The following is a 57368-nucleotide window of genomic DNA, read 5'->3' as shown; positions in this document are numbered from 1 at the left end:
CAATGCGATCCTTGCCCCGCAAATTGGCGTGACGCACAACCTAAAGGGCCAACCGACCGCACTGATCGTTGGACCAGACAACAAGGTTGAACTGCGCGTGCTGCAAGCTTCGCGCACCGTGGGCAGCGACTGGCTGGTAGAAAAAGGCCTGAATGCAGGTGACCGCGTGATTGTTGACGGTCTGCAGTTCATCAAGCCAGGCATGGAAGTCAAGGTTACTGAGTCCAGCAAAACCGCAGGCGCATCCCCGGCAGCCCCGGCAACAGATAAAGCTACGGGCAGCAAAGGGGAGTAAACCATGTCGAAATTTTTTATCGACCGTCCGATTTTCGCTTGGGTAATTGCCCTGGTGATCATGCTGGTCGGGGCACTATCGATCCTCAAACTGCCGATCAACCAATATCCCAGCATCGCGCCTCCGGCCATTTCGATCTCCGTGACCTACCCGGGCGCTTCGGCGCAAACCGTGCAGGACACCGTGGTTCAAGTGATCGAGCAACAGCTCAACGGTATTGACCATCTGCGTTATGTGTCTTCGGAAAGTAACTCCGACGGCAGCATGACCATTACCGCTACGTTCGACCAGGGCACCGACCCTGACACCGCTCAGGTTCAGGTGCAGAACAAGCTCAACCTGGCCACCCCGCTGCTGCCCCAGGAAGTTCAGCAGCAAGGTATCCGTGTTACCAAGGCAGTGAAAAACTTCCTGATGGTCATTGGCGTGGTGTCGGTAGACGGCAGCATGAACAAGGACGACTTGTCGAACTACATCGTCTCGAACATGCAAGACCCGATCTCCCGTACCGAAGGTGTGGGTGACTTCCAGGTGTTCGGCGCTCAATACGCCATGCGTATCTGGCTCGACCCTGCCAAGTTGAACAAGTACAACCTGACCCCGGTAGACGTCAAGGCGGCTATTTCTGCACAGAACGTACAGGTGTCCTCCGGGCAACTGGGCGGCCTGCCAGCGGTTAAAGGTCAGGAGCTGAACGCAACCATCATCGGCAAAACCCGTTTGCAAACCGCCGAGCAGTTCAAAAAGATCCTGCTCAAGGTCAACACCGACGGTTCGCAAGTGCGTCTGCACGATGTCGCTGACGTAGCCCTGGGCGGTGAAAACTACAGCATTAGCGCCCAGTTCAACGGCAAGCCGTCTTCGGGCCTAGCAATCAAGCTCGCGCCGGGTTCCAACGCTCTGGACACAGCCAAGGCGCTGCGCAAGACCATCAGCGACCTCGAACCGTTCTTCCCGCCGGGCATGGAAGTTGTTTACCCGTATGACACCACTCCCGTGGTTTCCGCATCGATCAAAGGCGTTGTTGAAACCTTGGTTGAAGCCGTTGTACTGGTGTTCCTGGTGATGTTCCTGTTCCTGCAAAACTTCCGCGCCACCATCATCACCACGATGACGGTACCGGTCGTACTGTTAGGTACATTCGGGATTCTGGCCGCTGCGGGCTTCAGCATTAACACCCTGACCATGTTCGGTATGGTGCTGGCCATCGGCTTGCTGGTGGACGATGCCATCGTTGTGGTGGAAAACGTTGAAAGGGTAATGGCCGAAGAAGGATTGCCGCCCAAGGAAGCCACCAAGAAATCCATGGAACAGATCCAGGGTGCTCTGGTCGGTATTGCCTTGGTACTGTCAGCAGTTCTGCTGCCAATGGCCTTCTTCAGCGGCTCCACCGGTGTGATCTACAAACAGTTCTCGATCACCATTGTTTCGGCGATGGCCCTGTCGGTGCTGGTTGCCCTGATCTTCACCCCGGCCTTGTGCGCCACCATGCTCAAGCCGATCAAAAAGGGTGATCACGGCGAAAACAAACGTGGTTTCTTTGGCTGGTTCAACCGTACCTTTGACAGTGGCGTGAAGCGCTATGAGAAAGGTGTCGGCAGTATTCTGCGTCACAAGGCCCCCTACTTTCTGGCCTACGTATTGATCGTAGTCGGCATGGTGTTCCTGTTTACTCGTATTCCTACCTCCTTCCTGCCGGAAGAAGACCAGGGCGTACTGTTTGCGCAGGTACAAACGCCTGCCGGTACAACGGCTGAGCGCACGCAACTGGTCATCGACCGCATGCGTGAATACCTGCTCAAAGATGAGTCGGCGGCCGTATCGTCGGTGTTCACCGTAAACGGCTTTAACTTTGCCGGTCGCGGTCAAAGTTCGGGCTTGGCCTTCATCATGCTCAAACCGTGGGGCGAGCGTGATGCCGACAACAGCGTCTTTGCGCTGGCGGCACGGGCTCAAGCGCACTTCTCAACGTTCCGCGATGCAATGGTGTTCGCTTTCGCGCCACCCGCCGTTATGGAGTTGGGTAACGCGACAGGCTTCGACGTTTATCTGCAAGACCGTTCCGGTATTGGCCACGAAAAATTGATGGAAGCGCGCAACCAGTTCCTTGGAATGGCCGCTAAAAGCAAGATTCTGGCGGGTGTGCGTCCTAACGGCTTGAATGATGAGCCGCAGTACCAACTGGAAATTGACGACGAGGCCGTTCGTACCTTGGGCGTTGATCTGTCAGACGTTAACAACACCCTGTCTATCGGCCTGGGTGCCAGCTACGTCAACGACTTCATCGACCACGGTCGGGTTAAAAAGGTTTACCTGCAAGGCGAAGCTGACTCGCGGATGAACCCAGAAGACCTGAAAAAATGGTACGTGCGCAACGCTGATGGAACCATGGTGCCATTCTCGGCTTTCGCCAAAGGCAAGTGGATCTATGGGCCACCCAAGCTGGCGCGTTATAACGGTGTTGAAGCAATGGAAATCCTCGGCGCCCCGGCACCGGGATACAGCAGCGGTGAAGCCATGGCCGAAGTTGAAGCCATCGCCAAGAAGCTGCCAGCGGGTGTAGGTATGTCCTGGACCGGCCTGTCGTACGAGGAACGTCTGTCAGGTTCGCAAGCACCTGCGCTGTATGCAATCTCGTTGCTGATGGTGTTCTTGTGCCTTGCCGCCTTGTATGAAAGCTGGTCGATCCCGATTGCGGTGATGCTGGTGGTGCCCCTGGGGATTATTGGTGCGTTGCTGGCAACCAGCTTGCGCGGCTTGTCCAACGACGTGTACTTCCAGGTGGGCTTGCTCACAACCATCGGTCTGGCATCGAAAAACGCCATTCTGATCGTCGAGTTTGCCAAAGAGCTGCATGAACAAGGACGAACGCTGACCGAGGCCGCGATTGAAGCGTGCCGCATGCGTCTGCGTCCGATCATCATGACCTCGCTGGCATTCGTGCTGGGTGTGATCCCGCTGGCTATCTCCTCGGGCGCAGGTTCAGGCAGCCAGCACGCTATCGGTACTGGCGTAATCGGCGGCATGATCACCGCGACCGTATTGGCTGTATTCTGGGTCCCGCTGTTCTTTGTGGCTGTCTCCTCGTTCGGCAGTAAAAAAGACAACGAACAGAAGGTCGACCTGACTAAAACTCCAAACCAAGAGGCTGGCCAATGAGCAAGTCGCTTCTCGCAGTCGCCGTCGCAGCGTTTACGCTGAGCGGCTGCTCGCTGATCCCGGACTACCAGCGCCCTGAAGCGCCGGTAGCCGCGCAATACCCGCAAGGCCCGGCCTACTCGGCAAACGAAGCACCGAACCAGGCTGCAGCAGAACAAGGCTGGCGTCAGTTTTTCCATGACCCTGCTCTGCAACAGCTGATCCAGACGGCGCTGGTCAACAACCGCGACCTTAGGGTCGCGGCCCTGAACATCGACGCCTACGCGGCTCAGTACCGCATCCAGCGTGCCGATCTGTTCCCGGCTGTCAGCGCCAATGCCAGCGGCAGCCGCCAACGCACCCCGGCACGGGTATCGCAAACCGGCGAATCCGCCATTTCTAGCTCATACACCGCAACGCTGGGCGTGAGCGCATATGAACTGGACTTGTTCGGCCGTGTTCGCAGCCTGAGCGAGCAAGCGCTGCAAAACTACTTTGCAACCGAAGAAGCGCGCCGCGCCACTCAGATCAGCCTGGTGGCCAGCGTCGCGAATGCCTACCTGACCTGGCAGGCAGACAAAGAGCTGCTAAAGCTCACGCAAGACACCCTCAAAGCATTCAACGAGAGCTACAAGCTGACCTTGCGCAGCAATGAGGTGGGTGTTGCCTCGGCGCTTGACGTGAGCCAGTCGCGCACCTCAGTGGAAAACGCCAAGGTTCAGTTGGCCAAGTACACTCGTCAGGTGGCTCAGGACCAAAACAGCCTGGCCCTGCTGCTCGGCACCACCATCCCGGACAATCTGCCAGCCAGCCAACCGCTGTCGGCCGATCTGTTGAACAAAGTGCCAGCCGGCTTGCCGTCTGACTTGCTGCAACGTCGCCCGGATATTCTCCAGGCCGAGCATCAGTTGCTGGCAGCCAACGCCAACATTGGAGCTGCACGCGCTGCGTTCTTCCCAAGCATCAGCCTGACCGCCAATGCCGGAACCTTGAGCCCGGATCTCTCGGGTCTGTTCAAGGGCGGTTCGGGCACTTGGCTGTTCTCGCCGCAGATCAACCTGCCGATCTTCAACGCAGGTTCTTTGCGCGCAAGCCTGGACTACTCGAAAATCCAGAAAGAGATCACCGTTTCTCAATACGAGAAGGCGATCCAGACGGCATTCCAGGAAGTCTCGGACGGGCTGGCCGCACGTGAAACCTACAACGAGCAGTTGCAGGCACAAACCGATTTCGTTAACGCCAACCAGGACTACTACCGTCTGGCCGAACGTCGCTATCGGATTGGCATCGACAGCAACCTGACCTTCCTCGACGCTCAACGCTCGCTGTTCAGTGCACAGCAATCGTTGATCACCGACCGCCTGTCGCAGTTGACCAGCGAAGTCACGCTGTACAAGGCGCTGGGGGGTGGCTGGTACGAACAGACCGGTCAAAACCGGCCTATTTCGGACACACCGCCAAAGGCATGATGAAAGACCGCTAAAACAAAAAACCCGCCAATTGGCGGGTTTTTTGTAGCCAGGTCTGGCGCACCAGGCCAGATTTAATTGGACTGTACAGGCTGTAACCAATCACCAGGCACAATCCCCAGTGTGTCCCATATCCCCGGGAATTCACTTCTCTGAAGTACCTGCAAGTCACCTGCCTGGGCAACCTGTTGGATATACGCCACCATCGAACGGGTTCCATCAATCAATGTGTTCAGAATGTCGGGCGCTTGGGACACCAGGTCCTTTGCCTCCTCCTCAGCGTGGGAGCGGAACTTGAGTACCGCTTTGTCAGGTGCTAGCCAATACCCGGCACTCGCCCTCACAGCCAGGTCCTGATTGATCATCCGGGCCAGATAAGCGGGAGCAAAAAAATGACTGTACAACGCGCGTTCGCCGGACTCGAATGCCATCCTGCTGGCGCCCTCCATGTCTGATGTACAGTAAGACCCGCGCAATCTCAGTGCTGGATCAGCGTTCAAATGCCCCTTTTCATTGAATTCAATGCCCTCAGCCTGCGCAAAGCTCACAGGACGCGAGATGCGGTAATGATTCAATCGAGAGTCAAAAACAATGTAGCCACCTAACAGGGTGCCCCCCTCCACATCTATCGAACCAGATAGAGCAATTGCAGCTTCGTCAGCACTTCGAAAGTATTCGGGCAGGAAATTCAAAACAGCATCATTCAACATCGCGGCTCATCCTTGAAATCATTCTTAACCTGATCAACCCCACCGTCTGGAGCTCAGGTGCCGGGAGATAGTCCAAGAATACGAAGGATGAAATGCGTTACATACATAGGACCATCACAGGACAATATCTGATAAGGGCCTACAAGCCGAACGTTGAAAGCAGTCCCGCCATGGCTGTCAAACCCGCGACTCAACCCCCAACTCATCCCACACCGATTCAGCCAGGTGGAACGTTGCATTGGCCGCCGGAATGCCGCAATAGATCGCACTCTGCATCAGCACTTCTTTGATTTCTGCCCGGCTAACTCCGTTATTGGCCGCAGCCCGCAGGTGCAATTTAAGCTCTTCACTACGGTTCATGCCGATCAGCATCGCAATGGTAATCAGGCTGCGGGTATGACGTGGCAAACCAGGGCGAGTCCAGATATCACCCCACGCATGACGGGTAATCATTTCCTGAAATTCACTGTTGAACTCGGTCAGCGCATTCAGACTGCGATCAACGTGTGCATCGCCCAGTACGGCGCGGCGTACACCCATGCCTTCGTCGTAACGTTGTTTCTCGTCCATAAAACGCTCCCTAAACCGACTTTTCAGCTAACAAGAATTCCAGCACTCGCTGGCTGAACGCATCGCCCGCCTGCACGTTGGACAGGTGCGCGGCATAAAACTCGGCGTATTCGGCGCCTGCCACGTGTTCTTGAATGAAATGGCTACCCGAAGGTGGCGTCACCGCGTCTTGTGTGCCGGCAATGACCAGTGTCGGCACATGAATTGCGCCAAGCTGATCACGGAAATCAGCATCGCGCACCGCCGCGCAGTTGGCTGCATAACCTTGAGGTGACGTGGCCGCCAGCATGTCCGTGATGCGTTTGGCCTGCGCTGGGTTGGCCTCGGCGTAATCAGGGGTAAACCAACGGGCTATGGAAGCGTCGCGCAAGCCAGCCATGGCCGCCGCGCCATCGCGCAGTACCATTTCAATGCGCGGGTCCCAGATCGAAGCCTCACCGATTTTGGCTGAGGTGTTGCACACCACCAGCTTATGCAGGCGTGAACCGGCATTAATGCCCAGCCACTGACCAATCAGACCACCCATCGACAGGCCGCAAAAATGCGCGCGCTCAATGTTCAGCGCGTCCAACAGCGACAGCACATCAGCGCCTAACTGCTCAATGCTGTACGGCCCTTGCGTAACCAGGGACTGACCATGGCCACGGGTGTCGTAACGCAGCACCTGAAAATGTTCAGTGAATGCCGGAATCTGCGACTCCCACATGCCCAGGTCAGTGCCCAGCGAGTTAGATAACACCAGCACAGGCGCACCTTGCGGGCCGTCGAGTTGGTAGTTGAGTTCACCTTCAGCGAGTTGTACACGTCCCACGAATGTCTCCTTTTTATAATGCCAACGCCAAATGTTCAGCCCGTGCACGCTCGACCCATGTCGTCGCCTGCCCCAGGTAATGAGCGGGATCGAGCAAGCGATCCAGTTCGTCCGCCGAGAGTTGGGCGGTAATCTCGGGCTCATCGCCCAACACGGCACGCAAATGCCTGTGTTCAGCCACGGCCCGTTTGCAACATTGCTCCAACAGATGGTGCGCGGTTTCCCGACCGACACGTTGAGCCAGCACACTGCTCACGGCTTCAGCGAGCACCAGGCCATGGGTCAGGTCGAGGTTTTGCGCCATGCGCCGCTCATCCACTTCAAGCCCTTGAGAAATGTTCAGTGCCTGTACCAAAGCCCCGGAGACCAGGCAGCAGATCTCGGGAAGGGTCTCCCACTCGGCGTGCCACAAACCCAGGCTACGCTCGTGCTCTTGAGGCATGGCACTGAACAATGTGCTCAATAAGCCCGGCACCCGTGTCGCCGCACTGATTAACACTGCTGAACCCACAGGATTGCGCTTGTGCGGCATGGTCGAGGAACCGCCCTTGCCCGGTGCCGAAGGTTCAAAGACTTCCGCCGCTTCGGTCTGCATCAACAAGCTGATGTCACGGCCCATTTTGCCGAGACTGCCGGCAATCAACCCGAGTACCGAACCAAACTCCACTAAACGATCACGCTGGGTGTGCCATGGCTGATCGGGCAGACTCAAACGCAACTCAGCCGCCAGGGCATGCGCGACAGGCAATGCTTGATCACCCAAAGCGGCCAAGGTACCCGAGGCGCCTCCAAATTGCAGACTCAACAACCGTGGCCTTAACTCGCGAAGTCGCTGACGACTCCGGCTGACAGCGCCCAGCCAACCGGCAATTTTCATCCCCAAGGTGACTGGCGTAGCCTGCTGCAACCAGGTTCTACCTGCCAAAGGGGTGGCGGCATACCGCTGTGCCTGCTGTGCCAGCACATCGCCCAACTGCTGCAAATCACGCTCGATCAGCACCAGCGCAGCACGCAGTTGCAGCACCAGCCCAGTGTCCATGACGTCTTGGCTAGTGGCGCCCAAGTGCACATAGCGTTCAGCTTGCGGGGTGACGCTGGCGATCTGTTTGCCGAGCGCTTTAACCAGCGGGATGGCTGAGTTGCCAGCGCTGGCAATCGCCAGCCCCAAAGTTTCAAAGTCATAGTGTTCGGCGCGACAGGCCGCTTCAATCGGTGCAACTGCTGACGACGGGATCAGCCCCACCCGAGCTTGAGCCCGGGCCAGAGCAGCTTCAAAGTCGAGCATGGCCTGAACCCGGCCATGATCACAAAACACTTCGCCCATGGCCTTGCCCGTGAAATAGGCATCAAACAGCTGGTTACTCATAAAGCATCCTTTGCTGACGCGCGCCACAGTTGGGCGCGCGCGATGGCATCACAGATCGTGATGCAAGTATTTGGGTTGTTTCGGTAAGCGGAAACTGAACAGGAAAGCGATGGCCATCATGACCGTCACATACCAATAGAAGGTGTTTTCCATGCCCATCGACTTAAGGCCCAAGGCCACATATTCCGCCGAACCGCCGAAAATCGCGTTGGCCACCGCATAGGCCAGGCCTACACCCAGCGCCCGTACCTGCGGCGGGAACATTTCAGCCTTCACCAGTCCGCTGATGGAGGTGTAGAAGCTAACGATCGCCAACGCCAGCGTGATCAGGACAAACGCCAGAAACGGGCTGGTGATGGTTTTCAGGCTCAGCAGAATCGGTACCGTGCATAAGGTGCCCAAGCCACCGAACCAGAGCATCGAGTTACGACGCCCAATCTTGTCAGCGAGCATGCCAAACACCGGCTGCATGCACATATAAAGGAAAAGCGCGCCAGTCATGATGTAACTGGAGGTCTTGGCGTGCATGCCTGCGGTGTTCACCAGGTACTTCTGCATATAGGTGGTAAACGTGTAGAAAATCAGCGAGCCGCCCGCGGTATAACCCAGCACGGTAATGAACGCCGCCTTGTGGTCACGGAACAACGCCGCGATGCTGCCGGCGTCTTTGTCTTGTCGGGTTTCAGCGCTGGTGGTTTCTTTGAGGGTGCGACGCAGTAACAGCGAAATAACCGCAGCAATTGCACCGATCACGAACGGGATGCGCCAGCCCCAGGCCCGCAGTTCATCTTCTGACAAAAACTGCTGAAGAATCACCACCACCAAAACTGCCAGCAGTTGCCCGCCGATCAGGGTCACGTATTGGAAAGACGCGAAGAAACCACGCTGCCCCTTGAGGGCAACCTCACTCATGTAAGTGGCTGTGGTCCCATATTCACCGCCGACTGAAAGCCCCTGAAACAACCGCGCCAGCAGCAGCAACGCCGGAGCCCAGGCGCCAATCGAGGCGTAGGTGGGGAGAAAGGCGATCACCAATGATCCGGCGCACATCATCATCACCGAGATCATCATTGAGTTCTTGCGGCCGTGCTTGTCGGCCACCCGACCAAACAACCAGCCACCGATAGGACGCATCAGAAAGCCTGCCGCAAACACCCCGGCCGTGTTCAGCAACTGTACCGTGGGGTCATCGGAAGGGAAGAAAGCAGGCGCAAAGTAGATCGCGCAAAAGGCGTAAACGTAGAAATCGAACCATTCGACCAAGTTGCCGGAAGACGCACCGACAATCGCAAAAATCCTTTTTCTACGTTCCTCTCCTGTGTAGTGAGTTTCTGTTGTCATGACTTTTTTAGACTCATCTGGGTTAGTTACTTTTAGACATAGCTTGTAACAAGTAACACTGCAACCAATAAGAGCCGGGCGACTGAATCATCAATCGCCCGATGTTGCGCCTATCGTCAGCGATCAGACTCGTTCAATCGCTAACGCCAGCCCCTGACCGACACCCACGCACATAGTAGCCAAGCCTTTTTTGCCGCCCGTTTTTTCCAACTGATGCAACGCGGTCATCACCAAACGAGCGCCGCTCATGCCCAGCGGATGCCCCAGCGCAATCGCGCCACCATTCGGGTTAACCTGTGGCGCGTCGTCCGCCAGCCCCAGTTCGCGCAACACCGCCAAACCTTGGCTGGCAAATGCTTCGTTGAGTTCGATCACGTCAAAGTCGTTGATTGCCAGCCCCAGACGCTCGACCAGTTTGCGCACCGCTGGCACCGGGCCAATGCCCATCACCCGTGGGGCAACCCCGGCGCTGGCCATGCCCAACACGCGAGCGCGAGCCGTCAACCCGTGACGTTTGACCGCGTCGGCAGAGGCCAGAATCAGCGCAGCGGCACCGTCATTTACCCCTGACGCATTACCCGCGGTGACCGTTTTGTCCGGGCCATTCACGGGCTTGAGTTTGCTCAGGGTTTCGAGGCTGGTGTCCGCACGTGGATGTTCATCGTGCTCAACCACCGTTTCGCCTTTTTTATGGGCAATACGCACCGCCACGATCTCTTCAGCAAAGTAACCCGCAGCCTGGGCCGCCGCCGTGCGCTGCTGGCTACGCAGGGCAAAGGCGTCTTGATCGGCGCGGGAAATCTGATAATCATCGGCCACGTTGTCGGCGGTTTGCGGCATCGCATCAACGCCGTATTGAGCCTTCATCAACGGGTTGATAAAACGCCAGCCAATGGTCGTGTCTTCCAGCTTCATGTTGCGTGAAAACGCCGCATCGGCTTTGCCCATCACGAACGGGGCACGTGACATCGACTCAACACCACCGGCAATCGCCAGTTCCATTTCACCACTGGCGATCGCACGGAATGCCGTACCAATGGCGTCCATGCCCGAAGCACAGAGACGATTGAGCGTCACACCAGGAATGGTGTCTGGCAGCCCGGCCAGCAATGCGGCCATGCGCGCTACGTTACGGTTGTCTTCGCCCGCCTGGTTGGCGCAGCCGAAGAATACTTCGTCGACTTCGTCCCACTTCACATCGGGATTGCGCGCCATCAGCGCCTTGATCGGAGTGGCTGCCAGGTCATCGGCACGCACCGCCGCCAAACCACCGCCAAAACGGCCAATCGGGGTGCGAATTGCGTCACAGATAAAGACTTCACGCATCACGCTTCTCCTGGTGCCTGACCATGGGCCAGCGCGGTGCGGGCTTCCAGTTCACGCAAGGCCGTCAATTCGACGTCGGTCGGTTCAGCGGTCAGTTCTACGTTATCGGCAAAACGAATGGCCCAGCCGGTTGCAGCAATGACTTGCTCGCGGGTAACGCCAGGGTGCAGGGCGGTGACCACAAATTCGTTGGTTTGCGCTTCAGGCTCCATGATGCACAGGTCAGTGATGATACCCACGGGACCCGCGCCCGGCAGGCCCAGACGCTTGCGCGAGTCGCCGCCTTCGCCGTGGCCAACGGAGGTAATAAAGTCGAGTTTGTCGACAAACGAACGAGCCGATTGCTTGAGGATAATCAGCACGCTTTTGGCTGACCCGGCGATCTCCGGCGCGCCACCCGCCCCCGGCAGGCGGACTTTTGGATGGTGGTAATCACCGACCACGGTGGTGTTGATATTGCCGAAACGGTCCACCTGAGCAGCGCCCAGGAAGCCAACATCAACCCGGCCACCTTGCAGCCAGTAACGGAAGATCTCGCTGGTAGACACCACGGTGTCCGCGGTTTCGGCCAGTTCGCCATCACCAATCGACAGCGGCAACACATTGGGCTTGGCACCAATCGGGCCCGATTCATAGATCAACACTACATCCGGGGACGAGGTCAGGCGTGCCAGGTTGGCCGCTTTGGATGGCAGGCCGATGCCGACAAAACACACCGAGCCGTTTTTCAAACGACGGGCGGCGGCAACGGTCATCATTTCATTGGTGGAGTAAGCCATTATTTTGCCTCCGAAGCGCGGGCCAGCTTGGCCTGGAACTCGCTGAAATTTGCAGTGCCATGGATGTATTCGTTGATCCAGGCGGTAAAGGTTTCACGGTCGCGGGCAATCGGATCCCACGCCTGATAGAAAGGGTTATCACGCTCGGTGTAACCATGAGCGTAGGACGGATGCGCACCGCCCGGAACGTGGCACACGGCGCTCAAGGCCCAGGTCGGCAGCACGCAGGCATTCATCGGCGCTTGCAAGTCATCCACGATCTCTTCAACCGTCACGATGCAGCGCTTGGCCGCCAAGGCGGCTTCTTTTTGAACGCCCAGAATGCCCCACAGCAGCACGTTACCTTTGCGATCAGCCTTTTGTGCATGAATCACGGTCACATCCGGGCGTACCGACGGCACCGCCGCCAGCACTTCGCCAGTAAACGGACAGGTGACGGTTTTAATCAGCGGGTTAACCTTTGGCAGGTCAGAACCGGCGTAGGCACGCAGTACTGCGAACGGCAGGCCCGAAGCGCCCGCAACGTAGGCATTGGCCAAGTCGGCGTGGCTGTGCTCTTCGATTTCCAGAGGCTGCGGCCACTGCTTTTCGACGGCATCGCGCAAGCGGTGCAGCGAACCCACGCCAGGGTTGCCGCCCCAGGAGAAAATCAACTTTCGTGCACAACCGGCGCCGATCAACTGGTCGTAGATCAAGTCAGGGGTCATACGAACCAGAGTCAGGTCTTTCTTGCCCTGACGAATGATTTCATGTCCTGCCGCGGTCGGAATCAAGTGAGTGAAACCTTCGAGAGCGACGGTGTCGCCATCGTTCACAAAATGTTTCACGGCGTCGTGTAACGAAATGATTTCTGCCATGAGGGGTAGCTCCCGTTTCTTGTTGGCCACTGAAGAAAAAACGGTGCGTCAGAACCGCACCGAACTGTCAGCAGATTAAGCCGCTACCCCTAGCGCAAACAATCCGATAATCGACTATGTGTTCGGTAATCGAACAAATAGTTAGCAAGCTACCAGAACCCCTGAAACCACTGCCGCGCGCAGCGATAAAGACCAAAGGATCTTCGCAGCTCATCTCAAAAGTGGGCCGCTGCGCAGCCCTCGCAGCCTGCGGCAGCGGCTACACAGCTTACGTAAACAGTTGCGCACTCAGCTCACGACTGGCGTTGAGCATGATCGGCAGAAAGCGCTGCTCCAACTCGGTACGTGTGACCCGCCCAGCGTGAGTACTGACGTTCAAGGCCGCCAATACCTGGCCCGAAGCGTCGTACACCGGCACCGCAATTGAACGCAGGCCTTGTTCCAACTCTTGATCGACCACGCACCAGCCTTGCTCGCGCACTTGCTGCAAGCACTCAAGCAACGCTTCGGGGGTATGCAGCGTGCGACTGGTTTTGGCCTGGAATTCTGCATGGGCCAAGTATTCGTTTAAGGTCACATCGTCCAGCGCAGCCAATAAAATGCGCCCCATCGACGTGCAATATGCCGGCAAGCGCCCTCCCACAGACAGGTCTACCGAAATCAGACGCTGAGTAGTCGCCGAACGAGCGATGTACAGAATGTCATCACCTTCCAGAGTCGCCATGTTGCACGCTTCGTGCAATTGCTCGCTCATACGGTCCAGATAGGGCTGGGCCGATACCGCCAGTGGCGTCGATGACAAGTAGGCATGGCCCAGCGTCAGCACTTTGGGCAATAACGAATAGGTGCGGCCATCGGTGGTGGCGTAACCGAGCTTGATCAGCGTGTACAAACAGCGACGCACGGCAGCCCGAGGGATTTCAGTGCGGTGGCTGATCTGCGCAATGGTCAAATGCCGCTTGCGCTCCTGAAACGCCTGCACCACCGCCAGGCCGCGGGCCAGCGACGCCATAAAATCAGGGTCACCGGTAAACGCCTGAATGCGTTTGGCAGGCGACGCAACAATCGGTGGCGCGATGCCCGTCACCGTATTGCGCAATTGATCACTCATACCCAGTCCCCTGCCTTATCTATTTATTGTTATTACACACCCGCCCCGACAGCAGTACACGCTGGGCAGCTGCAACACTGGGCGATTATCGAACCGATGACCGATAATCGCAATCTCGGCAAGCATTACATCGACCTCAACGACAGGCAATAACGCCACCCTGCCCCCTCACGCCGGGAAATGTTCAATTGGCGTCTTTTGCAACTGTGGTCAACACTGGCATTCGAAGTGTTATTAAAAACTCCCTGTCAGCCTGCTCGAGAGCAAACAGACCGTCATTGATAGGAAAGATCTGCATTATATGCGTCATGAATTAAGCCGACTCAGTTGAGTGCATAACTTGGCAGTGCAATTACGTGCACCGTTGTACTAATACATGCGGCGCGCGACGCATTCTGTTCGCTTACTGAACAGCTTTAACAAAACGAGCACTTGGAAGTTGACGCGCCCAAAGCGCTTCGGCGATAGTAGACGCCTTACTCAAGCCCTTGTGGCCCGTAAGTAATTTAATGCACGAGGGCAGTACTCTGCCGTTTTGGATCCAGTCTGTCGATAGCGTTCAATAGGCTGTGGCGATTAACTTCCAAGTGCCGACTGCATTGCCCTCCCCTTGGGGGTGAACACTTAACTGCCGCGACACACATGCGTTAATTAATGACGCGATGGTGCTCACAGAGTGATTTATTCAACCTTGACGTTGCTTATCGGCATCCCCATAAAGCGAACTCAGCGTCAAATAAATCAACCTCTCGTGCAGAGGGGTTCACCGGGTTTAATTTCTACTCATTTAGGTAACACTGTGACGAAAGACGAACTGCGCGCAGAACTTGAGCGTCAGGAACAACGTTACAAGGATGTTTACGGCGGCGAAGTGACCACTTACGCCGCTCAGCCGGAGCCAGAGCGTAAACCTTGGCGCAAACGTGCCAGCTTGCTTGATCAGGCTTTTTCTCAAGAAATTCAAAAAATTGAAAAAGAACTCAAGGTCGAAGAACCCTGAGCATCTGAATCAAAAAAACTGAAAAGACCGTCGGCTACGGAGGCTGCCCCTGCACCATTGGCATGAGAGGCTCTTGCTGTTTGCTTCGCCAAAGGTCCGGTCGTCCCCGACAGATCACCTGATTAGAGAAATTTCATACGCTAAAATCAGGCTACGGCCACATCCCTCCAGAACGCTCATAGCCTTTGTTATCAGCGGGTTGGAGAGGACTTATGGCATCTGAAAACAGACATGTCTTACCGTTTTTTTCATTTATAGATGTTACCAACGAGCAGCTAGTGCATCGATTACCAAGGTTTTCTGGCATAATCCGGCCCCCTTTATGACCGTGTCAGAAAACCTTCATGATCGATCTATTAAGCGGATTGGATGCCTGGGTTCTTATCAGCCTCTTCTTCGCCCTAGCCTTTGTTCTCGCCTTCGAGTTCATCAATGGCTTTCATGACACCGCGAATGCGGTAGCGACTGTCATCTACACCAAAGCCATGCCGCCTCACCTGGCGGTGTTCTTTTCTGGTGTGTTCAACTTTCTCGGCGTTTTGCTGGGCGGGGTCGGGGTGGCATACGCCATCGTTCACCTGCTACCGGTAGAGCTTCTAGTCAATGTGAACACCGGACATGGCCTGGCCATGGTGTTCTCGTTGCTGGCAGCTGCCATCACCTGGAACCTGGGCACCTGGTACTTCGGGATTCCAGCCTCCAGCTCGCACACCCTGATCGGTTCGATCCTGGGTGTCGGCCTGGCCAATGCCTTGATCAACGGGATTCCGGTGAGCGAAGGTGTTAACTGGCAAAAGGCTATTGATATCGGTGCTTCGCTGGTGTTCTCACCTATCGCCGGTTTCGTGATTGCAGGCCTTATGCTGGTCGGCCTCAAGTGGTGGCGTCCCGAGTCCAAAATGCACAAGACGCCAGAACAGCGCCGCAAATTGGACGACAAAAAGCATCCGCCGTTCTGGAACCGTCTGGTATTGGTGATTTCCGCCATGACCGTGAGCTTCGTTCACGGCTCCAATGACGGCCAGAAAGGCATTGGCCTGATCATGCTGGTGCTGATCGGCATCGTGCCGAGCGCCTTCGTTCTGGACCTCAACAGCACCACTTACCAGATCGAACGGACTCGTGATGCTACCTTGCACTTGAGCCAGTTCTACCAGCGTAACAACGCCAGTCTGAGCGAGTTCCTGGCGCTGGGTAAAAGCGTGAAAGACGACCTGCCCGGCAAGTTCAGCTGCAACCCGCAACAAACCGAGCCCACCATTGATGCGCTGCTCAGCTCGCTCAAAGGCGTTGCGAATTACCAATCGCTGCCGGCTGAAAAGCGTATCGAGATTCGTCGTTACCTGCTTTGTCTGGACGACACCGCGAAACAAGTCAGCAAATTGCCAGTACTCGACGTCCGTGAAAAAGCCGACCTCGAAAAACTGCGTAAAGACCTGACCGCCACCACCGAATACGCCCCGTTCTGGGTGATTCTGGCGGTCGCTCTGGCCCTGGGCCTGGGCACCATGGTTGGCTGGAAGCGTGTGGTTAAAACCATTGGCGAGAAGATCGGCAAACAAGGCATGACCTATGCCCAAGGCATGGCGGCTCAAATCACCACCACCATTGCTATTGGCCTGGCGAACGTCTTTGCGCTGCCGGTCTCGACAACCCACATCCTGTCCTCGGGCGTGGCCGGCACCATGGTCGCCAACAAGAGCGGCCTGCAAGGTAACACCATCAAGACCATCCTGATGGCTTGGGTGCTGACCTTGCCTGCGACCATCGCCCTGTCCGCGGGTCTGTTCTGGCTGGCTTCCAAAGCCCTCGCCTGATAACAGCAGCTGATAAAAAGGTACGCCCCTGACGGGTCGTACCTTTTTTTATGCCCAAACTGCGGCAGCGGCTACACCAAGCAGGCATCGTCAATGATTGTGCGAACACAAAAAACACACGCAAAAAAATAGGCGACCGAAGTCGCCCAAAATGCCTTGCGTGCTCGTGTTCCAGTAAGACCCGGCGCTACTTGTTGCGCTTCTGGGAGTCTTTCCAGATAAAAATGCCCAGACCGGCGAAAAACAACACCATGAGACCGACTGTAACTACCCCGGCGATCACCACATTATCGAGAAACATGACGGCCTCCTGCGCGTGTCTGTTTGTGTGTTGAAGCTAGATTAACCAGACGCACAGGCGCATAACTTGACCGGGATCAATAGTGATCGCGGCCAGGCCAGGCTTGAAGGAGAAAGTTGATTCAGGTCAGGTAAACGCTACAACTCAGCGCTTTTTAGGCTTCTTTTTCGGCTTTTTCTTGGCACTGACCAACGGCATGGCTTGCTCAAAAGCCTGTCGCACCTCGTTCAGGCGCTTTTCATTCAGGTCATGCACGCGCTTGGCGCGCTCTGCACCCAAATCAACCAACTTGCTGTCTTGGCTCATATAAACATCAGGTCACTGTCAGGGGATGGGCCAATAATGCGTCGGGTCAGCTCAACAGGCCAGAAAAAATCGAGTCACACCTTTATATCCACCCACAACCCCTGGCGCGGCGCCTCATCAATTAACCCATCACTCACCAGGTCAACCGTCGGCGCGTCATCCGGCTGCACATCCTGCGCCTCACGCTGGCGCTGCTGTTGCTGACGCTGTTGCTCTTCGCGCAATAACAGCGTGGCCTGGTCGGCATCATGCTGCTTCAAATTGACGGTGCTGTCGCCCGAACTGGATTGCGCAGGCACCACCGCCGGAATTTCCGGGCGCGGGCGTACCGGGTCTTGCTGCGAGGTCACAGGTACAACACTCAGCGGTAGAATCGGCGGCAGCATCGTCATGCACTCCTGTTCAGCGTATCTACGAAAAGCCCCTGGGTTGAACCACTCATCGAAAAGCCCCCACCGCTTGCTTTGTGCTGATTAGCTTTTTGTGAGAGTCCTTTGGACTGAGGCCTCTGCTGCGTTAATATACTCGGCTTTTTCAAAGCGGGAGTCAGGCAGCATGGCGCAGCAGTATCAACCGGGGCAACGCTGGATTAGTGACAGCGAAGCTGAGCTAGGCTTAGGCACCGTTCTGGCACAGGACGGTCGCTTGCTGACTGTGCTCTATCCGGCCACTGGCGAAACCCGCCAATATTCGCTGCGCAACGCACCACTGACGCGCGTACGCTTTTCGCCAGGCGACACCATCATCCACTTCGAAGGTTGGAAGATGACTGTTCGCGAAGTCGATGACGCTGACGGACTGATGATTTACCACGGTTTTAACGAGCAAAACGAGCTCGTGACCCTGCCGGAAACCCAGCTGTCGAACTTCATCCAGTTCCGCCTGGCCAGTGACCGCCTGTTCGCCGGGCAAATCGACCCACTGTCGTGGTTCTCGCTGCGCTATCACACCCTTGAACATACTAGCCGTCAGTTGCAATCGCCGCTGTGGGGCTTGGGTGGCGTGCGTGCGCAACCGATCGCCCACCAATTGCACATTGCCCGTGAAGTGGCCGACCGCATCGCCCCGCGCGTTTTGCTGGCGGACGAAGTGGGCTTGGGTAAAACCATTGAAGCGGGCCTGGTGATTCACCGCCAATTGCTCAGTGGTCGTGCCAGCCGCGTGCTGATCGTGGTGCCAGAAAACCTGCAGCACCAATGGCTGGTCGAAATGCGTCGCCGCTTCAACCTTGAAGTGGCACTGTTTGACGAAGAACGTTTTATTGAAAGCGACGCCAGCAACCCGTTTGAAGATTGCCAGTTGGCACTGGTTGCCCTGGAATGGCTGGTCGACGACCCGAAAGCGCAAGAAGCCCTGTTCGGCGCTGACTGGGATCTGCTGGTGGTCGACGAAGCGCACCACTTGGTATGGCACGAAGATCAGGTCAGCCCTGAATACGGTCTGGTTGAACAACTGGCCGGCGTGATTCCCGGTGTACTGCTGCTCACCGCAACCCCGGAGCAATTGGGTCAGGATAGCCACTTCGCACGTTTGCGCCTGCTTGATCCAAACCGTTTCCACGATCTGGCCGCTTTCCGTGCCGAGAGCGAGAACTACCGCCCGGTGGCTCAGGCCGTACAGGAACTGCTGGATAAAGGTCGCCTGTCCCCTGAAGCGAATACAACCATTCACAACTTCCTTGGCGCTGAGGGCGATACGTTGCTCGCCGCCGTCAACGAAGGCGACAGCGAAGCCAGCGCTCGCCTGGTCCGTGAATTGCTCGACCGTCACGGCACCGGCCGCGTGCTGTTTCGCAACACTCGCGCCGCGATTCAGGGTTTCCCGGAGCGCAAGCTGCATGCCTACCCGCTGCCGTGCCCGGACGAATACCTCGAACTGCCACTGGGCGAACACGCGGAGCTGTACCCGGAAGTCAGCTTCCAGGCACAGCCGGATGCCAGCGAAGAAGAGCGCTGGTGGCGCTTTGACCCGCGTGTAGAGTGGCTCACCGACACCCTGAAAATGCTCAAGCGCACCAAGGTTCTGGTGATCTGTGCCCACGCTGAAACCGCCATGGACCTGGAAGACGCCCTGCGCGTGCGTTCAGGTATTCCTGCAACGGTTTTCCACGAAGGCATGAACATTCTTGAGCGCGACCGCGCAGCTGCCTACTTCGCGGATGAAGAGTTCGGCGCACAAGTGCTGATCTGCTCGGAAATCGGCAGTGAGGGACGCAACTTCCAGTTCGCTCATCACCTGGTGCTGTTCGATCTGCCGTCGCACCCGGACCTGCTGGAACAGCGCATCGGGCGTCTGGACCGGATCGGCCAGAAGCACATCATTGAACTGCACGTGCCGTACCTGGAAACCAGCCCGCAAGAGCGCCTGTTCCACTGGTATCACGAAGCGCTGAACGCGTTCCTCAATACCTGCCCTACCGGCAACGCCCTGCAACACCAGTTCGGCCCACGCCTGCTGCCGTTGCTCGAAGGCACCGACGATGACGAGTGGCAAGCGCTGATCAACGAAGCCCGCGCTGAGCGTGAGCGTCTTGAGCAAGAATTGCACACCGGTCGCGACCGTCTGCTGGAGCTCAACTCCGGCGGCGCTGGCGAAGGTGAAGCCCTGGTAGAAGCGATTCTGGAGCAAGACGATCAGTTCACCCTGCCGATCTACATGGAAACCCTGTTCAACGCCTTTGGCATCGACAGTGAAGACCATTCGGAAAACGCACTGATCCTCAAACCGAGCGAGAAAATGCTCGACGCCAGCTTCCCGCTGGGCGACGACGAAGGTGTGACCATCACCTACGACCGCAATCAGGCGTTGTCACGCGAAGACATGCAGTTCATCACCTGGGAACACCCAATGGTGCAGGGCGGCATGGACTTGGTGCTCTCGGGGTCGATGGGTAACACCGCCGTTGCACTGATTAAAAACAAGGCGCTAAAGCCTGGAACCGTATTGCTCGAACTGATTTACGTCAGCGAAGTGGTCGCTCCGCGCTCGTTGCAACTGGGCCGCTATCTGCCGCCTGCTGCGCTGCGCTGCTTGCTCGATGCCAACGGCAACGATCTGTCCTCGCGCGTAGCGTTCGACACCCTGAATGAACAATTGGAAAGCGTGCCTCGCGCCAGCGCCAACAAGTTCGTACAGGCCCAGCGCGACAACCTGACGCCGAAAATCAACGCCGGTGAAGCCAAGATCGCTCCGCGTCACGCTGAACGTGTGGCCGAAGCTCAACGCCGCCTGGCGGCCGATACCGAAGAAGAGCTCGCTCGTCTGACCGCACTGCAAGCGGTCAACCCGACCGTGCGTGACAGCGAACTGGTTGCCCTGCGCAAACAGCGTGAACAAGGCCTGGCCATGCTGGAAAAAGCCGCCCTGCGTCTCGAAGCCATTCGCGTACTGGTCGCAGGCTAACGATTTGTGAGGGCCGGTTTGCCTGCGATGCGGGCAAACCCAGGCCCACTGTGGGAGCTTGGCTCCCACAGACATTTCGCGCCTAAAATCAAGATTCGAGATAAAACTAATCGTTTTAATAACAAAATGATTAGCATCATAAAGCCATCACCCTTCTCAGCTCTATCCCACCCTCTACACTGAAATCGAGCCAGCCCTCGGGCGCTGGCAAACGAGGACTCGGTGCCGAGGCGTGCAATGGATTGGTTGAACTGGCAGTTTCTCAACGCACACGCTGAACACACACAACAACTGATCAGCAGCAGCCATAACCTGTACCTGGTTTTTATTGCCTGGCTGGTAGCCTGCGCAGCTAGCCTGGCTGCGTTGCACATGGTTGAGCGCGCCGCTAATGCCGAAAAACCGGCGGCTAAAACGGTCTGGCGCTGGCTCGGTGCAAGCTGCCTCGCGGTCGGGATCTGGGCCATGCACTTCATTAGCATGCTGGCGTTTGAGTCCTCGCTCATGGTCCATTACGACCTGGGCATTACCATCGGCTCACTGGCCATCATCTGGATCGCCGCCCTTATGGCCATGCAGATGCTCAATCGCCTCACATTCTCGCGCGCTCATTTACTGCTGGCAGCGTTGATTTTTGGCATGGGCATCGGGGGCATGCACTACACCGGCATGTCAGCCATGCACTCCAACAGCCTTAAGCATTACCACGCCACTCCGGTTGCGCTGTCATTATTATTGGCCGTCGGCGCCAGCTATTGGTCCTTGCAAATGGCCATAGCGCTGCGCTCAACCCAAGGCCTGTTTCATCATTTTTTAAAGTACGCCATCAGCATCACGGCAGGCTCAGCCCTCCTCAGCGTGCACTTTATCGGCATGTGGGCACAGCACACCTTCGCGCCCACCGGCGACTCCAGCCAGGCGCATATTGAAACCAACCATTGGCAACTGGCGCTGATGGTTGCCGTGATGACCTTGTTGCTGATTGGCAGCAGCATCAGCGCAGCCTTGGTTGACAAAAAACTGCAGCAAAAGGAAAACGACCTGATACGGGTCAACGCACTGCTCAGCCAACTGGATGCAGCCCGCATGTCGTTGCAGCAAGTGGCGCACTACGACCCGTTGACCAACCTGATAAACCGGCGCGGGTTTACCCAGATTTTTGCCGAAAAACTCACTGATTGCGCAACAAGAGGCAGCAAGCTGGCGGTGATGTTTCTCGATATTGATCACTTCAAACGCATCAATGACAGCCTGGGCCACGACGCTGGAGACGAGTTGCTCAAAGCCATCGCCAGCCTGATAACAAGCGCCGCTCGCAGCTATGAGGACGTAGTCGCACGCTTTGGTGGTGATGAGTTTTGCATTTTGATCAACATCAATGAACGCGATGAAGCCCAAAGCATGGCCAAGCGCATCATGCAGACGCTCAAAGAGCCCATTGAGCTGGCAGGACGGCGCATGGTGATGACCACCAGCATAGGTATCAGCGTGTTTCCGGACGACGGTACCACTAGCACTGAACTGCTCAAACACGCAGACCTGGCGCTTTACCAATCCAAAGGCAATGGCCGTAACAGCCTGAACTTCTTCAGCCCGAACCTGACAACCCGCGCTTCTCTGGAACTGCAAATAGAAGAAGAACTGCGTCATGCGCTGAGTGAAGACACCGGATTGTTGCTGCACTACCAACCCATTTTTGACCTCAAACATGGACGCGTCGCCAAGCTGGAAGCCTTGGTACGCTGGGATCACCCCAAACATGGCCTGCTCGCCCCCGATCGCTTTATCAGCATCGCTGAAGCCAACGGCCTGATTGCCGAACTGGACAGCTGGGTACTGCGCAAGGCCTGCCTAGACTTAGCGGCGCTTACCCGATTGGGCTGGCAACAGCTTGGGGTTACAGTCAATTGCTCGGCGCTGAATCTGGTACGAGTAGAACTGGCTGACGAAATTGAAAGTGCGCTGTACACGTCCGGGATCGCCCCGCACCGCCTGGAACTGGAGGTCACAGAAAACGCGCTGATGGGTAACATCAGCAGCACCTCGGCGCTGTTGCGCCAAATTCGCGCACTGGGCGTGTCTTTGTCGATTGACGATTTCGGCACCGGATACTCATCCCTGGCCTATTTAAAACGCTTGCCACTCAATACCTTGAAAATTGATCGCTCATTTATTCAAGACATTCCAACCTCCAGTCAGGACATGGAGATCGTGCAAGCTATCATCGTGATGGCCCACACTCTGCACCTGCAAGTTGTCAGCGAAGGGGTCGAGACCGCCCGACAATTTGAGCTTTTAAGCCATTACGGATGCGACTTTATCCAAGGGTTTTTGTTGAGTCGCCCCGTGCCTTTCGAGGCACTGCATAGGCTGCTTGAACAACTGAGTAACCCCCCCTACCCAGCCACAGGCTATGCCACCGTGCAGCTCTCCCAACAATAACGCCGCCGTCACTGCCAGGATCAATTGGCAGGCAAAAAAAACCACAGCATCGACTGTGGCGTTTCTTCACGGCAGGTGGCCACTATTTTGACACTAGTTACTGGCCTACACACTTTCCGAGCGAAACCTCAGGGTAAAAACGCTCGAATTTGGTGCGCTAAATTATTTACGCGCCCTTTCCTGGACCATTACCCAAGGTGATACCACCACAGCCCACAGCTCAGGGTCTCGTTCAAGAACGTCTAGCGCCTGCTGTTCAGTCATCTTTCCAAACACCCCGCGGGCCATCCAGGCACTCACTTTGTCTGCCTCATCCTGAGTCACCGCCAGTGCGGCATCGATCAAGTCCAGTTCGGGGCCGACCCACAACAATTCGCCTTTGGCGAAGAACGGCTGCAACACCTTCCACTCGATTGTTGAAGTCTCGCCAAGCAGCTTGGCATAGAGGGTGCTAGGTTCTTGATTCATGGGATTCACCAGGTAAAAAAATCGGCGCAATGATAACGCCGCACACCCGGTAGAAAAACCCGAATTAAGGTGGAGGAACGAGGGGAAGAGCAAAAGGCCAAGGACGGAAAAGCTGAACTGGCAACATTCTGATAAAGATCAGCCACATAATCCGCCGCCATTCTGTCTCTTTCTTTCGTTTAAGCGACATTCCCTGTTTTTTCCCCTGGCAGCCCGCTATTCAAGCGCTAAACCGGCGCTCTACACTGTACCGGTACAGTTGCAAGGGGGATTGATCGGGAATTTCGCTCAGAAAAAACCCGGTCCGGCTGCCTTGGCTTCCAGGACTATAAAAAATACAACAGAAGAGTGGAGCACCAATAAAGATGGCTAAGAAGCAGATTACTAGACTATTTGCCGCTATGGTTTTGGCCGGGGTTGCCAGCCATTCGTTTGCCGCAGACACCATCAAGATCGGTATTGCAGGTCCGAAAACCGGGCCAGTGACTCAGTACGGCGACATGCAGTTCATAGGCGCCAAACAAGCCATCAAAGACATCAACGCCAAAGGCGGCGTTGACGGCAAGATGCTAGAAGCCAAAGAGTACGACGACGCTTGCGACCCAAAACAAGCCGTCGCTGTGGCCAACAAAGTGGTCAATGATGGCGTCAAGTTTGTTGTAGGTCACCTGTGCTCCAGCTCCACTCAGCCTGCTTCGGATATCTACGAAGACGAAGGCATCATCATGATCACCCCGGCTGCCACCAGCCCGGAGATCACTTCCCGTGGTTACAAGCTGATCTTCCGCACCATTGGCCTGGACAGCGCCCAAGGCCCGGCAGCGGGTAACTACATTGCCAAATTCGTTAAGCCGAAAATCGTCGCGGTACTGCACGACAAACAGCAGTACGGCGAAGGCATTGCCACCGCAGTCAAGCAAACCCTTGAGAAAGACGGCGTCAAAGTTGCAGTCTTTGAAGGCATCAATGCCGGCGACAAAGACTTTGCTTCCATTATTGGCAAGCTCAAACAAGCCAACGTCGACTTCGTTTACTACGGTGGCTACCACCCAGAGCTGGGCTTGATCCTGCGTCAAGCCAAAGAAAAAGGCCTGAACGCCAAGTTCATGGGCCCTGAAGGTGTGGGCAACGACTCCATCTCGCAAATTGCCCAGGACGCTTCCGAAGGCCTGCTGGTTACCCTGCCTAAATCCTTCGACACCGACCCGGCCAACAAAGCCATTACTGACGCAATCAAAGCCGATGGCAAAGACCCAAGCGGCCCGTTCGTGTTCCCGGCTTACTCCGCTGTTGAGCTGATTGCCGAAGGCATCAAGTCTGCCAAAAGCGAAGACCCAACCAAAGTCGCCGAAGCTATCCATGCCGGTACGTTCAAAACCCCAACTGGCGAACTGAGCTACGACGCCAAAGGTGACCTGAAAGACTTCAAATTCGTGGTCTACGAATGGCACTTCGGCAAGCCTAAAACAGAAGTAAGCCCTCAATAAGGGTCGGTTCTTGATCTGACTACAAAGCCCACTGCGTAAGCGGTGGGCTTTGTTTTACGGGCCTTTGGCCCACAGAAAATGGGCCGCGCTTTCGTGATCCGAGAGTCTCCCCACCTGAAAATCTTTAAAACCGTCACCAGCGGTTCGCTGGCTAAAGACTTGTGCCCAAGCGGGTGTAAATCCGCATTGCCCAAGCCGGAAAATGACTCCACCAGTGAAATGCGTCTCAGGTTTTTAGGAGCTTAGTAATGCCTGATATCTATCACTTCTTCCAAATGCTGGTTAACGGCCTCAACGTTGGCAGCACGTATGCCCTGATAGCCATCGGCTATACGATGGTTTACGGCATTATTGGAATGATCAACTTCGCCCATGGCGAGGTGTACATGATTGGTTCCTATATTGCGTTTATCGCCATTGCCGGCCTGACCATGATGGGTCTGGACAGCGTGCCGCTTTTGATGACCGCAGCTTTTATCGCCAGCATCGTCGTGACCAGCGCCTACGGCTACAGCATTGAACGGGTTGCCTACCGTCCACTGCGTAGCAGCAATCGCCTGATCCCGCTGATTTCGGCGATTGGTATGTCGCTCTTCCTGCAAAACCTTGTATTGATGTCCCAAGACTCTAAAGACAAATCGATCCCTAACCTGATCCCCGGTGGTTTCTCATTCGGTCCAGGCGGCGCTCAAGAAGTCATCGTCTCCTACATGCAAATTGTGGTCTTCGTCGTCACAGTGCTGGCCATGTGGGGCCTTACCTTGTTCATCTCTCGCTCTCGTATGGGCCGCGCCTGCCGAGCCTGTGCTGAAGACATGAAGATGGCCAACCTGCTGGGCATTAACACCAACAACGTTATCGCGTTGACGTTCGTGATCGGCGCCGCGCTCGCGGCAGTAGCGGCCGTGTTAATCAGTATGCAATACGGTGTGATCAACCCTAACGCCGGATTTATGGTCGGCCTCAAAGCGTTCACTGCAGCAGTCTTGGGCGGTATTGGCAGCATTCCGGGTGCGATGCTCGGCGGCCTGGTGCTCGGTGTCGCGGAAGCCTTTGGCGGTGACATTTTTGGTGACCAGTACAAAGACGTTGTGGCGTTTGGTTTGCTGGTATTGGTGCTGCTGTTCCGCCCATCCGGCATCCTGGGCCGTCCGGAGGTTGAAAAAGTATGACTCGGCATCTTAAATCAGCGCTGTTCAGCGCCCTCTTGGTCTGGGCGGTTGCCTATCCAGTCCTTGGCTTAAAACTGTCGATCGTCGGCATCGGCCTCGAAGTTCATAATTCCAGCCCGCTCACACTGGCTATCATTGCGATCTGCTCAGTGCTGATGTTCCTGCGCGTATTGTTCAGTGATCAATTGAGCGCAGCCTGGAAAACCTCCCCCAACATGCCGAAGATGCCTGCAAAGGCGAGCAACTTCCTGACCCTGCCCAGCACTCAGCGCTGGATCATTCTGGGCCTGGTGGTCGTGGCTCTGGTATGGCCATTCTATGGCTCACGCGGGGCGGTCGACATCGCCACCCTGATCCTGATCTACGTGATGCTGGGCCTTGGCCTGAACATTGTGGTGGGTCTGGCCGGTCTACTGGACTTGGGTTACGTCGGGTTCTACGCGGTAGGTGCGTACACCTACGCCATGCTCTCGCACTACTTTGGCTTCAGCTTCTGGGTGTGCCTGCCGATTGCCGGTCTCATGGCGGCCACGTTTGGCTTCCTGCTGGGCTTCCCGGTGCTGCGTTTGCGCGGTGACTACCTGGCCATCGTGACCTTGGGCTTTGGTGAAATCATCCGCCTGTTCCTGCGTAACCTCACGGACATCACCGGCGGCCCCAACGGGATCAGCAACATTCCCAAGCCGACTCTCTTCGGCTTGAGCTTCGACAGAACCGCTGCAGAAGGCATGCAAACCTTCCACGAATACTTCGGCCTCGAATACAACTCGATCAACAAGGTGATTTTCTTGTACCTGATCGCGTTGGTACTGGTGCTGATTGTACTGTTCGTGATCAACCGCTTGCTGCGCATGCCGATTGGCCGCGCCTGGGAAGCCTTGCGTGAAGACGAAATCGCCTGCCGCGCACTGGGCTTGAACCCGACCATCATCAAACTGTCGGCCTTCACCCTGGGTGCTACTTTTGCCGGTTTTGCGGGCAGCTTCTTCGCCGCACGCCAAGGCTTGGTGACCCCCGAGTCCTTCACGTTTATCGAGTCGGCAATCATCCTGGCCATCGTGGTACTGGGCGGAATGGGCTCGCAGTTGGGCGTGATCCTCGCCGCTATCGTCATGATCCTGCTGCCAGAAATGATGCGTGAATTCAGTGAGTACCGGATGTTGCTGTTCGGCGCCATGATGGTGCTGATGATGATCTGGCGTCCGCAAGGTCTGCTGCCAATGCAACGTCCTCACCTGGAGCTGCGAAAATGAGCCGCGAGATATTGAAAGTCAGCGGCCTGAGCATGCGCTTTGGCGGCTTGTTGGCGGTGAATGGCGTGGGCCTTACCGTCAAGGAAAAACAAGTGGTGTCCATGATCGGCCCTAACGGTGCCGGTAAAACCACCGTGTTCAACTGCCTCACCGGCTTCTATAAACCAACAGCAGGTACCATCCTGCTGGATGGCGAGGCCATTCAAGGGTTGGCAGGGCATGAAATCGCCCGCAAAGGCGTGGTGCGTACCTTCCAAAACGTGCGCTTGTTCAAGGACATGACGGCCGTTGAGAACCTGCTGATTGCTCAGCATCGCCACCTCAACACCAACTTCCTGGCGGGCTTGTTCAAGACCCCGGCGTTCCGCAAAAGCGAACGCGAGGCCATGGAATACGCCGCGTACTGGCTGGATAAGGTCAACCTGACCGAATTCGCCAACCGCCCGGCGGGCACCTTGGCCTACGGACAACAACGCCGCCTGGAAATCGCGCGCTGCATGATGACCCGCCCGCGCATTCTCATGCTCGACGAACCGGCAGCCGGTCTGAACCCCAAGGAAACCGAAGACCTCAAAGCACTGATCAGCGTTTTGCGCAACGAGCACAACGCCACCGTGTTGCTGATTGAGCACGACATGAAACTGGTCATGAGCATTTCCGACCATATCGTGGTGATCAATCAGGGCACACCTTTGGCCGACGGGACCCCGGAGCAAATCCGTGACAACCCTGAAGTGATCAAAGCCTATTTGGGGGAAGCGTAAATGCTGCAATTTGAAAACGTCTCGACCTTCTACGGCAAGATCCAGGCACTGCACAGCGTCAACGTCGAAGTGCGCCAGGGTGAAATCGTGACCTTGATCGGCGCCAACGGTGCTGGCAAATCGACCTTGATGATGACCTTGTGCGGCTCGCCACAAGCCCAAAGCGGCAGTATTCGCTACATGGGCGAGGAACTGGTGGGGTTGACCTCGGCGCAGATCATGCGCAAGAGCATCGCCGTGGTGCCTGAGGGTCGTCGGATATTTGCCCGTCTGACCGTGGAAGAGAACCTCTCAATGGGTGGATTCTTTACCGAGAAGCACGACTATCAGGTGCAAATGGACAAGGTGCTGCACCTTTTCCCGCGCCTGAAAGAACGCTTCAATCAACGTGGCGGCACCATGTCCGGTGGTGAGCAACAAATGCTCGCCATTGGCCGGGCGCTGATGAGCAAGCCCAAGCTGCTGTTGCTCGACGAGCCGTCATTGGGCTTGGCACCGATCATCATTCAGCAGATTTTCGACATCATCGAACAACTGCGCGATGAAGGCGTCACGGTGTTTTTGGTGGAGCAAAACGCTAACCAGGCGCTGAAAATTGCTGACCGCGCCTACGTGCTGGAAAACGGCCGGGTAGTAATGCAGGGCACGGGTGAGCAATTGCTCAGCGATCCGAAAGTGCGTGACGCATACCTGGGTGGTTGATTTAACCCAGCAAAACAGAACGGCCCTTCGGGGCCGTTTTTGTTGCTCGATTGCGCAGCAACTGCCGAAGGCTGCGCTCTTTTGATCGTTTGAAAGCTCGCGCGCAATCGAGCGTCGACCTGCTCTTATTCCAGGGGTTTGGGGTCAAGCCGATGCATCGCGCTCAAACCACTGCACCAGGTAATCCGCGAGTATCTGTGTGCGCTTGGGCAAGCCGCCCTGATAGGGGTGCACCAAGTACATCGGGTTGCTGCGTGTCTGGTAGTTGAGCAGCAATGCGCGTAAACGCCCTTGCGCCAATTCAGCCCGGAGCATGTAGGACGGCAATCGCGCGATTCCCGCGCCGATCAACGCTGCTTTTTTCAACAAGCTGTAGTGATTGCTGGCAAACGGCCCCGACACCCGCACCCGGTGCAGTTCATGCTGCTGGTGGTAGTGCCATTCTTCGCGGCCACTGTAATGACTGTTAAGCAGGCAACTGTGCTCGACCAGTTGCGCAGGTGCTGTCGGCTCGCCGTTTTGCTCAAGATAAGCAGGGCTGGCGCAGGTGATTTCATGCCACTGGAGCACCGACTTCGCCACCAGCCGCTCATGACTGCCCACCTGTGATCGAATCGCCAGGTCAAAGCCTTCACGCGACAAGTCTCGGTAACTGTTGTTCAACTCAAGCTCAATCTGTACCAGCGGATAGTCACGCGAGAACTCCAGCAGTAATGCGTCAAAAAAGGTCTCCCCCAGCGACACCGGCACGGTCAGCCTGACCGGTCCTGCCACGTCATCCTTGAGCCGGGCCAATGCCTGGCGCGCCCTTTGTACTTGCACGACCAGCGCCCGCGCTTGAGGCAATAACGCAGCGCCCGCGGCCGTCAGGCTCAGGCGCCTTGTGGTGCGATGCAGCAACACCACTGAAAACTGCGCCTCCAATTGGCTGATGCGCTTGGACAATTGCCCTTTGCTGCACCCCAACTGCTGGGCTGCCAAGGTAAAACTCCCGGCATCTATCAGTACCGCAAACGCCGCCAGGTCATCCATCTCGCTCATGGATTGTTTCCATATGAAAACCAAAAGTTGCCTATTAGTGCGCTTATCGCCTCAAAAAACCAATACTAGACTGAGCCCACACCTCATCACTCAAGGCATACTTCATGAAAATCCTGTTGATCGGCGCTCACGGCACCCTAGGCTCAGCGATTGATCGAGAGCTATCAGCGCGCCATGAGATCGTGCGTATTGGCCGCAAAAGCGGCGACTTTCAGGTTGATATCAGCGACAGCGCTTCGATTCGCGCGTTGTTCGAACAGACCGGCCGCTTTGACGCACTGGTCTGCGCTGCGGGCAACGTCAACTTTGTGCCACTGGCCGATATGAGCGAAACCGATTTTGCCTTGGGTTTGCAGGACAAACTGATGGGCCAGGTCAACTTGCTGCTGATCGGGCGCGCATACGCCAACGAAAATGCATCGTTCACCTTCACCAGCGGTGTGATCAACCGCGAGCCAATTCGTACCGGCAGCTCGGCAGCGCTGGTCAATGCCGCGCTCGACGGCTTTGTCCGGGCGGCGGCCATCGAGTTGCCACGCGGCCTGCGGGTCAATTCGGTCAGCCCTACCGTACTGGAAGAAGCGATGGATAAGTACGCGCCGTATTTCCGTGGTTTCAAACCTGTCTCGGGTGCCGATGTGGCGCTGGCCTACGCCAAAAGCGTAGAAGGCCTGCATACCGGGCAAACGTATCAGGTGGGTTAAACCTAAAACCTGTAGTCGCTGCCGACGCCTGCGATGGGTTACACAGCCAACCTTCGTCTGAAAGAAAGCGAAGGCCCTGCGGCCCTTATCGCAGCCTTCGGCAGCGGCCACCGTTTTAGGCTTGTGATGCAGGACAAGCCTAAGTAACGTGACGGCATTAGTCAGGAGTCCCAATGATGCGCGCTGCCCGTTCCTTAGCTCTAGTTGCTCTGTTGCCCGTATTCGCGGGCTGCCAAATGTTCAACAGCAAACCTGCCGATACCAACGCCGGCCTCACTCGCTTGCAAGGCGAACTGGTTTCAACCAATGACCAACTGATTTTCCAACCATGCGTCGGACAACAGCGTTACAGGGTGCGAGACGGCGCCACTACCACACTCGTACAAGACGCGACGGATATGCCTGACAAGCCAGGTAAGCTGTTCGCCGATATTCGTGGCCGTTTTGACTCCGCCAAAGCCTCCGGCGCCAACGGCGAAGTCGAAGTGCAACAGCTCTACCGCCTGGAACGCAGCAGTTCTGCCTGCCAAGACCCCAACTTCAAACAGCAGACCGTAAACGCCAGCGGCAACGGGCCTGCGTGGGAAGTACAAGCGGGAGGCAAAGGCATGGTGCTCAAACGTGAAGGCCAGCCAGACCTGGCCCTGCCTTATGTAGAAGAGCAAGTCGGTGATGGCCGCTTCTCGTTGTCCACCGAAGCCAACAATCAACGGATTGAGTTGTGGGTCGCCCCGCAGCGCTGCACCGACAGCGTTAATGGCAGCGTGAAGCACCTGGCTGCCGAACTGCGCGTCAATGGCCAGGTTCAACGTGGTTGCGGCTATTTCGGCGGCGCACGTAACGACTAAACGACAACTGTCACCACAGATTGCCGTTTTAGCCTGACCCTCGGTGTCGAAGCCGCTTATAATCCCCGGTTCGCATAAGGCTGCCGGGGTTTACCTGGCCCCGATACTGGACTCAGTCATGTTACGAATCACCGAACTCAAGTTGCCAATCGACCATCCCGAAGAAGACCTGCGTCCTGCCATCGTGCAGCGCCTGGGCATCGCCAGCGATGACCTGCTCGATTTCACCTTGTTCAAGCGCAGCTACGATGCGCGTAAAAAATCCTCCGAATTGTGCTTCATCTACACCATTGACCTCGCGGTTCGCGATGAAACCGCGCTGCTAGACAAATTCGCCGATGACCGTAACGTCAATCCGGCACCGGACGTCAGCTACAAAGTCGTCGGTCAGGCCCCACAGGATTTGAACGAACGTCCGATTGTGGTGGGCTTTGGCCCCTGCGGTATTTTTGCCGGACTGGTACTGGCACAAATGGGCTTCAAGCCGATCATCCTTGAGCGCGGGACCGAAGTGCGCCAGCGCACCAAAGACACGTGGGGCCTGTGGCGTAAAAACGTGCTGAACCCTGAGTCCAACGTGCAGTTTGGTGAAGGCGGCGCGGGCACATTCTCGGACGGTAAACTTTACAGCCAGATCAAAGACCCGAAACACCATGGCCGCAAAGTGCTGCACGAGTTTGTCAAAGCGGGCGCCCCCGAAGAAATTCTCTACGTCAGCAAACCGCACATCGGCACGTTCCGCCTGACCGGCGTGGTCGAGAACATGCGCCAGCAGATCATCGCGCTGGGCGGTGAAGTGCGTTTTCAACAGCGCGTGACTGATGTGCTGATTGAAGACGGGCAACTGACAGGCGTGGTGCTCGCCGACGGCGAACAACTGAACTCGCGTCACGTGATCCTGGCGCTGGGCCACAGTGCCCGCGACACTTTCCGTATGCTTCATGGCCGTGGCGTGTACATGGAAGCCAAGCCCTTCTCGGTCGGTTTCCGAATCGAACACCCGCAATCGCTGATCGACAGCGCGCGCCTGGGCAAATACGCCGGCCACCCTAAACTGGGCGCTGCCGACTACAAATTGGTACACCACGCCAAAAACGGTCGTTCGGTGTACAGCTTCTGCATGTGCCCAGGCGGCACCGTCGTGGCCGCTACCAGCGAGCCGGGGCGTGTTGTCACCAACGGCATGAGCCAATACTCGCGTAACGAACGCAATGCCAACTCCGGGATCGTGGTCGGCATCACACCAGAAGACTATCCGGGTGGGCCGTTGGCCGGCATCGAGTTGCAAGAGCAACTGGAAGCCCACGCCTATGTGCTGGGTGGCAGCAACTACCAAGCACCTGCGCAGTTGGTGGGCGACTTTATCGCCGGCAAACCGTCGACAGAGCTGGGCAGCGTTGAGCCGTCCTATAAGCCGGGGGTTTCCCTCGGTGATTTGGCGCTGGCCTTGCCGGCCTACGCCATTGAAGCCATCCGCGAAGCATTGCCTGCGTTCGAGAAGCAGATTCGCGGTTTCTCGATGCACGACGCCGTGCTGACCGGCATCGAAACCCGCACCTCGGCGCCACTGCGCATGACCCGTGATGCGTCGATGCAGAGCCTTAACGTCAAAGGCCTGTTCCCGGCGGGTGAAGGCGCAGGTTATGCCGGCGGCATCATGTCGGCCGGTGTAGACGGTATCCGCATCGCTGAAGCCGTGGCGCGCGATATTCTCGGTATCGAGGCGTAAGACACAACGTGTAGCCGCTGCCGCAGGCTGCGACGGGTTGCGCAGGATCCCTGTTTTTAAAGGGTTCTTGGCCCTTATTGCAGCTTTCGGCAACGGCTACCGGTTTAGATTTCGCCCCCTATGACGGCTAATTCCCCACGGGGTTTGCTAGTCTCTTGAGCGGCGCGGAATCAAACCACTGCTTATACCAAGAAAGAATATAGTTTTTGTTTTAACAACTATCCGCACAGGTTAGGGTGTTGCACCTTATAACTATTCGATGGAGAGCCACTTTGCCTCTGCGTAGCACTTTCACTCGTTTTTTTCAGATGGAAGCTGCCAGCGGTCTGCTGCTGATTGCCGCCGCGGCGCTGGCATTGATCATCAACAACTCACCGCTTTCGCACTACTACACGGCCTTTCTGGATGTGCCTGTAGCCGTGCAGATTGGCGCCCTTCACATTGCCAAACCTTCGCTCCTGTGGATCAACGATGGCCTGATGGCCCTGTTCTTCCTGCTGATTGGCCTTGAGGTCAAGCGCGAAGTGCTCGAAGGCCATTTGTCCAAGCCCTCGCAGGTTGTACTGCCAGGCGCAGCGGCGGTGGGCGGGATGGTGGTTCCGGCGCTTATCTACTGGTATCTCAACAAGGACTTCCCGGACGCACTCGACGGCTGGGCGATCCCCATGGCCACCGACATCGCTTTCGCCCTCGGCGTATTGGCCTTGCTCGGCAAGCGAGTTCCCGTCTCGCTCAAGCTGTTCCTGATGACACTGGCAATCATCGACGACCTGGGCGCCATCATCGTGATTGCGGTGTTCTATTCCAGCGAATTGTCCGGTGTGTCATTGCTGCTGGCAGGGGCGTGTCTAGTGGCGCTAATCCTGATGAACCGCATGGGCGTAATCAAGGTCGCGCCTTATATGATCATCGGTCTGATTCTCTGGGTCTGCGTACTTAAAAGCGGCGTCCACGCCACACTGGCGGGGGTAACGCTGGCTTTCTGCATACCCCTGCGGACCAAGAACTCCGAGCCTTCGCCCTTGCTGACCATTGAGCACGCGCTCCACCCTTGGGTGTCTTATGCCATTCTGCCGCTGTTTGCCTTTGCCAATGCGGGCGTATCGCTCACGGGCGTCAATTTGCACAGCTTCGTGCATCACGTGCCGTTGGGGATTGCAGCAGGCTTGCTGATCGGAAAAACCGTGGGTGTGTTTGGCCTGACCTGGTTCGCCATCAAAACCGGTCTCGCGGCACTACCGACCGGCGCAAACTGGGGCCAGCTATTTGGCGTGGCGATTCTGTGCGGCATCGGCTTTACCATGAGCCTGTTCGTTGGCTCATTGGCGTTTGTGCCGGGCAGCAGCGATTATGTGGGCATGGATCGCATGGGGATTCTGACAGGCTCAATTCTGGCGGCTTTGATTGGCTATACCGTCACCGCCTTCTTCAGCCGCAAACAGGCTGTAGCGTAACCTGCACTTTATGGTGCTGTGCGTGGCCATCTGTAGGACCGAGCATGTTTCGCGATCTATCAAAGATCATAAGATCGCGAAACATGATCGGCAGTTACGCACCCAAACTCACTGCAGAAGGCCTGCTGGATCAGATCGCGACAACGCTCTCGGGGGCCGAGCAAGCCTTCAAGCAAAGGCTGTTCTACCCACCGCTACCGCACCTGCCAGAACCGCATAAAAAAACCCCGACCAGCTCACGCTGATCGGGGTTTTGTTCTAACGCAAAGCGTTGAATCAGCCACTGACGCGGCTGGTACCATCAACGGTCATGATGCGTACACGCTGGCCAACACGGAAGATCTCGTTCTCTTGAACCTGCTGCACATAGGCACGCGTGCTGCCGTCATCTTCACGCACAGTGATTTCTACGCCTTGGGTTTTGGTCAGGCCCGACTCCGCTGCCGAACCCAGCAGGCCGCCAGCTACGGCGCCGATCACGGCAGTCACGATGCTGCCACGGCCGCCACCGATGGCGCTACCACCGACGCCACCCACCACAGCACCCGCAGCGGCGCCGATTGGGGTCTTGGTGCCTTCAATTTGTACCGGACGCAGGGACTCGATGGTACCCATACGAACGGTTTGTACACGTCGCGCTTCATCACGCGAGTAAGTGTCGCCGCTCAAGTTCGAAGCGCAGCCGCCCAGCAAAACTGTCATGGTCGAAAAAGCTGCAACTAACAGTACGGTCTTACGCATAGGATCAACTCCAAAAGATCAGGGATTCATTAAACTCTGCAACCGGGTGCCTGTCACCGCACAGCGCAGATAAAAGTCGCCTTTATTCAGCGCTGGTACAGACACCGCGTGCACAACTGGCGTTTGAAAAGTGTGGACAAGGGTAGCGCGTAATATGACGTTTTGCCTTGTCCGCTGCAGCTGTTTACTTCAACTTCATGGCGCCAGTCGCTCACGGATCCAGTCAGCGCCTTCGCGTCGATAGTTGAGGCGATCATGCAAGCGACTTGGGCGCCCCTGCCAAAACTCGATGCGATGCGGCAACAACCGATACCCTCCCCAGTGCTCGGGGCAATGCGGCTGGCTGTCACTGAAACGCGCCTGGGTGGCAGCCAGCAGCGCCGCCAGTTCTTCACGATCGGCAATCACCTGGCTTTGCGGCGAGGCCCACGCCCCGATCCGGCTGCCCAGGGGGCGCACCTGGTAGTAGGCGTCGGATTCTTGCGCCGTCACCTTGACCACCTCACCTTCAATCCGTACCTGACGCTCCAGTGTTGGCCAGAAGAAGGTCATGGCGGCGAAGGGACATTGTGCCAACTGCTGGCCTTTAGCGCTGGTGTAGTTGGTGAAGAAGGTAAAACCCTGTTCATCCAGCCCCTTGAGCAAGAGCACTCGGCAATGCGGTCGCCCTTGGGCATCCACCGTGGCCAAGGTCATCGCATTGGCCTCAACCGGAGGCTGCTCGGTCTTGACCGCGTCATTGAACCACTGATGAAACAGCGCGAAAGGCTCGGCCGGGGCTTGAGCCTCGGCCAACCCTTCACGGGTGTAATCGCGGCGCATGTTAGCCAGCGCTTCAGTCATGGGGCAGTCCTTCCCGAAACCTATCAGTTCTTGGTTTGATCGTTGGCAGCAACCTTTTTGTCAGTAGCGGCTTTGGCCACTTCCGATTTTTTGGCTGGAGCAGGCTTCACTGCCTTTTTAGCCGGTGCGGCTTTTTTGGCTACGGCAGCTTTCTTGGCAACTGGCGTAGCGCCCTTCTTGGCAATAGTCGATGGTGCAACAGCCGGTTGTACCGCCACCAGTTCTTCTGGTGTCAGCACAGGCTGGCTGTACTTGCTGACCAGCGCCAACATGGTCGCTTGCGGGGTCATCAGAATTTCCACACGACGGTTCAATGCACGGCCTTCGTTACTGTCGTTAGCCGCACGTGGCATCACCGAGCCCATACCGCGCAGCGTCAGACGACTGCCTTGCAAACCGCTCATGCGGAAGATCGCAGCAACTGACTTGGCGCGGTCCAGGCTCAAGCGCGTGTTGTTCGCCATGGCACCTGAGGAATCAGCATGACCCAGTACCAGCACGGCGGTTTTAGGGTCACCTTCGACCACTTTAGCAACACGAGTGAACGGGCCAAGCATGGAAGGCATCAGCAAATCCGGGCGGGTGGCTTTGAATGAGCTATCAGCCGAAGCCACGATCACCAGCAAATTCTCGCGGCGCTCCAGCTGCAAGTTACTGTCTTTGATCGCAACGCGCAGACGCGGCTCGTATTCGTCCAGCCAGGCCTGAGTGATTTTCGGATCCGGCATCGGGATCACACCAACAGGTGCCGGCTTGGTGTCTTTGTCATCCCCCCCAAATGGCCACCACCAGTTTTTGGAACTGCTCGCACCGCTGGCAGGTGCGGTAGCCACCTTGGCAACAACCGGTTGTTTGTCAGGCGCAGCGTCCTTCTTGGCAGAGTCAGAACCAAAGGGCCACCAGCTAGCACCGCTGTCTTTGGTTTGAGCAGCAGCAGCAGCAGGAGCCGGGGCTGGGGCTGGGGCAGCTTTGGCAAGAGGCGGGGTGACTTTAGAGTCCGTGGGCTTTGCCGAAGCGCTGGCGTTCTTGTCCCCAGAAGTCGGTGCTGCATCAGACGACCCAAACTGCCACCATTTGTGGCCATTGTCGGCGTCATTCTGTGGAGTTTGTGCGCAACCGGTAATAGCCAGGCAAAGAGCCAGAGCGAGGGTCTTATTAGATGACATTGAATATCCACACAATGAATTAAGAATAAAGAGGCACTAAGCCCGTATAAAAAAACGTATTGAACACATAAAAGCCAGAGTGTTCCGACCTACGGCCTACAATTGACCGTTATAAACAGCTCGCCAATACTTTCACCAACTTTTGCACGCGTGGGTCCATCAATACATAAGGTCCCAGTGTATTGGTCACAAATCCGAAAGCCACCTCTCGCTCCGGATCGGCAAAACCAATTGACCCCCCCGCCCCTGGATGGCCGAAAGCCTTCGGCCCAAGACCAAAGGTAGCATTCGGGACATCAGGCTGGTCCAGCATGCAGCCCAGACCAAGACGGGTCTGTGTGCGCAAGGTTTTATCCTCGCCCAGACTGTGTTCTCGGGTCAGTTGCTCCAGCATCTCGGCCTCCAGCAAACGGCCATCCAGCAAACCACTATAGAAACCGGCAAGGCTACGGGCATTGCCATGACCATTGGCCGCCGGCTGCTCCATTCGGCGCCACTCCGGCTTATTGGTGCTGGTCATGATAGACGGAGGGTTGGCAAATGCCCGCGTAGTCATAGACGTAGGTTCATTCATCATCGCTTTCAAGAGCCGCTGAGCCGCGGCATCCCCCATGCTGCCCTTGCTGCGGGCGATGTGCGCCACTCGATAAAACTCTTCATCGCCGAGCCCGACATGAAAGTCCAGCTCCAGCGGCTTAGCCGTGCGCGCCATGATCGATTGACCCGGACTGCGCCCGTCGGCGCGACGAATCAACTCGCCTACCAACCAGCCATAGGTAATGGCTGCATAACCATGACCTTCGCCTGGGGTCCACCACGGTGCTTCTGCGGCCAGCGCATCGACCATGGTTTGCCATTCATAGAGAGCGGTAGGCGGCATTAATTCACGCAATGCCGGCAGACCTGCCCGATGGCTCAACAACTGGCGCAGGGTGATGGCTTCTTTACCGGCTGCGGCAAACTCGGGCCAATAACGCGCGACGGGGACATCCAGCGCAAGTTTGCCCTCCTCCACCAACTGCAATGCCGTCACGGCAGTAAAGGTCTTGGTGCATGAAAACAGGTTGGCAAGGGTGTCGGTGTGCCAAGGTTGCTCGCCGTCCTTGTCAGCCGTTCCAGCCCAAAGGTCGAGCACTGTTTCACCACCTATCTGGATGCACAGTGCCGCACCGCGCTCCTGTGGATCATTGAATAGATCAGCGAATGCGTCACGTACGGCTTCGAACTTAAGGTCATGAAACCCCTGAATCTGCACCCCTACCTCCTGGATCAAGCATGGCTCTACAAGGCGTGCATTGTTCCAGTCCCAGTCAATTTTTGAAACAGAACAACGCATTCAAAACGGACAATTTTTGTGCATTTACGAGCCGCAGAGGAAGGTATCAGCGTCGAGATGATTTTTTTGTGAAAAAAAGTGTTTCATAAGTGCAATAGGGATAAAGGAAAGCCCGCCCCCCTCAGAGCGACGAAGTGTATCGCCGCTCATCAGGTGATACGAAATCAGTGACCTTTGCCAGAGTGTCCGCCTGCATGCCCTGAGCCAGAGCCTCCATCGCTGCCATCAAGCGGGGTGTGCCGGGGCGCTTTCAGCGCTTCGTCCGCATCAACTTGGGCTTTGGATGCTTCTTGACTGAGCCGTTCAAGGGCTTGCAGGTTGGTTTTGCGTACGCTGTCGACAAAGCCGGTAAACGGCAAGTCGGTGATGCCGATCATGCCGAAGTGGCCGTTTTCACCGTCGAGCAAACGGCCAGTCACCGGCTGATCCAGATACTGGAACCAGTGAACCCCGACGATCGACGGCTCGGCCACAGCCTGTTGAACAAACTTGGCATAGGCCGGCCCACGCGCGTCTTCGTTGGCCACTTCGGTCACGCCCCCCCAGAACGGACCTCGATCGCGGGAGCCAAAGTTGAATTCGGTAATCATCACTGGCTTGTCCAACGCTCGCAGTTGGGCGAAGTCATAGCCGTCTTGGGGTTGCAAGGTGTAGAAGTTAAAACTCAGCACGTCGCAGTATTTCGCGCATGCGGCCACCGCTTCCGGGGTGCTGACAGCAAAGCGCCCGCCCAACAGTAAATGGTTCGGTGCATGCCATTTCAGCGAGTCGGACAGTGTTTTGAAGTAGGTTTCTGCAAAGACCTTTTGGAAATATTTGTAGTCCGCCTCGATTTCTGGGTGCTCAGCGTCAGGCAACGGCCCCTCGAAACCTGGGTCTTCCATTAACTCCCAAGCCGGAATATCGACACCCCACGCTTTGGACAAGCCTTGCTGGTTGCGGTACTTATCGCGCAACAGTTTAAGAAACGCACGTTTGGCCGGTGCATCCGTGGTCATGCGCAACGTACCTAATGCCAGCGCATAACGCGCTTTGGGGTCATCACCCGCCCCGGCCCACGCCAGTTCGTTATCCGCGAAATAACCGATCAACCAAGGGTCATCCCGATGGTCGCGAGCGGCAATCGCCACGGCGCGCTCGGCGGCCATGGCAAAGCGCGGGTCAAACGGGTCAGGCATACCGCCCCACCAGTCGGAGCCCGTGCTGATGCTGTTGTAGTCTCCCACGATCGACAGCGGCAAGGTGTAAGGCACACGATCATTGAGGCCCAGCTGCGGGTCGCTCCAGTTGCCAACGGTATTGAAACCCCAGGCTTGCAAGCGATCCAGGGCATGGGTCTGCCAGCGTTTGGGATCAAATGCTTGTGGGCCACACTCAGCGACTGGATCGGTAGCGGGCTCGGCTTTTGCGGCGACGCACGGCTCTGCGTTAATGCGCTGCACGTTGGCCGTATAAAAGTTGTACCAGCGCCCACCGTTAAAGGCCCGCCCCTGAGATGAGCCCGTGTTGTTGCGATGGTTCGATGCACCGTAAAAAGCGGCCAAAGGGCTGGCGTCTTTAGGCAGATCCGTAAACATCCATTCACGCCCGGCCACGTAGGTCTGGCTGTCGTTGGCCGTCACGGCGTTCAGGCCCAGCGAATAAAACGGGTGCCCTTCGGGGGTCACTAGATGCCAGCGACCATTGCGCTTTTCGGTGCGGAAAAAACCAGTGGCTTCAAAGGCTGGCCCCTTGAGCAAACCTCCGTAGGGGTCAAGACCTGTACGTGCGGCCAACCAGCCCTTGAGTTGCTGCTGTTCTTTGGCCGCAGCCGCTTTGAGCTGCTCATCATTGGCCACCCGCTCAGGCCATTTGGCCCGGGTCGACTGGCCGTAACCGTCAACGATCGAGCTGTAGACGGTCTTGATCACGCCGTCACTGTCCTGCACCCCAAAACGCTCCAGCAGGATGCTTTGCGCGGCTTTGGGTTGCGGGATCGACAAGGTCACCGACACCACTTGGCTGCGATCAATCTGCCCCTCGCTGCTGGCCAGCAAGATACGCTGCCCATCGACCATGGTTGGCATCGGCGGGCCAGCACGCATGCCCTGACTGCGCGGCGAATAGGCTTGCAGCGGCAATAACAAGGTTTGCGCGGGCCCTGCAGGCAGGTCGACACGGCTGGTGAGGGTATTGCCGTTACTGCTTTGAACCGTCACGTCGAGCGTGAGGGCCCAGCTCATCGCGTTTTGAATGCGCAGGGTCATCATCCCGGACTGCGACCAGTCCCACACCCCGGTTTGCGGCGTTAAACGCACGCTTGGCGCCGTTGCCGGGTTGAAGGTCACACGGCGCAAAACCTCTCCCTGGGCCGTCTGCTCCGCATTGTATTGCGGCAGGCTCGCATCAACAGTTGCCACGCGCACCACATCAGCCGGGCGAACGAAGTTAAACAGGGTTTGCTGGCCGGAAGGCGCCGCCAGCAACGGGGTCGTGACCAGCAACGCGAAAAAGGCAGACAACGAACGGCGAATCATATGGATATAACTCTCCCTGACGGCCAGCAAAGGGCCTGTGAGGTCATGAATGTCTCAACAAGGACAGCAAGGTCGGCGACAACACCGACTTGCGCTTAAGAAATTTCGCGACGGAACGGAGGCAAGGCATTCAGGATAGCTTTGCCATAGCGCTGCGTGACCAGCCTGCGATCGAGCAAGGTGATAGTGCCGCGGTCTTGTTCGGTGCGCAGCAAGCGCCCGCAAGCCTGAACCAGCTTGAGCGAAGCATCAGGCACCGAAATTTCCATGAAGGGATTGCCGCCACGGGCTTCGATCCATTCGGCCAATGCAGCTTCAACCGGATCATCGGGCACTGAAAATGGAATTTTGGCAATCACCACGTGTTCGCAGTAAGCGCCGGGCAAGTCCACGCCTTCGGCAAAACTGGCCAGGCCAAACAGCACGCTAGAATCCCCACCATCGACCCGCGCCTTGTGCTTATTGAGGGTTTCCTGCTTGGACAAGTTGCCCTGGATAAACACTTGCTTGCGCCAGTCACGCTCCAGGCCGTCGAACACGTCCTGCATTTGTTTGCGCGATGAAAACAGCACCAATGTGCCCCGCGAGCCCTCAACCAACCCTGGCAGCTCACGAATGATCGCAGCGGTGTGTGCCGTTGCATCACGTGGATCAGCCTTGAGGTCCGGAACCCGCAGCACACCCGCGTCGGCATGGTGAAATGGGCTCGGCACTACCGCTGTAACAGCCGTTCTGGGCAAACCGGCACGCATGCGAAAACGGTCAAAGGTGCCCAATGCCGTCAGCGTGGCCGATGTCACCAGCGCGCCATACGCCACGTTCCACAGGTTGCGACGCAGCATTTCAGCCGCAAGAATCGGGCTGGCGTTCACTTCGATATCAAACAGCGAACCACTTTCAGCCAAGGTCAGCCAGCGCGCCATGGGCGGGTTGTCTTCCGGGTCTTCGGTGGTGAACGCCGTCCATAGCTCCCAGTTGCCCTGAGCACGGGACAGCAGGCTGCCGAACAGCGGGTACCACTCTTCGGCTTGCTGGCTGGTGATGCCAATGTTGACCTCACCCTCCATGCCGTCCTTGAGCAACTCAGTCAACCGGGTGAACACATCGGTCAGCCGCGAAAAGCCTTTCTTCAACTCAACGCCCATTTCACGCAGGTGATCAGGAATCAAGCCGCCGACAAAGCGATGGCGCGGACGTTCACGCCCTTCGGGTTCTTCACCGACTTTGAAATCAGCAATTTGCTCGCAGGCACTGAACATGAACTGTTGCTGGGCCTTGATCTCTTTCGTCAGCTCAGGCACTTGCTCCAGTAAACGCCCCAAATCGCCAGGCAGCGGGTGCTGAGCGAGCAATTTAGTGAGATTTTTGCCCGTTTGCTCCAGCCAGTCAGCGGTCGAACGCAAGCGAGTGTAGTGTGCAAAGTGGCCGATGGCCTTGTCTGGCAGGTGGTGGCCTTCGTCGAACACATACAAGGTGTCACGCGGGTCGGGCAACACGGCGCCGCCCCCGAGGGCCAGGTCGGCCAATACCATGTCGTGGTTGGTGACGATGACGTCGACCTTGCCCATCCCTTCACGGGCCTTGTAAAAGGCGCACTGCCCGAAGTTTGGGCAATGGCGGCTGGTGCACTGGCTGTGGTCGGTGGTCAGGCGCGCCCAGTCCTGGTCCTCCAGGGCCTGGGGCCAGCTGTCGCGGTCTCCGTCCCACTTATTGCCCGCCAGTTTTTCGATCATGCTGGTAAACAGTTTTTGGCTCGCTTCATCGACTTCAATCTTGAAGCCTTCCTCTTCAAACAGCTGCGCCGTCGCGGTTTGCGCGTGGCCCTCTTGCAGCAACATGTCGAGTTTGGAGAGGCACATGTAACGCCCACGGCCCTTGGCCAAGGCAAAGCTGAAATTCAGTCCGCTGTTGCGCATCAAGTCCGGCAGGTCTTTGTAGACAATTTGCTCCTGCAGCGCGACGGTCGCCGTGGCGATAACCAGACGCTTGCCTGCGGCCTTGGCCGTCGGAATGGCCGCCAGGCTGTAGGCGACGGTTTTACCGGTGCCGGTGCCCGCCTCAACGGCAACCACCGCCGGGTCGCCACTGCGGTGGTTTTCTTCGTCGGTGTCGATATCGCCCAGCACTTTGGCCACTTCAGCGATCATCAAACGCTGGCCATAGCGCGGCTTGAGGCTTTTGGCTTCGAGAAAACGCGAGTATGCGCCCTGGATCTGGGATTTGAGTTCGGTACTAATCATGGTTCTTCGGGCGCAAGAAACGCTGGATAAATTTTCAGTGGTTCGAATGGCCGCTATCATACCCCGCTAATTGATTCTGCGCCGAACGGAGTACCTCGATGACCGCCTTTGCCGTTGCTTACAGCCTGCACTTACTGGCCGCTCTGATCTGGGTGGGCGGGATGTTTTTCGCCTGGATGATCCTGCGCCCCGCGGCTATGACGGCCCTTGAAGGCCCTGCGCGGTTGAAGCTGTGGGTAGAAGTGTTTCAACGTTTTTTTGTCTGGGTGTGGGTGGCTGTGGTGATTTTGCCGATCAGCGGCATGGGCCTGCTGCAAATGCGCTTTAGCGGCTTCGAAACGGCCCCTCGCTATGTGCAGATCATGATGGGGCTGTACATCGTGATGGTGGCGCTGTTCATCCGGATTCAGTCGCTGCAACTGCCAGAGTTGCGCAAGGCCGTGGAGGCGCAGGAATGGGCCGCAGGAGCGGCGATCATGGGGCGGATTCGACGCCTGGTCGGGTGCAATCTGGTGCTGGGCCTGGTGGTCGTGGCGATTGCTGCGGCGCGGCCGATGTTTTAAGACGCTTGCACACACCTGTAGCCGCTGCCGCTGGCTGCGATGGGCTGCGCAGCGGCCCTGCTTTTGAATAAAAAGCGAAGGCCTGCGACCCTTATCGCAACCTGCGGCAGCGGTTACACGCTTGACGGATTACAAGCGCTGAATGGTCACTGCACCTGGTCTGCCTGCTTCACCGGGTTGCCCGGCTTGGCCTGGGCGTCCCGATTTGCCCGCGTCTGTGCGATAAACAATACAGCCTTTGGATTTACCCCCGACACCCGGGCGACCGGCCTGACCAGGCTTGCCGCCGGGACCACCCTCAACCAGCACCTTGATCTGCTCGTCCGGGAAATCACGAGGCAATTGGACCCGCACCTGAGCACCTGCTGCGCCTTGGTGGCCATTGCCGCCGTCATCACCATTGGCACCTGAACCTGCAGAACCCCACGTACAACCCGGTTCATCACCATTACCGCCATCAAGCCCGGCAAAACCCGGCGCACCGCTGCCGCCACGGGCATCGATCAAGAGTTGCGGGGCTTGCAGCGATTCGATCCTGAGGTTCAAGTCACGCGCTGGCCGGGCCGGCCTTTCAAACGTCCCCGACGCGCCACGTGCGCTGATCTGGCTGCCTTCACCAAGGTCGGCACGTGCCACGTGCAATTCGATCCCGCGCTCGGCAGGCACGATAACGATGCGCGACTCATGCCCCAAATGCAGCTGGTCAATGTTGACCTGGCTGACACCCGCCGGAATCAACAGCGTGCCGTAATCCGCCACGTCGAGCTTTTCCAGCCTCAATACAGCCACATTAGCCGGCAGGCGCATCATCGAGTTGGCTTCAACCTGCACCACCTCGGCATGAGCGAATGGGCTGCATAAGGCAGCCAGTAAACATAACTTACGCATGGCTGTTGCCTTGTCCGGGAGATTTAGGGAGGGTTTGTACGTGCAGAATTCCGATTAAAAGGATGTACAGGCGATCGCGCCAAGGATGGGGGCGCCCTTTCAGGCTGCTGTTGAACAACAACAGCTCAAGCAAATGAGTCAAAAACAACAGACTCCCTGCCAGATTAATCAGTAAATCGAATGGGTTGCTCAGTGGTTTAAATACATTGATCACAACGACAACCCAGAACAACAACGTCAAAGCCTTCCCCAGCCCCCAAAGCACCTTCATACAACCGCCCTTTCTATGTTTTTCTTTGAGCGCACATTAACGGCTAGCAGGAGCACCACGCCAGTGGCCTCTTAAAAAAAAGATTCGCTGCGAGCCGGTTTCCCCTGGACAACCCGACAGCGAACCCTGACACCCATCGCGCCGCTCTAACATGCGTCTTTCGTCAATTCGCAACAGGTCAGCGAATTGCGCGGCGCACCTGACTTAACGAATGATTTGAATCTCTGTGCGGCGGTTGAGCGCACGCCCCTCAGGTGTCTGGTTGGTGGCAACCGGATTCGACTCACCCGCGCCCACAACGGAGACAAACTGATTGCGTGGCACCCCGCTTTCGATCAAGTACTCGACCACCGATTGCGCCCGCTCTTTCGACAGTTTGAGGTTATAGGCGTCTTTACCCACGCTGTCGGTGTAACCGGTGACTTTAAGCTGGGCGTTGGCCGCGTCTTTTTTCAGACGTACGGCAATCACGTTGAGCTTGTCTTTGTCAGCGGCGGTCAGTTTTGCCGAGTTGAATTCAAAGTGAACATCACGCACCACAATGGTTTCTTCTTTAACCACAACCACTTGCTCCACCACGACCACTGCCACGATAGGGCAGCCCACCGCGTCGACTTTCACGCCTTTGGGGGTGTCCGGGCACTTGTCGCGACTGTCAGGCACACCATCGCCGTCTGCATCGCCATGCACCCAGCAGTACGCGGCGGCCATACCCGCACCGAAGACGGCCCCCCCGCCTGCCCAGGCAGAGCTGTTGATCGCGCCCAATGCTGCCCCTCCTACGCCGCCAACCGCCGCACACGTGGGCCAATCGGTTTTTTGTAACCCGGCGCAGCCTGTCAACACGCTGGTCAGAACAATCAAAGGTACGGCGGTCCTGATGATGCTCATAAAGGGTCTCTCCTGAGGGGGTCGGCAATGGGCCGATGGGTTGAAAGTAAAGACTGCAGTTCGGCTATTAGCCAGCATGCACATCCCCCCTACGGTCTGTTCCCGTTTCATTGCAAGCCGCGTCGCTGGGTCAAATTTAGCCAGGCAAGGCGCAGAGCCAGGAGAATGGTTGTTCCCTTCTCAAGCTCTGCAACACCGCCTGGCTAAATTTGACGCGGGGCCCCCAGGGACGAAAGCCCACGTGGCTGCAATGAAACGGGAACAGACCCTAGGCTGCAAGCCCGCAGCAGGCTAGTCTTGGACGCTCTGATTGAGGACTAACAATGACGTCTGGCATTTCTACACGCACACCTCAGCAAGCCCTGGCGGCGCTGCTTGATCTCTACGCGCCACAGCGCTTGCTGGTGGTCGGCGCCAGCCAGTTCCCCGCATTGCAAGCGTTTCAAAACGCTCATCCGCAAGCGGTCGTGGCCCATGCAGCTCCCGGCGCATTACCGCCAGAGCTGGCCGCACAGCGTTTTGACCTCGCGCTGGTGGTCGATTGTCTGGAGCATTTACCCAAGCGCACGGGCCTGGAACTGCTCGGCGGGATTCGCAACCTGAACGCCAGCCGCATCGCGGTGTTGGCCGATCTGGCGGCTTGCGACTGGAAAGACACCGACTTTTTCGCACTTGCGCTGCAAAGTAATGAACGCTTTCAGCGCGATGAACAGGTGCTGACCTTGTTCACTTATGACTTGCGCGAATACAAACAAGTGCCTGACTGGCTGAATGCCAGGTTTTGGGCAAACCCGGAAAACTTTGGTAAGTATTGGTGGTAAGCCGATGAGCACATCCATTTGCCCCTGTGGCAGCGGCAATTTGCTGGACGCCTGCTGCGGGCATTATCACGCCGGGCACCCGGCACCCAGCGCAGAGACATTGATGCGCTCGCGCTACAGCGCCTACGTGCTGGGCCTGATCGACTATCTGGTCGATACCACCCTGCCTGTGCAACAGGCCGGACTCGACCGTCAGTCCATTGCCCACTGGAGCGCACAAAGCACTTGGCTGGGGCTGGCAGTAGAAAGCAGCGAAGTGTTCGGTGGCCAACCCGAACATGCTTTTGTGACCTTTACTGCACGTTGGCATGACACCGAGGGTGAACACAGCCACCGCGAGCGTTCCTGCTTTGTACAAAGCGCAGGGCGCTGGTACTTCATCGATCCAACGGTGCCACTCAAGGTCGGGCGCAACGATGCCTGCCCCTGTGACAGTGGGCTGAAGTTCAAAAAGTGCTGTGCGAGTTATATGGGCAGCTAGAGCAAAAAAGGGAGCAGGCAATGAATTCTCGGGCACGAATAACAAAAACAATCGCCCTGGTGATGATGCTGGCGTTGTCCGGTTGCGCGTCGTGGTTTGAATCCACAGACAAAAATCCGGATCTGCACCTGGTCAAGGTCGAACTGGTCAAGGCCAAACTCTTGGAGCAACACTTCAAGCTGCGTTTTAGGGTGGATAACCCGAGTGACTCAACCCTCACGGTGCGTGGCCTCAGCTATTCGCTCTATCTGGGCGAGATAAAACTGACTGAAGGTGAGTACGACAGATGGTTCAGCGTCGAGCCAAACAGCTTTAAGGTGTTCGTCGTGCCCGTGCGAACCAACTTGTGGCCGCAGGTGCGTCCCTTGATCAAATTGCTTGAATCCCCTGACCAGCCTGTCCCTTATCGGCTGGATGGCACGCTGGAAACGGGCCTGTTCTTCGGTTCCGACGTGCACGTGGTGCGTAAAGGCGAGATAATGCCCGGCGATTTTATTCCAGAGTGATTAAGTAATGACCCAGCAACCCCACGTTCATGGCCCTGACTGCAACCACGATCATGATCATCACGCGCATGACCACGATCACGGCCACGTGCATGGCCCGAACTGCGGCCACGCCCCTCAAGAGCCCGTGCGAAATGAACTGAAAGACATTGGCCGCAACGATCCTTGCCCGTGCGGCAGCAGCAAAAAATTCAAGAAGTGCCACGGCGCCTGATCTTCAGACCGCCCTGCAAACGCCGCACCTGCCTTAGCACGTGCGGCGTTTGTTTTTTGGAGTCTGACTGAGCAGGCCCTTTCAAGGGTGGAGGCATTGGGAGTAAAACTGGCAGCCCTTAGTGAGCCGCTATGACTGCGTGACTCTGCCCCTCAGGAGCCCTTCATGATTGATCTTTATTACTGGACCACTCCCAACGGCCACAAAATCTCTTTGTTTCTTGAAGAGGCCGGCCTGCCTTACACCGTGCATCCGGTGAATATCGGCAAAAACGAACAGTTCAAGCCCTCCTTCCTGAAGATCGCCCCGAACAACCGCATTCCGGCGATTGTCGATCACGCACCAGCCGATGGGGGCGAGCCTCTGTCGCTGTTTGAGTCAGGCGCCATCTTGTTGTACCTCGCGGAAAAAATCGGCCAGTTCCTGCCTAAAGACCTGCGTGGGCGCCAAGTAGCCCTGCAATGGCTGTTCTGGCAAATGGGCGGCCTGGGGCCCATGGCCGGGCAAAACCATCACTTCAAGCGCTTACCCGAGAAAATCCCGTACGCGATCAAACGCTACACCGACGAAACGACTCGCCTATACGGTGTGTTGAACAAGCAACTGGAAGGCCGTCATTTTGTCGCGGGCAATGAATACAGCATTGCTGACATCGCTATTTACCCGTGGATCGTGTCACACGAGCTCCAGGGCCAGAATCTGGATGACTTCCCGGCGCTGAACGTGTGGTTCGAGCGAATCAAGGCTCGCCCGGCGACCGAGCGTGCCTACGCGCTGGTGAACCAGATCAACCCGGCGCAGTAAGCGTCTGCGCAAAAACTGTGGTCGCTGCCGAAGGCTGCGATGAAGGTTGCGGGGCGTTGAGAAAACGGGTTGCTCCGCCCCCCTTAGCAGCCTTCGGCAGCGACTGCGGGGGCTTGTTGTTGATAGCGCTTGCGCAGTGTCATCGGCCTCACTAACGTAGCGCCTTTCGATGACATTACCCCCGCAGGAGCTTTGCCATGGCCTCGCCAGCCCTTACTCATTATTTACCCCGGTTCGGCGTTGCCGCGGCAATGGTCAGCCTGTTGGGCTTGTCCGGTTGCCAGCTAAATACCCTGTCCAGCGATAGCCTGGTTCCAAGCTCGGGTGTGCAGCCCCTCAAGGGGTTGGCGCAGAACGTCTCGGTTCGCCGCAACAGCCAGGGCATCCCTCTGATAGAAAGCAGCAGCTTTCACGATGCGCTGTTCACCCTGGGCTACGTACACGCCAGTGACCGCATCAGCCAAATGGTGCGCCTACGCTTGCTCGCCCAAGGCCGTTTGGCTGAACTGGACGGCAGTGACGCGTTGGACAGTGACCGCCTGATGCGCAGCATCAACCTCAAAAAGAACGCAGACGAGCTGTATAAAAGCTCATCGCCACGCCTTAAGAAATTCTTTGAAGTCTATGCCCGAGGCGTCAACGCTTATCTGTTCCGCTATCGCGACAAACTCCCGTCCGACCTCGCCCAGGCGGGCTATCAGGCTGAATACTGGAAACCTGAAGATTCAGCGCTGATTTTCAGCCTGTTGAACTTCTCGACCTCGGTCAATCTACAAGAAGAACTCAATTCGCTGGTGCTGGCGCAAAAAGTCAGCGCCAGCAAACTCCCGTGGCTGACGCCGACGTACCCCAATGAGCAATTGCCCACCAGTGAAGCCGATAAACTCAACGGCATGAACCTGGCCAGCCAATTGCCAGGCTTGAGTGGCGTGACTCAAGCACTTGAGCGCATAAGCCAACTCAATCTGCCTGGCGTCACAGCTTCAAGCGACTGGGCGATTGGTCCGCAACGCAGCCGCAGCGGCAAAAGCCTGCTGGCCAACGATATTCACCAGCCGATCGGTATTCCCTCAGCCTGGAATTACGTGCAAATCCGCGCGCCTAAATATCAGGCTGCTGGCGCGTCTATCGCTGGCTTGCCGACGCTGTTTGCCGGCTTCAACGGCAAGGTAGCGTGGGGCATGAGCATGGCAATGGGCGATAACCAAGATGTGTTTCTGGAGAAGCTCAAGCGTCAGGGCAACCACTTGTACTACCTGGCCGATGGCACATGGCTGCCCGCTACGGTGCGCAACGAAACATTCTTCGTCAAAGGCCAACGCCCGATTCGCCAAGCCATTTACGAAACACGCCACGGCCCGCTGCTGAACAGTGCTGTTGGCACACCCAATGCGCTGGACAGCAGCCTGGGGCTGGCCCTGCAAACCCCGGACGTTAAGGGCGATAAAACCCTTGATGCGTTTTTCGACTTATCCCGTGCGCAAAACAGCGAAAGCGCGTCTGACGCCAGCCGCGAAATTCGTGCGATTGCACTAAACCTTCTGTACGCCGACGCCAGCCATATCGGCTGGCAAGTCACCGGGCTGTATCCAAACCGCCGTGAAGGCCTGGGCCTGTTCCCGTCACCGGGATGGGACAACCGCTACGATTGGGACGGTTACGCGGACGCCATGCTACACCCGTACGACCAAGACCCGGCGCAAGGCTGGCTGGGCACGGCCAACCAGCGTACTGCGGCTTATGGATACGGCATGCAGTTGTCCAATTCGTGGTTGTCACCAGAGCGCAGCGAGCGTCTCGCTCAGATGGCGGGCAGCGGCAAGCAAGACGCACGCAGCATGATCGCGATGCAGTACGACCAGACCACACTGTTTGCAGCCAAGCTCAAAACCATGTTGACTGCACCGGGCATGGCGCAACCGCTGAAACAGTCGATCGCCGCATTGCCTGCGGCCGATCAGGCCAAAGCCCGCGAGGCCCTGACCCGCCTGATAGCCTTTGACGGCAAACTCAGCCCAACGTCGGCCGACGCAGCGCTGTATGAGCTGTTTTTGCAAGAAAGCACCAAGCAGATCTTCCTGGATGAGCTGGGCCCTGAATCCAGCGCCAGCTGGAAAGCCTTCATCGCCAACAGCAACCTGTCGTATCCGGCCGTCAGCGATCACTTGCTGGGCCGTGAAGACAGCCCGTTCTGGGACGACATTCGCACCCCGCAAAAAGAAGACAAACCGACCATCCTGGCCCGTAGCCTGGCCGCCGCCGTCAGCGCCGGTGACGGCCAATTGGGCCTTGATCACCGGGCGTGGCAATGGGGCAAGCTGCATTACTACCTGTGGCGCAATGCCAATGGCCAAACCGTTCGCGGACCTGTAGCAGCGGGGGGGGATCACACCACGCTCAACATCGCGGCGTACAAGACCGGCAGCAACAGCTTTGAAACGACGTTGATTCCGGCAATGCGCATGATCGTCGACTTTGGGCAGAGCGAACCGATGATGGGCCAAAACAGCACCGGCCAATCCAGCAACCCGGCCAGCCCGCATTACGCTGACGCTATCGACTCTTGGCTCAAGGGCCAATACATCAGCTTCCCGATGCAGCCGCAGAACTTCGATAAGGTCTACGGCAAGACGCGCCTCACGCTGGTGCCGGGCAAGTAACAAAGGGCTGCGTGTTTAGGTTGGAACAGGCACAGACTGTGATCTTCTGATTTTTGCCGATCAAACGATCACAGCCTGTGCCAGCGCCTACCTGAGAAAGGTCGCGCGCAGAATGTTCGCACCGATTAAGAGCGCGCCTTTATCCGCGCTCTTTTTTCGCGCACAACACCCACACGTTGGCCCTATTGATCCTTTTAATTCCTCTCCTATCCCACTCTGGTTCGGTTATTGCTACTTCTCTCTGGTCGTAGCGCTCCAATAACCGTACTCACGCGCCACAAGCGCTCATTGGTTTTAGGGATTGAATAATGAAAAAAGCATTTCTGGCCCTTTCCGCACTGACTTTATGCATGGCTGCAGGTTCTGTTTTAGCCAAAGAGTACAAAGAACTGCGTTTTGGGGTAGACCCCTCCTACGCTCCGTTCGAGTCCAAAGCGGCTGACGGCAGCCTGGTGGGTTTTGATATCGACTTGGGCAATGCCATCTGCGCCGAACTGAAAGTGAAGTGCAAATGGGTCGAATCCGACTTTGACGGCATGATTCCCGGCCTTAAAGCCAACAAATTCGACGGTGTCATCTCGTCCATGACCGTCACCCCGGCCCGTGAAAAAGTCATCGACTTCTCTAATGAGCTGTTCTCGGGCCCCACGTCACTGGTGTACAAAAAAGGCTCGGGCTTGAGCGCAGACACTGCCTCGCTCAAAGGCAAAACCGTTGGTTATGAGCAAGGCACCATCCAGGAAGCCTACGCCAAGGCGGTGCTGGATAAAGCCGGGGTGACCACAAAGGCCTACGCCAATCAGGATCAGGTGTATGCCGACCTGACTTCAGGCCGTCTCGACGCTTCGGTCCAGGACATGCTGCAAGCCGAACTGGGCTTTTTGAAATCGCCCCAGGGTGCTGATTACGAAGTCAGCAAAGCCATTGATGATCCTCTGTTACCGGCCAAAACAGCCATCGGTATCAAAAAAGGTAACAACGAGCTACAAGCCCTACTCAACAAAGGTATCAAAGCGTTACACACGGACGGCACCTATGACACCCTCCAGAAAAAACACTTCGGCGATTTGAATCTGTACAGCGGCAAATAACGCCCCGGCACCCACGCTTGCGTGGGTGCCTTTTTGAATGCCATGGGCTCGATTGTCATGCTTGAAAATCTCGTACAGAACCTGGGGCTCTCTACCTTCAGCTTGCAGGGGTTCGGCCCCTTGCTGCTGCAAGGCACCTGGATGACCCTCAAATTATCAGTGCTGTCGCTGGCGGTGAGCGTATTGCTCGGACTGCTGGGCGCCAGCGCCAAACTCTCCAGCATGAAGCTGCTGCGCCTGCCGGCCCAGCTCTACACAACACTGATTCGGGGCGTACCCGACCTGGTGCTGATGCTGCTGATTTTTTATAGCCTGCAAACCTGGTTGACCAGCTTCACCGATGCCATGGAATGGGATTACATCGAAATCAACCCGTTTAGCGCCGGAGTGATCACGCTGGGGTTTATCTACGGCGCCTACTTCACCGAGACATTCCGCGGCGCAATCCTCTCGGTACCTCGTGGTCAGGTCGAAGCAGCAACCGCTTATGGCCTGAAACGCTGGCAACGATTCCGCTTTGTGGTGTTCCCGCAAATGATGCGCTTTGCCCTTCCGGGCATCGGCAATAACTGGATGGTGATGCTCAAGGCCACGGCGCTAGTGTCGATCATTGGTCTGGCCGACTTGGTCAAGGCCGCTCAAGACGCGGGCAAGAGCACTTATCAGCTGTTTTACTTTTTAGTGATTGCGGCACTTATCTATCTGGCGATCACCAGCGCGTCGAATTTCGTCTTGCGTCGTCTGGAACGCCGTTATGCGGCAGGTTCACGGGAGGCTGTACGATGATTGAACTGTTGCAGGAATATTGGCGACCGTTTCTGTACAGCGATGGTCAGCACATTACCGGGCTGGCCATGACGCTGTGGCTGCTGAGTGCCGCGCTGGTGATCGGTTTTGTAGTGTCGATTCCGCTGTCAATCGCCAGGGTTTCATCCAGACGCTGGGTTCGCTGGCCGGTGCAGTTCTACACCTACCTGTTTCGTGGCACACCGCTCTATATACAACTGCTGATTTGTTACACAGGGATCTACAGCATCGCCGCCGTGCGCGCCCAACCCGAGCTGAATGCGTTCTTTCGGGATGCGATGAATTGCACCATTCTGGCCTTCGCCCTCAACACCTGCGCCTACACCACGGAGATTTTTGCCGGTTCCATTCGCAGCATGGCCCACGGCGAAATTGAGGCAGCCAAAGCGTATGGCCTCAGTGGCTGGAAACTTTATGCCTACGTGATCATGCCTTCGGCCTTGCGTCGTTCATTGCCGTTTTACAGCAATGAGGTGATCCTGATGCTGCACTCGACCACCGTAGCCTTTACCGCAACCATCCCTGATGTGTTGAAGGTCGCACGGGATGCAAACTCAGCGACGTTCTTGACCTTCCAGTCGTTTGGCATCGCGGCCATCATTTATTTGTGCGTCACTTTTATTTTGGTCGGTTTATTTCGACTGGCGGAGCGCCGCTGGTTGGCCTTTCTCGGCCCTGCCCACTAGGACCTTTTCATGCAGCGACATCAAACCCATCCCTTGCTGGCACCTGTTCCCGGCACCGAGCGGCATATTCACAGCTTTCATTACGGCCCTGCCAAGCCACAGGGCAAGGTTTACATTCAAGCTTCGCTGCACGCCGATGAACTGCCCGGCATGCTGGTGGCCTGGCACCTGAAAAAGCGCTTGGCCGAGCTGGAAAGCGCAGGCCGTCTGCACAGCGAAATCGTGCTGGTCCCTGTGGCCAACCCGGTGGGCCTGGAGCAAGTGGTGATGGACATCCCGCTGGGTCGTTACGAACTGGAAAGCGGGCAAAATTTCAACCGCAACTTTCTGGACCTGAGCACACAGATCGGCGATGACGTTGAAGGGCTGCTAAACAACGACCCGGCGCATAACCTGCACATCATCCGCCAGCACCTGCGCAAGGCGCTGGCCGCGCAAGTGCCTGCCACACAGCTGCAATCACAGCGCCTGACCCTGCAAACACTGGCATGCGATGCCGATGTGGTGCTGGACTTGCACTGCGACTTTGAAGCGGTGGCCCATCTGTACACCACGCCCGAGGCCTGGCCACAGGTGGAACCGCTGGCGCGCTACCTAGGTGCTCAGGCCAGCCTGCTGGCAACTGACTCCGGCGGCCTGTCGTTCGATGAGTGCTTCACGCTGCTGTGGTGGACATTGCAGCAACGCTTCGAACATTGCTTTGCTATCCCGCAGGGCAGTTTCTCGGTCACCGTTGAGTTGCGCGGCCAAGGTGATGTGAGCCATGCGCTCGCCGAGCAGGATTGTCAGGCGCTGATCGATTACCTGATCCGTTTGGGTGCGATTGAAGGGCAAACCAAACCTCTGCCTGACCTGCCCTACCCGGCCACACCGTTGGCCGGTGTCGAGCCGGTCACATCTCCGGCTGGCGGGGTGCTGGTCTTTCACGTCAAACCCGGCGATTACCTTGAGGCAGGCCAATGTGTAGCCGACGTCATTGACCCCATCAATGACCGCCTCACCCCGGTTTACTGCTCACATTCAGGGCTGCTTTACGCCCGATCGCTGCGGCGAATGGCAACTGCCGGCATGGTGATTGCGCATGTGGCAGGCCGTGAAGCCTACCGCAGCGGCTATCTTCTTTCTGCTTGAGGTCTGCATGTACAAACTCAGTGTCGACGGTCTGCATAAAAGCTATGGCGACAATGAAGTGCTCAAAGGTGTGTCACTCAAGGCGAAGACCGGGGACGTGATTTGCCTGATTGGCGCCAGCGGCTCGGGGAAAAGCACCTTTTTGCGCTGCATCAATTTTCTGGAAACGCCTAACGATGGCGCAATGAGCCTGGATGGCAAATTGATTCGCATGATCGGCGATAAAAACGGCATGCGGGTGGCTGATGATGCCGAGTTACAAAGCCTGCGCACGCGGCTGGCGATGGTGTTTCAACACTTCAACCTGTGGAGCCACATGACCGTGCTGGAGAACATCACCCTGGCTCCTCGCCGGGTGCTGGGACGCAGTAAAAAAGACGCTGAGGAGCGCGCCAGACGTTACCTGGACAAAGTCGGCTTACCTGCTCGGGTAGCCGATCAGTACCCGGCTTTTTTGTCGGGTGGCCAACAGCAGCGCGTCGCTATTGCCCGGGCGCTGGCGATGGAGCCCGAAGTGATGCTCTTCGATGAACCCACCTCGGCGCTGGACCCGGAACTTGTAGGCGAAGTGTTGAAGGTGATCCAGGGCTTGGCTGAGGAGGGCCGCACGATGATCATGGTCACCCATGAGATGAACTTCGCACGCAAGGTCGCGAGTCAGGTGGTGTTTCTGCACCAGGGGCTGATAGAGGAGCAAGGCGCGCCGAGCGATGTGCTGGACAACCCTAAAAGCGAGCGCTTGCGCCAGTTTTTGAGCGGAAATTTGAAGTAGGCGCCTCCCACCCTGCGGGAACGTAACCGTGAACCTCGCGATCGTTTGAAAGATCGCGAACCAGCTCGTTCCTACAGATTGGGTGCTTATCAAGCCACAGGGGCAGGCGGCGCCTCGTCCGGCAGTGTCGGCACGCCAGGTTCGGTGGGTTCAGTGGGTTGCGGGGTGTCCGGGTCAGGCTGGCCGGGGATGCCGCCTGCGTGCAGCTTGGGAAACGCGAGTAGCGACCAGGCCAACAATCCAACCTGATTAGGCTCAAGGTTTGCCAGTTGGGCGCGGATACTCGGATCGATCTTCATAGGGGCACTCCTGAGCGATGATCCGGCTCGCTGGGTGCGTAACCGGAAATACACTCAGTAGAGTGCTTTTTCGCTCAAGAATTCCCTCAGCTCGTCAGGTACGTGGCAAGGTCACGCCGCGCTGACCCTGGTATTTGCCACCACGGTCCTTGTAAGACACTTCACACTCTTCGTCCGATTCGAAGAACAGCATCTGTGCCACGCCTTCGTTGGCGTAAATTTTGGCCGGCAGCGTAGTGGTGTTGGAGAATTCCAGCGTCACGTGACCTTCCCACTCAGGCTCAAGCGGCGTCACGTTGACGATGATGCCGCAGCGCGCGTAGGTGCTTTTACCCAAGCAGATGGTCAGCACATTACGTGGGATACGGAAGTATTCAACGGTACGCGCCAGCGCGAAAGAGTTTGGCGGGATGATGCAGACATCGCTGGTGACATCAACAAAGCTGCCCTCATCGAAATTCTTCGGATCAACGGTGGCCGAATTGATATTGGTGAACACCTTGAATTCATTGGCACAGCGAACGTCATAGCCGTAGCTCGACACGCCGTAGGAAATCAGACGATCAGCGCCTTCGCCACGTACCTGACGCTCGACGAAAGGCTCGATCATGCCGTGCTCTTGCGCCATGCGGCGAATCCACTTGTCTGATTTGATGCTCATGGCGGGGGTGTCCTGAATAGCGAGGTGGAAAAATTCTGTCCGGCATCTTACCGGGGCCGAGGGCTCGGTTCAAAGGCTGGGAAAAAAAACTTGAAAATAGCTGTAGTCACCGTGAATACAGGCTGTAAGGACCACCATCAGTCACGTTTTTAGAGAAACCTTCACAAAGACCCTTTGCACGTCCCGGAAAAAGGGTTAAGGTAGCGCCACTGTGCTGCTTGTGTCACTGAGAATCTCTACACGATATGTTGAATTTCGATCCAACCATCTCCAAGAATTTTTCCTGCTCTTTGCACTCAGTCTCGGCCAGGGTTCTT

General features: G+C 57.0%; 54 protein-coding genes (1 of these 54 running past the window's edge). 29 read left to right on the top strand and 25 right to left on the bottom strand.

What is annotated here, in order from left to right; translation table 11 throughout:
• The 3 genes in view from ACIQYF_RS21680 to adeC are tightly spaced (at most 3 nt apart) and all read left to right on the top strand, a layout consistent with a single transcriptional unit that may run on beyond the window.
• A protein-coding gene (locus tag ACIQYF_RS21680) for an efflux RND transporter periplasmic adaptor subunit (RefSeq protein WP_402865903.1) crosses the window boundary here: on the top strand, window positions 1–295 show its final stretch. It extends 860 nt beyond the left edge of the window; only the last 295 of its 1155 coding nucleotides appear in the window; its start codon lies beyond the left edge, outside the window; it ends in the stop codon at window positions 293–295.
• Between the two features lie 3 nt (window positions 296–298).
• On the top strand, window positions 299–3454 hold the full coding sequence (locus ACIQYF_RS21675) for an efflux RND transporter permease subunit (protein ID WP_402865901.1): 3156 nt from the start codon (window positions 299–301) through the stop codon (window positions 3452–3454).
• On the top strand, window positions 3451–4902 hold the full coding sequence (gene adeC, locus ACIQYF_RS21670; protein WP_402865899.1) for an AdeC/AdeK/OprM family multidrug efflux complex outer membrane factor: 1452 nt from the start codon (window positions 3451–3453) through the stop codon (window positions 4900–4902). Before ACIQYF_RS21675 ends, adeC begins: the two co-directional genes overlap by 4 nt.
• Before the next feature lie 74 nt (window positions 4903–4976).
• Here adeC and ACIQYF_RS21665 read toward each other — a convergent pair whose 3' ends face one another.
• The 9 genes from ACIQYF_RS21665 to pcaR all read right to left on the bottom strand — a co-directional run bounded on the left by ACIQYF_RS21665 (window position 4977) and on the right by pcaR (window position 13773).
• Entirely contained in the window at window positions 4977–5612 is a 636-nt protein-coding gene (locus tag ACIQYF_RS21665; RefSeq protein WP_402865897.1) for a hypothetical protein, read from the bottom strand.
• Between the two features lie 177 nt (window positions 5613–5789).
• The gene (pcaC, locus tag ACIQYF_RS21660; protein ID WP_402865895.1) at window positions 5790–6182 is read right to left on the bottom strand and encodes a 4-carboxymuconolactone decarboxylase; all 393 of its coding nucleotides are present in this window, start codon (window positions 6180–6182) and stop codon (window positions 5790–5792) included.
• Window positions 6183–6192: 10 nt separating this feature from the next.
• A complete protein-coding gene (pcaD, locus tag ACIQYF_RS21655; RefSeq protein ID WP_402865893.1) occupies window positions 6193–6993 on the bottom strand; it encodes a 3-oxoadipate enol-lactonase in 801 nt (266 codons plus the stop codon).
• A gap of 13 nt (window positions 6994–7006) precedes the next feature.
• On the bottom strand, window positions 7007–8359 hold the full coding sequence (locus tag ACIQYF_RS21650) for a 3-carboxy-cis,cis-muconate cycloisomerase (RefSeq protein ID WP_402865891.1): 1353 nt from the start codon (window positions 8357–8359) through the stop codon (window positions 7007–7009).
• Between the two features lie 48 nt (window positions 8360–8407).
• Window positions 8408–9700 carry an MFS family transporter gene (locus ACIQYF_RS21645; protein WP_402865889.1) on the bottom strand — a complete coding sequence of 431 codons (1293 nt, stop codon included), beginning with the start codon at window positions 9698–9700 and terminating at the stop codon, window positions 8408–8410.
• A 123-nt stretch (window positions 9701–9823) separates the two neighbouring features.
• The gene (gene pcaF / locus ACIQYF_RS21640) at window positions 9824–11029 is read right to left on the bottom strand and encodes a 3-oxoadipyl-CoA thiolase (protein ID WP_402865887.1); all 1206 of its coding nucleotides are present in this window, start codon (window positions 11027–11029) and stop codon (window positions 9824–9826) included.
• Window positions 11026–11808, bottom strand: coding sequence for a CoA-transferase subunit beta (locus tag ACIQYF_RS21635; protein ID WP_402865913.1), 783 nt, complete (start codon window positions 11806–11808; stop codon window positions 11026–11028). Before ACIQYF_RS21635 ends, pcaF begins: the two co-directional genes overlap by 4 nt.
• Complete coding sequence (locus ACIQYF_RS21630; RefSeq protein ID WP_402865885.1) at window positions 11805–12662, bottom strand: CoA transferase subunit A; 858 nt, start codon at window positions 12660–12662, stop codon at window positions 11805–11807. Before ACIQYF_RS21630 ends, ACIQYF_RS21635 begins: the two co-directional genes overlap by 4 nt.
• Before the next feature lie 268 nt (window positions 12663–12930).
• Window positions 12931–13773: a pca regulon transcriptional regulator PcaR gene (gene pcaR / locus ACIQYF_RS21625; protein WP_402865883.1), complete on the bottom strand. Its 843-nt coding sequence runs from the start codon at window positions 13771–13773 to the stop codon at window positions 12931–12933.
• 799 nt (window positions 13774–14572) lie between these two features.
• Here pcaR and ACIQYF_RS21620 point away from each other — a divergent pair.
• Both ACIQYF_RS21620 and ACIQYF_RS21615 read left to right on the top strand, forming a co-directional pair.
• Complete coding sequence (locus ACIQYF_RS21620; protein WP_402865911.1) at window positions 14573–14773, top strand: hypothetical protein; 201 nt, start codon at window positions 14573–14575, stop codon at window positions 14771–14773.
• A 344-nt stretch (window positions 14774–15117) separates the two neighbouring features.
• Window positions 15118–16590: an inorganic phosphate transporter gene (locus ACIQYF_RS21615; RefSeq protein WP_402865881.1), complete on the top strand. Its 1473-nt coding sequence runs from the start codon at window positions 15118–15120 to the stop codon at window positions 16588–16590.
• 187 nt (window positions 16591–16777) lie between these two features.
• On the opposite strand, the gene ccoM is transcribed toward ACIQYF_RS21615, so the two are convergent.
• From ccoM to ACIQYF_RS21600, 3 genes are all read right to left on the bottom strand, one after another.
• Window positions 16778–16891: a cytochrome c oxidase subunit CcoM gene (gene ccoM / locus ACIQYF_RS21610; protein WP_322238534.1), complete on the bottom strand. Its 114-nt coding sequence runs from the start codon at window positions 16889–16891 to the stop codon at window positions 16778–16780.
• A 144-nt stretch (window positions 16892–17035) separates the two neighbouring features.
• On the bottom strand, window positions 17036–17197 hold the full coding sequence (locus tag ACIQYF_RS21605) for a hypothetical protein (protein WP_402865878.1): 162 nt from the start codon (window positions 17195–17197) through the stop codon (window positions 17036–17038).
• Window positions 17198–17271: 74 nt separating this feature from the next.
• Window positions 17272–17583, bottom strand: a complete 312-nt coding sequence (locus ACIQYF_RS21600; protein WP_402865876.1) for an aspartate-semialdehyde dehydrogenase — start codon at window positions 17581–17583, stop codon at window positions 17272–17274.
• 169 nt (window positions 17584–17752) lie between these two features.
• Between ACIQYF_RS21600 and rapA the strand changes: the two genes are divergently transcribed.
• Together rapA and ACIQYF_RS21590 are read left to right on the top strand one after the other, a co-directional pair.
• Window positions 17753–20599, top strand: coding sequence for an RNA polymerase-associated protein RapA (rapA, locus tag ACIQYF_RS21595; protein ID WP_402865874.1), 2847 nt, complete (start codon window positions 17753–17755; stop codon window positions 20597–20599).
• 237 nt (window positions 20600–20836) lie between these two features.
• The gene (locus ACIQYF_RS21590) at window positions 20837–23041 is read left to right on the top strand and encodes a putative bifunctional diguanylate cyclase/phosphodiesterase (protein ID WP_402865872.1); all 2205 of its coding nucleotides are present in this window, start codon (window positions 20837–20839) and stop codon (window positions 23039–23041) included.
• Between the two features lie 162 nt (window positions 23042–23203).
• Here ACIQYF_RS21590 and ACIQYF_RS21585 read toward each other — a convergent pair whose 3' ends face one another.
• Window positions 23204–23509 (bottom strand): DUF2288 domain-containing protein, encoded by a 306-nt coding sequence (locus tag ACIQYF_RS21585; RefSeq protein WP_402865870.1) that lies wholly within the window; start codon window positions 23507–23509, stop codon window positions 23204–23206.
• Window positions 23510–23868: 359 nt separating this feature from the next.
• On the opposite strand from ACIQYF_RS21585, the gene ACIQYF_RS21580 reads away from it, so the two are divergent.
• From ACIQYF_RS21580 to ACIQYF_RS21560, 5 genes are all read left to right on the top strand, one after another.
• Window positions 23869–24996, top strand: coding sequence for a branched-chain amino acid ABC transporter substrate-binding protein (locus tag ACIQYF_RS21580; protein WP_402865909.1), 1128 nt, complete (start codon window positions 23869–23871; stop codon window positions 24994–24996).
• Window positions 24997–25244: 248 nt separating this feature from the next.
• Window positions 25245–26168 (top strand): high-affinity branched-chain amino acid ABC transporter permease LivH, encoded by a 924-nt coding sequence (gene livH / locus ACIQYF_RS21575; RefSeq protein WP_402865868.1) that lies wholly within the window; start codon window positions 25245–25247, stop codon window positions 26166–26168.
• Window positions 26165–27421, top strand: coding sequence for a high-affinity branched-chain amino acid ABC transporter permease LivM (locus ACIQYF_RS21570; RefSeq protein WP_402865866.1), 1257 nt, complete (start codon window positions 26165–26167; stop codon window positions 27419–27421). Before livH ends, ACIQYF_RS21570 begins: the two co-directional genes overlap by 4 nt.
• Window positions 27418–28185 carry a high-affinity branched-chain amino acid ABC transporter ATP-binding protein LivG gene (livG, locus tag ACIQYF_RS21565; protein ID WP_402865864.1) on the top strand — a complete coding sequence of 256 codons (768 nt, stop codon included), beginning with the start codon at window positions 27418–27420 and terminating at the stop codon, window positions 28183–28185. The genes ACIQYF_RS21570 and livG overlap by 4 nt, the downstream gene beginning before the upstream one ends.
• Window positions 28186–28887 (top strand): ABC transporter ATP-binding protein, encoded by a 702-nt coding sequence (locus ACIQYF_RS21560; RefSeq protein ID WP_402865862.1) that lies wholly within the window; start codon window positions 28186–28188, stop codon window positions 28885–28887. It begins immediately after the preceding gene.
• Window positions 28888–29031: 144 nt separating this feature from the next.
• On the opposite strand, the gene ACIQYF_RS21555 is transcribed toward ACIQYF_RS21560, so the two are convergent.
• A complete protein-coding gene (locus ACIQYF_RS21555) occupies window positions 29032–29928 on the bottom strand; it encodes a LysR family transcriptional regulator (protein WP_402865860.1) in 897 nt (298 codons plus the stop codon).
• Between the two features lie 104 nt (window positions 29929–30032).
• Between ACIQYF_RS21555 and ACIQYF_RS21550 the strand changes: the two genes are divergently transcribed.
• The 5 genes from ACIQYF_RS21550 to ACIQYF_RS21530 all read left to right on the top strand — a co-directional run bounded on the left by ACIQYF_RS21550 (window position 30033) and on the right by ACIQYF_RS21530 (window position 34908).
• The gene (locus ACIQYF_RS21550) at window positions 30033–30632 is read left to right on the top strand and encodes a short chain dehydrogenase (RefSeq protein WP_402865858.1); all 600 of its coding nucleotides are present in this window, start codon (window positions 30033–30035) and stop codon (window positions 30630–30632) included.
• Window positions 30633–30808: 176 nt separating this feature from the next.
• Window positions 30809–31480 carry a COG3650 family protein gene (locus ACIQYF_RS21545; RefSeq protein WP_402865907.1) on the top strand — a complete coding sequence of 224 codons (672 nt, stop codon included), beginning with the start codon at window positions 30809–30811 and terminating at the stop codon, window positions 31478–31480.
• 118 nt (window positions 31481–31598) lie between these two features.
• Window positions 31599–33209 (top strand): NAD(P)/FAD-dependent oxidoreductase, encoded by a 1611-nt coding sequence (locus ACIQYF_RS21540; protein ID WP_402865856.1) that lies wholly within the window; start codon window positions 31599–31601, stop codon window positions 33207–33209.
• Window positions 33210–33481: 272 nt separating this feature from the next.
• The gene (gene nhaA / locus ACIQYF_RS21535) at window positions 33482–34663 is read left to right on the top strand and encodes a Na+/H+ antiporter NhaA (protein ID WP_402865854.1); all 1182 of its coding nucleotides are present in this window, start codon (window positions 33482–33484) and stop codon (window positions 34661–34663) included.
• An 83-nt stretch (window positions 34664–34746) separates the two neighbouring features.
• Complete coding sequence (locus ACIQYF_RS21530; protein ID WP_402865852.1) at window positions 34747–34908, top strand: hypothetical protein; 162 nt, start codon at window positions 34747–34749, stop codon at window positions 34906–34908.
• Between the two features lie 31 nt (window positions 34909–34939).
• Here the strand turns inward: ACIQYF_RS21530 and ACIQYF_RS21525 are convergent, their stop codons facing one another.
• From ACIQYF_RS21525 to dinG, 6 genes are all read right to left on the bottom strand, one after another.
• Complete coding sequence (locus ACIQYF_RS21525) at window positions 34940–35404, bottom strand: glycine zipper 2TM domain-containing protein (RefSeq protein WP_019411043.1); 465 nt, start codon at window positions 35402–35404, stop codon at window positions 34940–34942.
• Window positions 35405–35599: 195 nt separating this feature from the next.
• Window positions 35600–36247, bottom strand: a complete 648-nt coding sequence (gene pdxH / locus ACIQYF_RS21520) for a pyridoxamine 5'-phosphate oxidase (RefSeq protein ID WP_402865849.1) — start codon at window positions 36245–36247, stop codon at window positions 35600–35602.
• Between the two features lie 23 nt (window positions 36248–36270).
• Complete coding sequence (locus ACIQYF_RS21515; RefSeq protein ID WP_402865847.1) at window positions 36271–37413, bottom strand: OmpA family protein; 1143 nt, start codon at window positions 37411–37413, stop codon at window positions 36271–36273.
• A gap of 109 nt (window positions 37414–37522) precedes the next feature.
• Window positions 37523–38668 carry a serine hydrolase domain-containing protein gene (locus ACIQYF_RS21510; RefSeq protein WP_402865905.1) on the bottom strand — a complete coding sequence of 382 codons (1146 nt, stop codon included), beginning with the start codon at window positions 38666–38668 and terminating at the stop codon, window positions 37523–37525.
• A 245-nt stretch (window positions 38669–38913) separates the two neighbouring features.
• Window positions 38914–41265 (bottom strand): beta-galactosidase, encoded by a 2352-nt coding sequence (locus tag ACIQYF_RS21505; protein ID WP_402865845.1) that lies wholly within the window; start codon window positions 41263–41265, stop codon window positions 38914–38916.
• A 95-nt stretch (window positions 41266–41360) separates the two neighbouring features.
• Window positions 41361–43505 (bottom strand): ATP-dependent DNA helicase DinG, encoded by a 2145-nt coding sequence (gene dinG, locus ACIQYF_RS21500; protein ID WP_402865843.1) that lies wholly within the window; start codon window positions 43503–43505, stop codon window positions 41361–41363.
• 98 nt (window positions 43506–43603) lie between these two features.
• On the opposite strand from dinG, the gene ACIQYF_RS21495 reads away from it, so the two are divergent.
• Window positions 43604–44068 carry a CopD family protein gene (locus ACIQYF_RS21495; RefSeq protein ID WP_402865841.1) on the top strand — a complete coding sequence of 155 codons (465 nt, stop codon included), beginning with the start codon at window positions 43604–43606 and terminating at the stop codon, window positions 44066–44068.
• Between the two features lie 129 nt (window positions 44069–44197).
• On the opposite strand, the gene ACIQYF_RS21490 is transcribed toward ACIQYF_RS21495, so the two are convergent.
• The 3 genes from ACIQYF_RS21490 to ACIQYF_RS21480 form a co-directional block, all read right to left on the bottom strand.
• Window positions 44198–44956 (bottom strand): collagen-like protein, encoded by a 759-nt coding sequence (locus ACIQYF_RS21490; RefSeq protein WP_402865839.1) that lies wholly within the window; start codon window positions 44954–44956, stop codon window positions 44198–44200.
• Window positions 44949–45227 (bottom strand): DUF1145 domain-containing protein, encoded by a 279-nt coding sequence (locus ACIQYF_RS21485; protein WP_402865837.1) that lies wholly within the window; start codon window positions 45225–45227, stop codon window positions 44949–44951. Before ACIQYF_RS21485 ends, ACIQYF_RS21490 begins: the two co-directional genes overlap by 8 nt.
• Window positions 45228–45431: 204 nt before the next feature.
• Window positions 45432–46118 (bottom strand): OmpA family protein, encoded by a 687-nt coding sequence (locus tag ACIQYF_RS21480; protein WP_402865835.1) that lies wholly within the window; start codon window positions 46116–46118, stop codon window positions 45432–45434.
• 323 nt (window positions 46119–46441) lie between these two features.
• Here ACIQYF_RS21480 and ACIQYF_RS21475 point away from each other — a divergent pair, with 323 nt between their 5' ends.
• The 11 genes from ACIQYF_RS21475 to ACIQYF_RS21425 all read left to right on the top strand — a co-directional run bounded on the left by ACIQYF_RS21475 (window position 46442) and on the right by ACIQYF_RS21425 (window position 56091).
• Window positions 46442–46939, top strand: coding sequence for a DUF6231 family protein (locus tag ACIQYF_RS21475; RefSeq protein WP_402865833.1), 498 nt, complete (start codon window positions 46442–46444; stop codon window positions 46937–46939).
• 4 nt (window positions 46940–46943) lie between these two features.
• Window positions 46944–47420 carry a YchJ family protein gene (locus ACIQYF_RS21470; RefSeq protein ID WP_402865831.1) on the top strand — a complete coding sequence of 159 codons (477 nt, stop codon included), beginning with the start codon at window positions 46944–46946 and terminating at the stop codon, window positions 47418–47420.
• Window positions 47421–47440: 20 nt separating this feature from the next.
• Window positions 47441–47926, top strand: coding sequence for an LEA type 2 family protein (locus ACIQYF_RS21465; protein ID WP_402865829.1), 486 nt, complete (start codon window positions 47441–47443; stop codon window positions 47924–47926).
• Between the two features lie 7 nt (window positions 47927–47933).
• The gene (locus tag ACIQYF_RS21460; protein ID WP_322238478.1) at window positions 47934–48140 is read left to right on the top strand and encodes an SEC-C metal-binding domain-containing protein; all 207 of its coding nucleotides are present in this window, start codon (window positions 47934–47936) and stop codon (window positions 48138–48140) included.
• A gap of 165 nt (window positions 48141–48305) precedes the next feature.
• On the top strand, window positions 48306–48944 hold the full coding sequence (locus ACIQYF_RS21455) for a glutathione binding-like protein (RefSeq protein ID WP_402865826.1): 639 nt from the start codon (window positions 48306–48308) through the stop codon (window positions 48942–48944).
• Between the two features lie 197 nt (window positions 48945–49141).
• Complete coding sequence (locus tag ACIQYF_RS21450; protein WP_402865824.1) at window positions 49142–51604, top strand: penicillin acylase family protein; 2463 nt, start codon at window positions 49142–49144, stop codon at window positions 51602–51604.
• A gap of 308 nt (window positions 51605–51912) precedes the next feature.
• Window positions 51913–52695 (top strand): transporter substrate-binding domain-containing protein, encoded by a 783-nt coding sequence (locus tag ACIQYF_RS21445; protein ID WP_402865822.1) that lies wholly within the window; start codon window positions 51913–51915, stop codon window positions 52693–52695.
• A 57-nt stretch (window positions 52696–52752) separates the two neighbouring features.
• On the top strand, window positions 52753–53481 hold the full coding sequence (locus ACIQYF_RS21440; protein ID WP_402865820.1) for an ABC transporter permease: 729 nt from the start codon (window positions 52753–52755) through the stop codon (window positions 53479–53481).
• Window positions 53478–54188, top strand: a complete 711-nt coding sequence (locus ACIQYF_RS21435; protein ID WP_402865818.1) for an ABC transporter permease — start codon at window positions 53478–53480, stop codon at window positions 54186–54188. The genes ACIQYF_RS21440 and ACIQYF_RS21435 overlap by 4 nt, the downstream gene beginning before the upstream one ends.
• Window positions 54189–54197: 9 nt before the next feature.
• The gene (locus tag ACIQYF_RS21430; protein WP_402865816.1) at window positions 54198–55319 is read left to right on the top strand and encodes a succinylglutamate desuccinylase/aspartoacylase family protein; all 1122 of its coding nucleotides are present in this window, start codon (window positions 54198–54200) and stop codon (window positions 55317–55319) included.
• Window positions 55320–55326: 7 nt separating this feature from the next.
• Complete coding sequence (locus ACIQYF_RS21425) at window positions 55327–56091, top strand: ABC transporter ATP-binding protein (protein WP_402865814.1); 765 nt, start codon at window positions 55327–55329, stop codon at window positions 56089–56091.
• 89 nt (window positions 56092–56180) lie between these two features.
• On the opposite strand, the gene ACIQYF_RS21420 is transcribed toward ACIQYF_RS21425, so the two are convergent.
• Window positions 56181–56390 (bottom strand): hypothetical protein, encoded by a 210-nt coding sequence (locus tag ACIQYF_RS21420; RefSeq protein WP_402865812.1) that lies wholly within the window; start codon window positions 56388–56390, stop codon window positions 56181–56183.
• A gap of 94 nt (window positions 56391–56484) precedes the next feature.
• Window positions 56485–57051: a dCTP deaminase gene (dcd, locus tag ACIQYF_RS21415; RefSeq protein WP_019411020.1), complete on the bottom strand. Its 567-nt coding sequence runs from the start codon at window positions 57049–57051 to the stop codon at window positions 56485–56487.
• Between the last annotated feature and the right edge of the window lie 317 nt (window positions 57052–57368).

It is taken from the genome of Pseudomonas sp. NPDC096917, assembly GCF_044762555.1.
Taxonomy (GTDB): Bacteria; Pseudomonadota; Gammaproteobacteria; order Pseudomonadales; family Pseudomonadaceae; genus Aquipseudomonas.
This window is presented reverse-complemented; position numbering and strand designations above follow the sequence as displayed.

Bases quoted from the DNA above. Each gene is read 5' to 3' on its own strand.
- ACIQYF_RS21675 (WP_402865901.1), top strand. From the start codon at position 299: ATGTCGAAATTTTTTATCGACCGTCCGATTTTCGCTTGGGTAATTGCC.
- adeC (WP_402865899.1), top strand. From the start codon at position 3,451: ATGAGCAAGTCGCTTCTCGCAGTCGCCGTCGCAGCGTTTACGCTGAGC.
- ACIQYF_RS21665 (WP_402865897.1), bottom strand. From the start codon at position 5,612: ATGTTGAATGATGCTGTTTTGAATTTCCTGCCCGAATACTTTCGAAGT.
- pcaC (WP_402865895.1), bottom strand. From the start codon at position 6,182: ATGGACGAGAAACAACGTTACGACGAAGGCATGGGTGTACGCCGCGCC.
- ACIQYF_RS21650 (WP_402865891.1), bottom strand. From the start codon at position 8,359: ATGAGTAACCAGCTGTTTGATGCCTATTTCACGGGCAAGGCCATGGGC.
- ACIQYF_RS21645 (WP_402865889.1), bottom strand. From the start codon at position 9,700: ATGACAACAGAAACTCACTACACAGGAGAGGAACGTAGAAAAAGGATT.
- ACIQYF_RS21630 (WP_402865885.1), bottom strand. From the start codon at position 12,662: ATGGCAGAAATCATTTCGTTACACGACGCCGTGAAACATTTTGTGAAC.
- pcaR (WP_402865883.1), bottom strand. From the start codon at position 13,773: ATGAGTGATCAATTGCGCAATACGGTGACGGGCATCGCGCCACCGATT.
- ACIQYF_RS21615 (WP_402865881.1), top strand. From the start codon at position 15,118: ATGATCGATCTATTAAGCGGATTGGATGCCTGGGTTCTTATCAGCCTC.
- ccoM (WP_322238534.1), bottom strand. From the start codon at position 16,891: ATGTTTCTCGATAATGTGGTGATCGCCGGGGTAGTTACAGTCGGTCTC.
- ACIQYF_RS21605 (WP_402865878.1), bottom strand. From the start codon at position 17,197: ATGAGCCAAGACAGCAAGTTGGTTGATTTGGGTGCAGAGCGCGCCAAG.
- ACIQYF_RS21600 (WP_402865876.1), bottom strand. From the start codon at position 17,583: ATGCTGCCGCCGATTCTACCGCTGAGTGTTGTACCTGTGACCTCGCAG.
- rapA (WP_402865874.1), top strand. From the start codon at position 17,753: ATGGCGCAGCAGTATCAACCGGGGCAACGCTGGATTAGTGACAGCGAA.
- ACIQYF_RS21590 (WP_402865872.1), top strand. From the start codon at position 20,837: ATGGATTGGTTGAACTGGCAGTTTCTCAACGCACACGCTGAACACACA.
- ACIQYF_RS21585 (WP_402865870.1), bottom strand. From the start codon at position 23,509: ATGAATCAAGAACCTAGCACCCTCTATGCCAAGCTGCTTGGCGAGACT.
- livH (WP_402865868.1), top strand. From the start codon at position 25,245: ATGCCTGATATCTATCACTTCTTCCAAATGCTGGTTAACGGCCTCAAC.
- ACIQYF_RS21570 (WP_402865866.1), top strand. From the start codon at position 26,165: ATGACTCGGCATCTTAAATCAGCGCTGTTCAGCGCCCTCTTGGTCTGG.
- livG (WP_402865864.1), top strand. From the start codon at position 27,418: ATGAGCCGCGAGATATTGAAAGTCAGCGGCCTGAGCATGCGCTTTGGC.
- ACIQYF_RS21560 (WP_402865862.1), top strand. From the start codon at position 28,186: ATGCTGCAATTTGAAAACGTCTCGACCTTCTACGGCAAGATCCAGGCA.
- ACIQYF_RS21555 (WP_402865860.1), bottom strand. From the start codon at position 29,928: ATGAGCGAGATGGATGACCTGGCGGCGTTTGCGGTACTGATAGATGCC.
- ACIQYF_RS21550 (WP_402865858.1), top strand. From the start codon at position 30,033: ATGAAAATCCTGTTGATCGGCGCTCACGGCACCCTAGGCTCAGCGATT.
- ACIQYF_RS21545 (WP_402865907.1), top strand. From the start codon at position 30,809: ATGCGCGCTGCCCGTTCCTTAGCTCTAGTTGCTCTGTTGCCCGTATTC.
- ACIQYF_RS21540 (WP_402865856.1), top strand. From the start codon at position 31,599: ATGTTACGAATCACCGAACTCAAGTTGCCAATCGACCATCCCGAAGAA.
- ACIQYF_RS21530 (WP_402865852.1), top strand. From the start codon at position 34,747: ATGATCGGCAGTTACGCACCCAAACTCACTGCAGAAGGCCTGCTGGAT.
- ACIQYF_RS21525 (WP_019411043.1), bottom strand. From the start codon at position 35,404: ATGCGTAAGACCGTACTGTTAGTTGCAGCTTTTTCGACCATGACAGTT.
- pdxH (WP_402865849.1), bottom strand. From the start codon at position 36,247: ATGACTGAAGCGCTGGCTAACATGCGCCGCGATTACACCCGTGAAGGG.
- ACIQYF_RS21515 (WP_402865847.1), bottom strand. From the start codon at position 37,413: ATGTCATCTAATAAGACCCTCGCTCTGGCTCTTTGCCTGGCTATTACC.
- ACIQYF_RS21505 (WP_402865845.1), bottom strand. From the start codon at position 41,265: ATGATTCGCCGTTCGTTGTCTGCCTTTTTCGCGTTGCTGGTCACGACC.
- dinG (WP_402865843.1), bottom strand. From the start codon at position 43,505: ATGATTAGTACCGAACTCAAATCCCAGATCCAGGGCGCATACTCGCGT.
- ACIQYF_RS21495 (WP_402865841.1), top strand. From the start codon at position 43,604: ATGACCGCCTTTGCCGTTGCTTACAGCCTGCACTTACTGGCCGCTCTG.
- ACIQYF_RS21490 (WP_402865839.1), bottom strand. From the start codon at position 44,956: ATGCGTAAGTTATGTTTACTGGCTGCCTTATGCAGCCCATTCGCTCAT.
- ACIQYF_RS21485 (WP_402865837.1), bottom strand. From the start codon at position 45,227: ATGAAGGTGCTTTGGGGGCTGGGGAAGGCTTTGACGTTGTTGTTCTGG.
- ACIQYF_RS21480 (WP_402865835.1), bottom strand. From the start codon at position 46,118: ATGAGCATCATCAGGACCGCCGTACCTTTGATTGTTCTGACCAGCGTG.
- ACIQYF_RS21475 (WP_402865833.1), top strand. From the start codon at position 46,442: ATGACGTCTGGCATTTCTACACGCACACCTCAGCAAGCCCTGGCGGCG.
- ACIQYF_RS21470 (WP_402865831.1), top strand. From the start codon at position 46,944: ATGAGCACATCCATTTGCCCCTGTGGCAGCGGCAATTTGCTGGACGCC.
- ACIQYF_RS21465 (WP_402865829.1), top strand. From the start codon at position 47,441: ATGAATTCTCGGGCACGAATAACAAAAACAATCGCCCTGGTGATGATG.
- ACIQYF_RS21460 (WP_322238478.1), top strand. From the start codon at position 47,934: ATGACCCAGCAACCCCACGTTCATGGCCCTGACTGCAACCACGATCAT.
- ACIQYF_RS21455 (WP_402865826.1), top strand. From the start codon at position 48,306: ATGATTGATCTTTATTACTGGACCACTCCCAACGGCCACAAAATCTCT.
- ACIQYF_RS21450 (WP_402865824.1), top strand. From the start codon at position 49,142: ATGGCCTCGCCAGCCCTTACTCATTATTTACCCCGGTTCGGCGTTGCC.
- ACIQYF_RS21445 (WP_402865822.1), top strand. From the start codon at position 51,913: ATGAAAAAAGCATTTCTGGCCCTTTCCGCACTGACTTTATGCATGGCT.
- ACIQYF_RS21440 (WP_402865820.1), top strand. From the start codon at position 52,753: ATGCTTGAAAATCTCGTACAGAACCTGGGGCTCTCTACCTTCAGCTTG.
- ACIQYF_RS21435 (WP_402865818.1), top strand. From the start codon at position 53,478: ATGATTGAACTGTTGCAGGAATATTGGCGACCGTTTCTGTACAGCGAT.
- ACIQYF_RS21430 (WP_402865816.1), top strand. From the start codon at position 54,198: ATGCAGCGACATCAAACCCATCCCTTGCTGGCACCTGTTCCCGGCACC.
- ACIQYF_RS21425 (WP_402865814.1), top strand. From the start codon at position 55,327: ATGTACAAACTCAGTGTCGACGGTCTGCATAAAAGCTATGGCGACAAT.
- ACIQYF_RS21420 (WP_402865812.1), bottom strand. From the start codon at position 56,390: ATGAAGATCGATCCGAGTATCCGCGCCCAACTGGCAAACCTTGAGCCT.
- dcd (WP_019411020.1), bottom strand. From the start codon at position 57,051: ATGAGCATCAAATCAGACAAGTGGATTCGCCGCATGGCGCAAGAGCAC.